The sequence below is a fragment of the Myxococcales bacterium genome (assembly GCA_016703425.1).
GTDB lineage: Bacteria > Myxococcota_A > Polyangia > Polyangiales > Polyangiaceae > JADJCA01.
This window is the reverse complement of the sequence record JADJCA010000015.1, coordinates 173,014-226,638: the sequence shown is the minus strand read 5'-3', so window position 1 is coordinate 226,638 and position 53,625 is coordinate 173,014. Positions and strand designations below refer to the sequence as shown.

Here is a 53,625-nt window from a genome sequence, read left to right as displayed (position 1 = left end):
GAGGCGATGGCACCGGAGCTCGAGCGAGCGCGGGATGCGTCGAGGCTCCCTCGCAGGCCGGATGTCGTGCGCGCCGACGCGCTCTTGCGTCGAATCGGCGAGGAGCTCGCGCGCCGATGGGTCGAACGTGTGGCCGGTCCGCTCGGCGCGGGCGCGGCACCCGCGCCGGAGGTTGCATGGACCGAATGAGGCATGCCGAACGGGTCGACGAGGTCCTGACGACGGAGCAGCGCGCCGTGATGTCGCGTGTGCTCGCGGAGGAAGGGGCCCTTCGCGAGCACCTCGTCGTGTACCTAAGCGGTGCACACGCTTACGGCTTTCCGTCACCGGACAGCGATCTCGACCTCAAGGCGATTCACATCGCCCCGACGGCCGATCTGCTCGGCTTCGACGTCGCGCCTTCGACCGTCGACCGGGCGGCGATCGTGAGCGGAGTCGAGATCGACTACACGTCGAACGAGCTATCGCACGCCCTCGCAGGCATCCTGAACGGGAACGGCAACTTCCTCGAGCGCGTGCTCGGGCGCATGGTCGCACGCGAGTCGCCGCTCCTTGTCGAGCTTCGTCCGCTCGTCGCGCGCTCGCTGAGTCGTCGCTTGCACCGCCACTACCGAGGCTTCGCGTTGAATCAGCTCAGCTTCGCGGAGAAGGAGCCGACGGCGAAGAAGCTGCTGTACGTACTTCGGACGTCTCTCACCGGCATTCATCTGCTCGAGACGGGCGAGCTCGAGGTCGACGTCACGCGACTCTTCGACGTCTACGGGCTCGCGGATGCGAGGTCGCTCGTCGAGCGCAAGCGCAGCGGCGAGCGCGTCGGCATCGATGCAGAGCTCCTCGAGGCCTGGAAGCCGCGCATTGACGCCCTCTTCGCGCGACTCGAGGCGTCGCTCGACGGGAGCGTGCTCCCTCGAGAGCCGCCCCACGAGGGGCGAGCTGCGCAGTGGCTCCTCTCGGTCCGCAGGGCGCGATTGGCGTGAGGCACAAGTCCGTCCGCCGCCCGCTCGTGAACGTGGGCCCCGGCGTGGCGCGCCTCTTGGCCACCGCGCTCATCGTAGCGCTCGCGCTCCTCGCGTTGCCCGCGTGGGCGCTCACGGAGGCGCCTGACGCGGGGTGCGGTGTGGGCGACGTGTGCCGGCTCGACGATGCCTTCGACTCCGGTGCGCCGCGCTCGGCGCGCGAAGCGTCCGCGCCGCTCACGCTTCTGTTCTTCTGGGGCGTCGGCTGCCCCCACTGCGAAGAGGCGCGGCCTCTCGTCGACACGCTCGCCAAGGAGAACCCGCGTCTTCGCGTCGAGGCGATCGAGGTTCGACACGATCCAGCGGGGCGGCGCCGCTTCATCGAGACGATGACGCGGCTTCAGGCCACCGCCGTGGGCATTCCGACCTTCGTGCTCGGCGACGCGAGCGTCACCGGCTACGCGAAGGGACAAACGGACGTGCAGCTCCGCGCCCTTGTGGCAGACGCCTTCCCCGCGCGGAGCGCTGATGCCGGCGCGCCATCGACCACAACCAGCATCGCGACGCCGACACGGAAGACCGTCAGCGTGCCTTGGCTGGGCGAGGTGGATCCGAGCACCGTCTCCCTCCCCGGACTGACCTTGGGGATGGGTCTCGCGGATGGCCTCAATCCTTGCGCCATTTGGGTCCTCGTCGTGCTCCTCGGGATCCTCCTCCGCGTTGAGACGACGAAGCGAATGGTCCTCTATGCAGGCACGTTCGTCCTCATGTCAGGTGTCGTCTATTTCGCGTTCATGGTGGCATGGGCCACGCTCTTCGAGCTCGTGGGGCTATCTCGCATCGTCACTCGAGTCCTCGGAGGTGCGCTGCTCGCCATGGGGCTCGTCAACCTCAAGGATGTCGCCTGGTTCAAGAAGGGACCGTCGCTCGTCATCGCCGACAAGGTCAAGCCCGGCCTCTTCCGCCGCATGCGCGCCGTCGCCGGTGCTGCCACGACCCCCGCCGCGCTCGGCGGCATTGCGGCGCTCGCCTTCATCGTCAACCTCGTCGAGCTCGGGTGCACGCTTGGCCTTCCTGCCATCTACACGCGCGTCCTCTCGCTTCGTGGCCTCGCCGCGGCCTCGCGATTCGCCTACCTCGCGCTGTACAACGTCGCTTACGTCGTCCCGCTCCTCGTCGTCGTCGCGGTGTTCATCGGCCTAAAGCGCCGACTCGCGATGACAGAGACAGTCGCCCGCGCCCTCAAGGGCGTGAGCGGACTCCTCTTGACCACGTTTGGGCTGCTGTTTCTCGTGGCCCCCCACCTGCTCGCAGCGATGTGAAGCTCGCGTTCTGACGGAGTGCAAAGGGCGCGAGGTCCGTGCAGCGTTTGCGGCGGACCCCTCGTCGCGACGGCTTCCCTTTGCCGGGCCGCGCCGTGGAGCCGCGCGAGAAGGACGCCTCCACCCTTGCGAGAGGCGGCGCGAGTCTTGCTGGCTGCTCCCATCTTGGCGGCGACGGGGCAGGGGGAGCAGCTGGCGGCGGGCGGGCGCACGCACCATCTCGGCATTTGGGCGCACGCCTTCGGCTACTTTGCCTGCTACGCGCCCTATACCGCGCTCACGAAGGCCGCTTCGGAAGGCACGTGGCCCGGCCTCGCGCGGCCCATCGACGGCTTCGAGCTGCTCCCCGTGACGACCCTCGCGTCGCTCGTCGGAATGCTGGTGTTCCTCTCGGTGGCGCGCTGGTGGCGCTACGCGCGCACGCGCTCGCTGTTTGGGAGGTCGGTTCCATCACCCGGGCGATGGACGCTCCTCTCAGGCCTCTGCACCGCGTGCATCATCGGGACGACGACGCTCGCCTACACGTTTCACGGCGTATCGATCGTTTTCATGATGCTCCTCATGCGGGGCGGACTCCTCGTCGTCGCGCCGATCGTCGATCGCGTGAGTGGACGTGAGGTTCGCTGGCAAAGCCGCGTGGCGCTCCTCGTGAGCCTCGGCGCGCTCGCCGTCGCGACGTTCGATCGCGCCAGCTACGAGCTCACCGTCCTCGCGCTGCTCGACGTCGTCGTCTACCTCGCAGCGTACGTCGTGCGACTTCGCTTCATGAGCCACCTCGCGAAGTCAAACGACCGCGCGGTGACGCTCCGCTACTTCGTCGAGGAGCAAATGGTGGCGACGCCGGCCATCGTGTTGACGCTCCTCCTTCTGGCCGTGATCGGACGGGGCGACGCCATGCTGGCGATTCGCCGTGGCTTCGTCGACGGGTGGGCTCTGGGGCCCGTCGTCGTCGGAATCATCATCGGGCTCCTCTCTCAGGGCACGGGGATCTTTGGCGGGCTCATCCTTCTCGACGCGCGCGAGAACAGCTTCTGCGTACCCGTCAACCGCGCGTCGAGCGTCCTCGCCGGCGTCCTCGCCAGCGCGAGCCTCGCGGCGTTCCTCGGAGGCCGCGCGGTGCCGGCAAGGGAGACCATCGGCGCGAGCCTCATCCTCGCGGCGGTCGTCGTGCTCGCTTTGCCGACGCTCGCAGCGGGCCGGCGCGGCCCGCCGCCGTAGCGGGGCTCGCCGGGAGAACCTATCCTCGCTCGATGCAACCGAATCCTTTCGAGCCGCCCGCCGCATCGCCCGACCCGCGTTACCCGGTCGCAACGCGCACACCGCTCCTCCTCGCCGCACTCGGCGCTTGGGGCGCGGCGGCGTATTGGGCGCTGCTGACGGCGCTCATCGCCCTGGGTGCCGCGATGGGGGCCGTAAGCCCGACGGCTCTCATCTTGCCGATCGTCCTCATTGGACTCTACGTGCTGAACGGCGTCCGAATGTTCAAGGGTGAGGCGCGCGCCGTCCGCTCTCTGCTTTGGCTTCACGGTGTGGGTTGCTTGGTCGCGATCATTCAAGTCGCCACGTCCAGCGGCCTGTTCGTTGCGCTCCAGGCGATCAAGGTCGTGATCCACATCTTCGGTGTCGCGACGGTGGTGATGGCGCGTCGCCACGTGCAGAACACGTGGCTCCAGTGACGAGCGCGCGGCGACCGGGGTCTCCTTTTGGGCCGTCGTCTCGTGGGGCGCGAGCGCGGCGTTAGCAGCGATGGACAACGCTCATCGTGCAGCCTGGGACGCGCTCGACGAGGCGCAGCGCGGTCGCGTCCTCGCACGGCTCGCCCAAGCCTCGGCGACGCGCGCCATGGCGGATCGCGATCTCTACGCCAGCAACACCACGCTCGAGCCCACGGTGGAGGTGTACGGCGCGCGCCGTGTCGGCGAGACGCTCATCGTCGACTACCTGTTTTCGTGGTGGGAGTGGTGCCCCGCGCAGTCCGGGTCCGACTGGAACTACCACTGCGTGTATCGCGGCACGGCCACGTTGGTCGGCGAGCGCTACAAGCTTGAGCAGAACGAAGTGGAAGCCGTGCGCCGCGACTACGTCCACGAATACGACGAGAAGAACTACGACCGCGACGCGGTGCTCGCCGAGGTGCGGAAGCGGCTCATGGGAAGCTCGGGGTAGGCGAGGGCGGCGCCCCTGTTCGACGCACCCTCGTCGACTTCGCGCGAAAGCGGGCGCCCGTTGGCCCCTACGTCCCGCCCGCGTAGAGTTCGCCCCATGGTGGCCCTAGGCCACGCGGTGCTTGCGGTCGATCTGCGAAAGTTCGGCGTCGAGCCACTCTTGGCGGGCCGTGAGTCGGCGGCGTCGCGATGAAGGCGGAGCGCCTTCCGAAGGCGGCGACGCGAGGTCCTCCGTGGGAGCGTCCTCCTTTCGGGAGACTTCCTCGGGCGCGTTGGTGAGGAACCGGAAGCGGAGGGAAGGAGGCGGGCTCATGCTCACGAACCAACCAACCAGCTTCGCGCACCGAACGCCAAGAAAGCGGACGCAGAAACGTAGGACATGAGGCGCACGCGACTCGCGGTTGCGCCCGCTCATTGGCGCGTCGTCACGCTTCCGTCGCGGCCCTGTCGCGACGGCGTGCGTTCACTCCGCGCAGGGCCCGGAAGCCGCCACGTCGACTCCGGCAGCGCGCGCGATGCACGAGTTGCTGTAGGTCCGGCCGTTGCAGCCGCAGACCGGCTGGTGCTGCGTCCGGCACCTCTCGGGACGTGGCTCGCACCGACCCATTTGATCGAAGCGGCCGCAAACCGAGGTCGTGTAATTGCACCATTCGTCCCCGTTGCAGCGCAGCCCTGCGAGCCCGCCGCATTTGCCGCTGAGCGCGCTCGTAACCGCGAGCGTCACCTCGAAGCGCTTGGTGGGCGGTCCGTTCGCCGACTTCGCGTAGGCGAGCTCGATGGTGTGTGTGCCTGTCTCGCTGCCGACGTTCCACGAGAACGAGTCGAGCACGCCGGCCGAGCGTCGTTGGGTCGCACCGAAAGCTCCCGGGTCTTTGAGCCACCAGCTGTAACCATTCGATCCGCTCCGCGTGAGCATGATCGTGAACTTCTGGTGTTGGTTAACCGCAACGGTCTTGCCGTCGTCGTCGGCGTCGATGACCACCGAGCGACGAACGAGCTCGCTCTCGTCGGTTGTGGCCACGGGCTCGTCGACATCGTCCGACGTTGTCTCTGCGACGCAAGCGAACATCAGCGAGGCGAGGCCGAGGAGGACGAGTGACCGGTAGCGCATGGTCCAGCAGATAGCGCAGGTTGCCCGGCGAGCCAGCGTGCCAGCATGCGTTTTGCGGTGCGCAAGGTCGCCGACGGTAAATGCTCGCCCCAAACCCTTCAGAATCGATGGGTCGAGGTACTAGGTCTTGGCGGCGCGACCGTCCAGGATGTCGCGGATGAGTCGAGACGCCTCCGCAGGCTCATAGGGCTTGTAGAGGAAATGGGCACCTTCCGGCAGCTCACCCGTCTGGGTCTCGAGGTAGTCGCCCGTGTAGCCGCTGACGAAGAGCACCTTCAGGTTCGGCTGAATGCTGCGAAGACGAACGGCCAGCTCGCGACCATTCATGCCGGGCATCATCACGTCGGTGAAGAGCAGGTCGACGGGTCGAGCGAGGCTCTGGACGATGCTGAGCGCCTCGGCGCCGCTCGCGGCCGCAAGCACGCTGTACCCGTCGCGGCGGAGCAGTCGCTCACCGACACGCCGCACCGCGTCCTCGTCTTCGACCAACAAGACTGTCTCCGTTCCGGGGGCGCCAGCGATGAGCTCGCGCGACGTCACCGCCTCTCGGACGGGCGGAGCGCACGCAGGAAGGAAGAGATCCAGCGTCGTCCCGACGCCAGGCTTGGAGTCCACTTCGAGGAAGCCGTCGTGCTGCTGGACGATGCCGTAGACCGTGGACAAGCCGAGGCCCGTCCCGGACGGCTTGGTCGTGAAGAACGGCTCGAACATCCGACCGATGGTGTCGGCGTCCATACCGATGCCGTTGTCGCGCACGCGGATCCGCACCCATGAAGTCCCGCGCGTCGAGACTCGCTCCACGAGGACGACCAGCGCGCCCCCGTCGGGCATTGCGTCCCGCGCGTTGACGGCGAGATTCATGAGGGCTTGCTCGATATGGTTGGGGTCGGCGCTCACCCACAGACCACGCTCCGACGCGCTGATCTGGAGCTCGATGCGTTCGCCGACCGCGCGCTCCAACATCCTCGCCACCTCCTCGACCCGCTTGCCGAGGTCGAAAACGCTTCGCTCGAACACCTGCTTGCGACCGAACGCGAGGAGCTGCTTGGTGAGCTTGGCGGCTCGCTTCGTGGCGCCGAGTGAGTCGTTGAGTAGCTCCTTGTTGGCGTTCTCAGGAAGCTCGTCTAGCGCCAGTTCCACGTTCGCTGAGATGACCGTCAGAAGGTTGTTGAAATCGTGCGCGACGCCCCCCGCGAGGCGGCCGAGGGATTCGAGACGTTGCGCGTGGAGCAGCTGCTCGGTGAGCTGACGCGCTTCCTTCTCGGCGCGTTCCCGGACGATCATCTCGGTGCGGAGCGCGTCGTTCGCGGACTGTAGCTCGGCGGTACGCGTCGCGACTTTTGCGTCCAAGTCAGCGAGGGCGTCTTGGAGGGCCCGTCGCCGCTGCTGATCGCGCGCGCGCAACTCGCTGAGCGCCCTCAAGTTCCGAAGCCTCAGCGTGAGGAGCGCGGCCGCGACGCCGGTCGTGGCCGCCATGGTCGCCACGTAGCGACCAAAATGCGGTGTGCCAGCGCTGACCGCGAGCAGCACGGGGATCGACATACCCCAGACCCCCAAGAAGGCAGCCGCACCCCACCGCGGCGCGGTCATGGCGGCGCTCGTGGCCACGAGGAGAATGTCGATGTAGACGACTTGGGAGGGGTCGCGGCGCAGCCACGTCGCCAGAAGGATGTTGCTCGCGATTAGAAGGATGAGCCCCGTCCCCACGGCGTGGGCTGCGCGGTCGGGGATCTTGCCAGCGCGGATCAGTCCCCAAGTCCCGGCGCAAGCCGCCGCACACACGATGTCGTGCGCCACGATTGCTCCGCGGAGGCCCGCCGGAAACTCGATGAGGTTGTAGACCAAGAATCCGAGCATGATCACCGCGCCGACCGCCGCGAGCGGGCGAAGCGTGTCGAGGGCGCGCTCTTGGGAGTCGATGGCGGTGTGCACCGACGTGGCCATGGTCACCATTCGATGGGCTTGGCGACGTACGGTCAAGAGCGCGTCGAACCGACTGGTGATATTTGCGTCGGCTCCCCTTGGTCACGAGCAGCTCGACCGACCTAAGGTCGAGGCGCGGAAGCGACGTCGGCGTGGAGGCGTGCTAACTGGCCGCGCGCCCACGCGCGCGCATCCTCGACCGTCCCGCACACGTGCGTCGGGTAGGGCGGTTTGGTGAAGCGCGCGAAAAAGCTCATGATCACGCGCGCCACCGGGGAGTGCGCGACGACCACCATCGCGCCAATGCTCTCCCGGCCCTGCGGCCCGGCCATGTAAGCGCGGGCCTCTCGCGTCGCCGCCGTCATGGAGCCGCCGTCGGCCAGGAGCACCGCGCGTTGTCCGTTCGTCAGCTCTCGCAGCGCTGCGAGCCCCTCGACGAGGTGGGCCTCTTCGACGGTGCCTTCGACGAGGTTCTGGTTGTAGACGATGCCCTCTGAAGAGAGCCAGAACCGCGTCGCCGAGGTGGTCACCTGCTTCGCTCCGACTTCGGGCTCCATGCCCGGCGGCCACGGTCGACTCGCTCCCAAGCTGCCCCCAATGTCGCCTCACATCGGTCGACCATTAGGGGATATCTTCTCGGCGTGTCTCCCGCAAGGATGACGGCTGTGCGCGCGCTGCTCGTCGTCGACGTCCTCGGCTATGCCAACGCGGATATCGAGGTGCGCCGTTTCTGGGCTGGACGCGCCGTGCAGGAGCAGACGACGGCCCTCGCCGTGATCGTTCATTTGCTCGTCATGCGGGTCGTTGCCACATTCTTCAAACGCTTCGCCCGCCCCCCGTTTCCGTTTAAAATCTTCGGCGACGTCGAGCACGCCGTCGCCTGGGCCCGGGAGCACAAGCCGCAGCATGGCGAGTGAACCGCCTGACACGACGCGTATGGCGGCGATCCTGGAGCTCGTGCTTCGGATCGGCGAGGGAGACCTTTCGGCGCGTGGAGCGCTATCGGCTGCCCAGGACGACCTCGACGGCGTCGTCGCGGGCCTCAACATGCTCGCCGAGGAGCTCGAGGCGGAGCGCGCGGCCAGGAAGCTCGCGGAAGGGCTCCTTCGTGACGAGCTCGATGCCTATGAACAAGCGCCGGCGCTCTTCGCGTCGCTCGAAGCCGAGTCGCTCACGGTGCTCAAGTGCAACGCCACCTTGGCCGCCGCCGTCGACTTACCCAAAGACGCCATCGTGGCTCGATCGATCTTCGAGCTGCACACGCCCGAGTGTCGCCCCGCGCTCCGCGCCGCCCTCGAGGCCATCGCCAGCGGTCACTCGGCGCACGAGACGGATTTTGAGCTGTTACGCGCGGGTCGCCCGCCGCTGCTCGTGCAGATGAGCGCCTCGTTGGTCCAGGAGAGCGACGGGCAGGCACGACGCATCCGCGTCGTGTGGCGCGACGTCACCGAGCAGAAGGCCCTCGAGGGTCAGCTCATCCAGGCCCAGAAGCTCCAAGGCATCGGACAGTTGGCCGGCGGCATCGCCCACGACTTCAACAACCTGCTCACAGTCATCTTGTCGACCGTCAGCCTCGCGAGTGCTGGACTGCCCCGCGGGTCGCAGCTCGCGGACGATCTTGCGCAGATCGCCGCCGCGGCGGAGCACGGAGCCGAGCTCACGCACGGCCTTCTGGCCTTCTCCCGCAAGAGTCTCGTGAAGCCGAAGGCCACGACATGGCGCGCCGTGGTGGAGAGCGCGCAGAAGCTCCTGCATCGCCTGATCCCGGAGACGATTCTGATCGAGGTCGCTCACTCCGCCGACCCTTGGGAGGTGCTCGTCGACGCGGTGCAGTTCGGCCAAATTGTCGTCAACCTGGCGATCAACGCCAGCGACTCGATGCCGAGTGGTGGCACTCTCACCATCGAGACCGCAAACGTCGTTCTCGATGACGTCTACGCGGCCTCGCACCTCAACGTTGCGCCGGGCGAATACGCGATGTTGTGCGTCTCCGACACCGGCGTTGGCATGCCCAAAGAGGTGCGGGAACGCGCCTTCGAGCCGTTCTTCACGACCAAGCCGCCGGGGAAAGGGACCGGGCTCGGGCTCGCCATCTGTTACGGCATCGTGCAGCAGGCGCGCGGCAGCATCTGGCTCTACAGCGAGCCGGGGCGCGGCACGACCGTCAAGGTCTATGTGCCGCGGCTGCAGGGAGCCAAGGCGGTTGCCGAAGCGGAGGCCACGCCGGCGCCGGCGGTGGGCGGAACGGAAACCATCCTCGTCGCCGAGGACGACGCGCGCGTGCGCAGTCTCACGGTGCGCATTCTCCGCGGTGCTGGCTATCGCGTCCTCGAGGCGACCAACGGTCGACACGCCCTCGATCTCGCCGCTGCTCACCGCGGCACGATCGAGCTCGTCGTCACCGATGTCATGATGCCCGAGATGGGAGGTCGGCAGCTCGTCGACGCGCTGCGAGAGCGAGCCATCGTCGCGCGGGCGCTCTTCGTCTCCGGGTACACCGAGAACTCCATCGTCCACCAGGGCGTCCTGGAAGACGATATCGAGTTTCTGCCGAAGCCGTTCGGGCCCACGACGCTCCTCGAACGGGTTCGCGTGCTGCTCTCGCGGCCGCTCAAGGCATAGACGCTCATCACCGGTGACCGCCGCGCCCTCCACGGCCACCATGACACGCGCGCTCCCGTCGCTGACAAAACAGCTGGGTCGCGCCCTGGGCACTCTCGGCCTCAGGCGAGCGTGGCCCTGGTTACGCTCACGATCGCCTCGCGCAAAAACGCGCCGGCGGGATCGTCGTCGTCGCTCCGCGACCAGAGCATCTCCATCGGCGCGCCGCTCAGGTCGAAAGGGAGCTCGGCCGTGCGAAGGTGCTTCCTGGCGCGCACCGCGTGGCCGGCGACGCTGCGAGGGATCGTCGCCAGAAGCGGCGTCCCCTCGATGATGGCCCCAAGGTTCGCAAAGCTCGAGACCGAACAGCGCACGTTCCGCGCCTTGCGAAGCTTGTCTTCGACGATGCCGCGCAGGTCTCCGTTGTAGGAAACGACCACGTGCTCATGCGCGAAGTACGTCCCTTCGGTCATTCGCTTCCGCGCGCGGACGTGGCGTGAGTCAAAGAGGCACACGAAGTCTCCAACGAAGAGCGTCCTCCGTTGGATGCTCGCCGGCAGCTCGTCAGCCACCGTGACCGCCACGTCAATGCGCCGCGTCGCGAGCGCCTCGCCAACGGTCCGGAATTGAATCGGCACCACGACGACGCGCATTTTCGGCGCCACCTTTCGGAGCAGCCGCAGGAGCGCAGGAACCAGCCACGGCTCCGCGGCGTCGGCCAAGCCGATGCGCAACGTTCGGTCGCTCGTCGCTGGCTCGAAGGCCTCGGGGCTCAGCGCCGCTTCGACAAGTGAGTTGAGATGGGGCCGCACGACCGAGAGAAGGCGCGCCCCGCGCCTCGTCAGCGTCAAGCCGCGTCCCTGGCGCGCGAAGAGCGGTGCGCCAACGGCGTCGACCAGGCGTCGCAGCGCCGCGCTGACGGCCGGTTGCGTGAGGTAGAGGTCGGCTGCAGCCGCCGTCACGCTCCCGCGTTCGGCCACCACCACGAAGACGCGCAGCAGATTCAGGTCGAGCCCTAGGCCATAAACCACGTTCATGTGTCGCATACTAAACATTCACTGGTCCGATTCCACGGCCGGCCATAGGTTCATTCGTGAATGGAGGTCGGCATGGGCGAGAAGAGCTTCCCGATGGGGCTGGGCTGCATGGGAATGTCCGGGATGTACGGTCCGTCGAGCGACGCCGAGAGCATCGCCACCATCCAGGAGGCCATCGAGCGCGGCGTGAGCCTCCTTGATACGGGTGACTTCTACGGCATGGGCCACAACGAGCTGCTCATCGGCCGTGCCATCGAGGGACGTCGCGACAAGGTGCGCATCTCGGTAAAGTTCGGCGCGCTTCGCGGCCCCGACGGTTCCTGGCTCGGCTTCGACGCGCGTCCGGCGGCGGTGAAGAGCGCCGCGGCCTATAGCCTGAAGCGCCTCGGGGTCGAGGTCATCGACATCTACCGTCCTGCGCGGCTCGATTCGAACGTCCCCATCGAGGACACCGTCGGGGCCATCGCGGATCTGATCAAACAAGGCTACGTGCGCCAGGTTGGGCTCTCGGAGGTCGGCGCCGAGACCATCCGCCGTGCCCATGCGGTCTCGCCCGTCGCCGATCTGCAAATCGAATACTCGCTGGCGAGCCGCGGGCCCGAGGACAAGCTCTTTCCGCTACTCGCCGAGCTCGGCATCGGCGCGACGCTCTATGGCGTCTTGTCGCGTGGCCTCTTGAGCGGCAAGAAGCCGACCGGCCCGGGCGACTTCCGCTCGTACCTGCCGCGCTTTGCCGGCAAGGACGGCGAGCAAAATGCCGCCGTCGTCGAGCGTCTTCGCGCCTTCGCCGAGCGGACCGGGCGGACGTCAGCGCAGGTCGCCGTGGGCTGGGCGCTCGCGAAACAGCCTCGCCTGATGCCAATCGTTGGGGTCCGCACGCGAGTCCAGCTCGTCGACGTCCTCGGGACGCTCGACAAGCCGCTCTCGATGAACGAGGTCGCCGAGGTCGAGGCGATGGTTCCCGCCGGCGCCATCGCAGGCGAACGCTACCAGTCGGCCCAGATGGCGCACCTCGACAGCGAGCGTTGAGAGCGTAGCCGCGCGGCGCGCTCCGTCGGACGGACGGCCCCGGGCGATCCGTGGCCGCGTCGCCCCTCTCGGTCAAACGATGACGCGGACCTCATCCAGGGGCTTGCGCTCGAGGCACGGGACCTCGGCGTCGGCGCGTGGGTAGCCGACCGGGATGACGGCGAACGCGCGCTCGTTCGCCGGCCGCCCGAGCAGCGTGCGAAGAAACGCCATCGGGCTCGGCGTGTGCGTGAGGGTGGCTAGCCCTGCAAGGTGGAGCGACGAGAGCAGGAATCCGACGGCGATGCCGACGGACTCGCTCACATAGTAGTGCTTCACGCGCTCCGCCGACGGTGAGGACTGCCCTGAGCTTCCTGCGAGGCCCCAAGCGTGCGCGAAGACCACGATGAGCACGGGCGCGTCGGTCAGGTGCGGCTTGTTCCAATCGAGGCCGAAGGGCTCGACGGCAGCCATCCACTCGGCCCCCATGCGCCCTTCCCAGTTGGTCTTCTCTTCGGCCTCGGCGGCCTCACGAATGCGCTGCTTCAACGACGCGCTCGTGACGACGACGAACGTCCAGGGCTGCTGGTGGGCTCCCGAAGGCGCGCTTGCGGCGGCGCGGATGGCGTCGTCTACGACTTCCATCGGAAACGTCTCCCGCGAAAACTCGCGGACGCTTCGCCGTCGACTCATCTCGCTGGCGAACGCGCGCGCCCTCAAGACCATCTCGCTCGGGGCGAGCCTCTGAAACTCGAGTGGCCGGCGCGCGACGCGAGCGCGACGTTGCGTGCTGCTCTCCACGGCCTCCGGAGCGGCGTTCTCGCGGTCGTCGCTCGCTGGCTTCTGCAGGGTCGATGAGTTTACGAGAGGCATCGCGCTGCAACGTAGCGCCGCGCTCCCCCGCCGCGGATACAAGATTGTCGAACAGGGGGGAGCGAACAATTCGAACGCCCCGACGCCCGTCCGAACCGTCGCGGACGCGAGCGCCTTCGTCGCGCCATTGAGGGTCGTCGTCCAAGAGCGTTCGACTTTCGCGAACCTCGGCTGCGAATCGTTGCGATGGCGCGAAGCCGGAGGTTGGGGGAGAAGCCGCATCCGACGAACGCGACCTCACGCCGCTTCGTCTTGCCCCCCCGCTTGAAAGGTCCCTTCAACATGCACCCGATCCACGTTCGCTCGCCGCTCATGGTCCTCGCCGCTGGACTCTTCGCCGTTGGCTGCTCCGCCGCGCCGGCTGACGACTCCACGTCGGAAGCTGAGTCCGAGCTCGTCGCCGGCCGCGCCGGCGCGGTTTACACCCTCAGCAACGACCCAAACTCGAACGACGTCATCGTCTTCCGTCGCGCGGCGAACGGCTCGCTGCAGCGCGCCGCCAGCTACGCCACGACCGGCAAGGGAAGCGGCGACGGGCTCGGCTCGCAGGGCGCTGTCATCCTCAGCGGCGACCGTCGGTGGCTCTTCGCGGTGAGCGCCGGGAGCAACGAGTTGTCAGTCTTCCAGGTCCGCGGCGAAGCGCTCTACCTCGTCGACACGATCGCGACCGGCGGCGTCCGCCCGGTCAGCGTCACCGAGCACGAAGGGCTCGTCTACGTCGTGCACGCCGGCGACGGCCAGAACAACATCACCGGGTTCCGGCAGCGCGCCGACGGCTCCCTCGCCGCCATCCCGGGCTCGACGCGCCCCTTGAGCGGACCTTCGGTCGGGCCCGCGCAGATTCAGTTCAGCCCGAGCGGCCGCGCGCTCATCGTGACAGAGAAGATGACCGACAGAGTCGACGAGTTCCGCGTCGACGCGTCAGGCAAGCCGGGCACGATCATGGTTCACGCCTCCAACGGCAAGACGCCCTTCGGTTTTGCCATCACGCAGAGAGGCCAAGTCATCGTCTCGGAAGCCGTCGGGGGCATGGACGATGCGAGCACCGTGAGCTCGTACCAACTCGGCGTCGCGAAGGGCCTCGCGACGGTCACGAGCTCGCTCGCTGACACGGAAGGCGCAGCCTGTTGGGTCGTTCTCGCGAAGCGCGATCGCTACGCCTACGTCTCCAACACGAAGAGCGGGTCAATCTCGACCTACGCCGTCGCGGCCGATGGCGCCCTCTCTTTGGTCGACGCCGACGGTCGCTCGGCCGACACAGGCATGGGCAGCAAGCCCCTCGACATGGCCGTCTCCCGCAACGACCGCTTCCTCTACGTGCTCGAAGGCGGCACATCGAGCCTTGGTGTTCTACGCATCGAAGCGAGCGGCGCTCTCACGGTGCTTTCGGACTTCACGGGACTGCCGGCGACGGCGGCAGGCCTCGCCGCGCAGTGAGGCGAGCGGCGGCGGCGCGGATTTGCTAGGGTCGACGCTCGGTTCTTCACCGGGCGCCGCTCGAGCCTTCGCCGCCGCGCCTGTGGGATCGATCCCGAACCCATGCATCGCGCGGTCAGAGTCGGCGAGTACTGGAACTGGTTGCCGGCGTTTCGCGCCGTCGCCGAGACGAGCAGTCTTCGTGACGCCGCCAAGCGAATCCATGTCGCGCCGTCGGCCATCTCGCGCACGGTTCGCCTCTTGGAGGAGTCGCTCGGAAGGTCGCTCTTCGACCGAACCGGCAGCGCCATGACTCTGAACGCGTCGGGCCGCGAGCTCTTGGACGCCGTTCGAGCCGCGATGCGACTCGTGAACGATGTGCAAGGGGCCGGCCCGCGTGAGGCTCCCTGCCATATTCACTGCCCGACCGACGTCGTCACGTTGCTCATGGACGCCCTTGATTCATGGCTGTCCCTTCACCCCGGGGCCCCGCCGCTCGTGCACACCCCGTGCGCCGAAGACGTGGCGGCGCAGCTCCTTCGCGGCGATCTCGACGTCGCTCTTCAGTTCGAGCCGGCCACGCACGCGGGCGTCACTTCAGCGCTGCTTGGTGAGATCTCGAGCTCGCTCTATGTCGCTCCGTCGCATCCGGCGAGCCGACTCAAGCGCGTCACCGCTCACGATCTGGGGACGCTTCCGTTCATCGACTACCCCGTCTACGAGCTCTCGTTCCTCCGCGTCATGCACGACGCCGAAAAGCAGCGTGTCGCCTACGTCCCGGCGATGGAGCTCGCGGTTCGCTTGTGCGCCCTCGGTCGAGGGCTCGCGTGCGTCCCGGACTTCGTCGCCGCTGCGAGCGGCATCAAGCTCGTTGCGCTCCCATGGGACCTTCCGCGCGCGCGCCTCTACGCGTGGTTTCGCCGCCCGCTCGGCGACCTCACCGCTCCTCTCATCGTCCAACACCTCGCCGCCCAACCCGTGTGGAGTACGCTCGTGACGCCCCGACCGTCAGCATCGGCGGCGTCAGCGGCGCGGAGTGCGCGGTCTCGCGCCGCGCGCAATGCGGTGCGCAGCCGCGGGTAGCGCGCGGAGACGAAGCTCAGCCCTTGTTGATGCGGAGGAGGATCAGCGGCTTCAGCGACTCCTCCGTGGGCGCCACCGAGGTCCCCGTATAGGGATCGAGTCTGCCGATGCCCGTGAAGATGCAGTCGGCCTCGCTCGGTGACCAGAACCAGTCGGAGTCGTCCTCGACGCTGTACTCGTCGGCGAAAGTGCCGCCGACGACGGCGTTGAGGTCGGCTTCGGACACGGTGAGCAGATTCGGGTGAGCCATGCCGTGGTCTAAGCAAGCTCGGTGCCCGGCCTTGGCCATGAGAAGTCAGTGACTTACCGGTGCGCGCCGCGTGCACGCCCGAACCTAACGACCGCACGGAGCCGTCTTGTCCCTTTTGGAACAATCCGACGCGTCGTCCAGCGGCTTCCGTGGGGCGAGCGCTGAGGCGCGCACCCGCGTCGCGAAGTCAGGTTCGGTCGGTGACGTCCGTCGACGAGACGTTGTGGCGGGGGAGATTGGTGGCTTGCGTCGCCTGCTCGCCTCTTACGACGGCGCGAAGATTCGCAACGCCGATCGGCTCGTCGGTCATCCACGGAATGATCGCCACGCGCCCTGCGAAGTCGTGACCGATGCGGGCGATCTGCCTCAACTCCGCGGGAATTCTCTCGCGAAGTAGCGGGTCCCGCGTCCCCGAAGCCGCGAGGCTCGCGTTGACGACCCACGCGTAGGGCTCGATCTTCGCGCGCCTTAGATCCTCTTGGAGTTGACCCGCCTCCGACACCGGCGTCGTCTCCGGTAACGTGACGACGAGGACCTTTGTGTAGTCGGGATCTTGAAGCCGCATGAGCGGCGTCTTCAAACGCTTCGCCTCATCGGGCGTGAGCCCGCGCATCACGTCGCGGTGGTACGAGCCGGTCGCGTCCAGGAGCAGCAGCGTGTGCCCGGTCGGAGCTGTGTCGAGGACGACGAAGCCGCTCCTCGCCTGCGCCACGAGCTTGGAGAACGCGTGGAAGACGGCGACCTCTTCCGTGCACGGCGAACGCAGGTCTTCTTCAAGGAGGGCACGACCCTCGGCGTCGAGACTGGGGCCCTTCCTCTCGATGACCTTGGAGACGTAGGCTCGCGTCTCCTCCGCTGGGTCGATGCGACTGATCTCAAGGTGCGGGATGGCTCCGGCGACCGTCGCCGCGACATGGGCTGCCGGGTCAGTCGTGCTGAGGTGCACCGAGAAGCCTCGAACCGCGAGCTCGACGGCGACGGCGGCCGCCACAGTTGTCTTCCCGACGCCGCCTTTTCCCATCACCATCACGAGGCCAGAGCCCTTGGCCGCGATGCCGTCGACAACGTCCGACAAGTTCGGGAGCTTCACTTGCGATGCCTCGTCGGCGTCGGAGGCCGCTGAAGGGGGGACGGCCCCATCCTCGACCCCATCCTCGAGAAGAGCTCGGAGCGCGGGGAGGCCCACCATGTTGAACGGCTTGAGCGGCACGTCGTAGCGCGGCAGGGCACGGAGTGACGTCGGCATCGTGTCTAAGGCCGCCGAGCACCGCTGTTCGAAGGCGAGCGCCACGCGATCGGAGCGATCCTGCGCACGGAAGACCGCGTTCACGACCAGCCACTGGTTGTCGACGCCGAGCGAATGCAGCTCCGCGGCCGTGCGGGCCGCCTCGCGCAGCGCCCCGACGTTCGGTCGGGCGACCAGTACGACCGTCGTCGAGCGTGCGTCCATTAACGCGTTCATCGCGGCGGCGAACCGCTCGTGGTGCATCGTCAGGCCCGAGTGAGGTCCAAGGCACGAGGCGCCGTGCTCGTTGGTCTCAAGGAACGTCGTCCAGGCGCGCGGCAGCTGGAGGAGTCTGAGCGTGTGGCCCGTCGGGGCGGTGTCGAAAAGCACGTGGTCAAAGGCGGACGGTAGGTCGGCGCCGGAGAGCAAACCCGCAAACTGATCGAACGCGGCGATCTCCGTCGTGCAGGCGCCGGAGAGCTGCTCTCGGATGGTCCGCACTTCCGCGCCGGTCTTCACCCCCTCGTAGGGCGCGATGACCCGCGCTCGGTACGCCTCCGCGGCGGCTTCCGGGTCGATGTTCATCGCCGAGAGGCTTGCGACACCAGGGACCGGCGTGGGCTCACTTCCGAGGGCAACGCCGAGCATCTCGTCGAGGTTCGACGCCGGGTCGGTGCTCACGAGGAGGACGCGCTTTCCCCGATCGGCGAGCGAGAGCGCCGCCGCGCACGCAAGCGCGGTCTTTCCGACCCCGCCCTTGCCGGTGAAGAAGAGGTGCCTCGTCGGGTTCGCGAAAGGGGTCATGGCGGTAGCTTAGGCCTCGCTGGCGGTGGCGCCGCAACTCCCGACGTCTCAGGAGATCGGCGACCACGATTGCCGGGGTCGTTGCGATGCCGCTGGGGCGATGCCGGGAATAGAAGTGCCTCAGCCGAAGGCTTCGCCGGACGGGGTCGGCGCCAGGCGGATTAGCCTTGAGTCCAGGACCGCGGCCTGCCGGTGTTTCACGGCCTCGCGGTACGCCGGATCACGCAGCATCTCGACGAACGCCGTGACGGACGGATATTCGGCAATGAAGGAGTGGTCCCAGCGCTCTTCTGCAGGGCCAATCAAGGTCTGCTCGAAGGCTCCTCGCCACGCGATTCGTCCGCCAACGCGGGCAAAGATGGGCGCGCTCTCTCGTCCGTACGCAGCGTAGGCCTCTACTCCCGTCACGACACGCCCGTCCGCGTAGGCTGCCTGGGCCCGTAGTCGGACGAGGTTGAGCATGTGAATGGGGCCCTCGCGATCGTTGTCGCGGAACGCCGCGAAGGCGACCTTCGTCGGATCGACGTAGTGGATCATGCGGGCGAGTTTGCGCCGCGATGCGTTTTTGCGCCATCGATGAACGAGCGCGCGCCAGCTACCCTCCGACGGTGAGAAGGCGGCGCGTCCGCGAAACGTGCGCGGACGCACCACGGACCGTCAGCTCGGCAGGCGTTTCGCCGGGCAGGTCGAGATCCCGAAGAGCGTGTAGACGGGGCAGCTGCCCAGGAGGCCCGTTGTCAGCGGCACGAGACCGATGAGCCCCCAGAGCGATTGAGGTCCTACGAACACGAGCGCGAGAAGACCCAAGCCCAGAAACACGCGAGCCGCGCGTTCGATGGGGTGTTCGTTGCGGGGGAGGATGTTCATGAGCCAAGTCCTTTCCGGTTCTCCTCCATGAGAGCCACCGGCGCGGAAAAGGATTCGCGCGCGACAGCATTTCGTCGCTCCCCAGACAAGTTCGCGTCACTCCGCGGACCGGGCACGACCGTCACCAAGGGGCCGGCGGTCAGGCCGGGTTCAGCACGCGGACCCGCCTGGCCTCGCGCCGCGCACCAGCTCGTCCACCGTGCTCCTCAGGATGCCGTAGTCGAAGTTGCCGTAGAGCATGGCGCGGCCGCCATCGAACACATAGGTCGGCGAGCCCTGAATTCGCAGACGTTCCTTCTCGGCGTGGTCCTCGCAAACGGCGGCGAGGGCGCTGCCGTCATCGAGGCGTTGCTCGATTGGGCCTCGCGGCAGCGCGAGCTCCTCGGCGACCTCGAGCTGAACGGCGCGGAGGGCAATGTTCGCCCCTTCGACGAAGAAGCGTTCGCGCAGGGCGCGCTGGTAGCCCGGGCCGACCTCCTCGCCGCGCCCGTCGTCGAGCAGGAAGGCAGCCTTGATCGCCATCGCGGGCGCCCAAGACGACGCGGGCATCGCTCGTCTCCAGCACTCGCCGCTCACGTCGGCGCGTCCGCCTTGCTCGGCGATCTTGCGCGTCGCAAGGACCCGCCCGTCGACGCCGTCCTTTGACCACGGCCCTTGGGTGAACCGCCAGGGAACGCTCCCAAAGACAGGCACGATGCGGTAGTCGACCCGAACGTGCTCGCCCAACTCAGAAAGGACGCGGTCCAGCTTCTGCTGCGCGACGAGCGCCCAGATGCAGAGCGGATCGGACCAGTAGCTGAACTTCAGACGCGTGGGCATCGCGGACCTCTACCGGCTAGAAACCAGAAATGTGACGCGGACGGTTTCGCGCGTGGGGCCCACTCGACGCCGCCGCACATCATGAGATCCTCCGACAGGCCAGCGTGAGAGCCAACTGCAAAGCCCAAGGGTTCGCTCGCTACGGACAGCGGGCCTCGCAAGCGGCTCGCGTCTCGTCACAGGCAGCGACGGCGCCCGGCTCGAGGCCGATGGTCTTGCACGCACGGTGCTCCGAGACGCATTCGGCGAGGCAGACTTGGCGACGCATGTAGTCCTTCGTGGCGCCGGCGTTCGTCCCGAAGTCCGCGGGCGGCGGGGCGCCGAGTGAGCCTGTCGCCGCGGCCGGCGCGGCCGACGGCGGCGCAGCCTTGCTGGGCATGACGAGCCACACGAGCACCGACACGAAAACAACGCTGAGAAGCAGTCCGATGAGCTTCATGGTTCGCCCTCGCCCAAGCCGATGAGACCACGTTGGCCTCGTGCTCAGCGTGAAGATTGCTGGGCCGGCGAGGTCCATGAGGGCCCCTTTGGCGTCGCGCGGTATCCTGCCGCGCATGAAACGGTCCTTCGCCATCGCGCTCACGTCGGCGTTGGCTGCCGTAGGCGCTGCGAGCCCTGCCCGCGCCGACGCGCCGCGCTTCGCGGCCGGCGTCGGGACCGATGCGCCCGTCAGCGTCGGCGTGCGTGGCGACGTCGAGCTGCCGTATCGCCTCCGCGCGTCCACGTCGCTTGGATTCTTGCCCGCACCTTACGTCGACGGCATGAACGCGCTGCTCGTCGGCCTAGGCGCGTACCCCCAGGCGACCGGCAATCTCATCAAGAGCGCCATCCGTTCTTCGCTCGCGTGGCGCACGCACGTCGGCGTCCGTCCATTTCCCAAGCTCGGTCTCTACGGAGACGTCGGCTACGGCCTCATCACCCTCGGAGGCGAGGCCACGGCCGCCGAGATCCTTGAAGGCGTCACCGGCAAGTCCCTCAACGTGTCCCGCTTGGAGGCGGCGAGCCGCACCTTCGACGCGTCGTCGACCTTGCACATGCTCGACGTTGAGATCGGTTACCTCTTCCCGGTCTCCGAGCACTTCGTGCTTCGCACCGCGCTAGGAGGAGCCTTCACGCTCGCGTCCTCGACGACGATCACACCGCGTTACACCCCGGCGGCGCCCCGCCTGGTCGAGGAGTTCACGTCCTACGCGGAGACGTACCTAGACGACACCTTCACCTCGTATGTCTTCACGCCAACCGTTGGGGTGGGGTTCGCCTACGTTTTTTGACCGCGCCCTCAGCGAGCAATGGCATCGGCCACATCACGGAGGGCGCTCGCTTCTGCAGGAGGCACGCCCAAAGGCACCGCCGCCGTCTTTGGGACGTCGTGCTTCGTGAGCGTCGTGTAAAAGGTGTAAACAGCAAGCAATGTCCCCGCCGCGGTTGGGTGCGAGCCGTCGGTGTCGTGCAGCACGATGCTCGGGTGGTCACGGAGCGTGATGCGCCAAGCTTCGCCGACCTTGACCAAGAGGCCCTTGCAGGTGGCGGCGGCCTTCTTGTACTCGGCGAAGATGCCGTTTTGCATCGCGGCGGGCGAACCGCCGGACCAGGGCTGGTTGTACACGGCGTCGCCCGCGACTCTGGCCCAGGTCTCGAAGTACACCGGCACGGCGCCTGCGTCGGTGGCTGCCCCGCCGAAGCGAAGCGCGTAGTCCTCGAAGACCGCTGGCTGCGTGAGCGGCTCCACGCTGTAGCCTTGAAAGACCACGTGGGAGAAGGCGCCACTAGCAATGGCGGCCTGCGCCGAAGAGCCATTCCAGTGGTCGGCGAGGGAAGCGCCGCCTACGGCGATCATCTGAGTGACGATGCGAGGAGACGTGCCGGGTGTCGCCGCTAAGGCTGCGAGCTCCTTCGGCAGATCATGGTCGGCCGTGTAGCTGTTGCCAATGAAGAGGACGCGGAGGTCGGGGACAGATGCGTCGCCGGAAGCGTCAGCGGCACTGCCCGCGTCGGAGGCGCCGGAAGCGTCGGCGGCACTGCCAGCGTCGGAAGCATCGGAAGCATCGGGGGTGTCAGAGGCGTCGGAAGCGTCGGCGGCACTGCCAGCGTCGGAAGCATCGGAAGCATCGGGGGTGTCAGAGGCGTCGCCAGCATCGGCGGCACCGCCAGCGTCGGAAGCATCGGGGGTGTCAGAGGCGTCGCCAGCATCGGCGGCACCGCCAGCGTCGGAAGCATCGGGGGTGTCAGAGGCGTCGCCAGCATCGGCGGCACCGCCAGCGTCGGAAGCATCGAGGGTGTCAGAGGCGTCGGGAGCGTCGGCGGCACTGCCAGCGTCGGAGGCGTCGCCAGCATCGGCGCTCCCGCTGGAAGTCGAGCCGTCTGCGTCGGCGTGGGTGCCGACGCTCGCGTCTCCTTGTGGCGCCGCGTCCTCCACGGGCGCGGTGGCGCATCCAACCCAGACCAATCCTAGGAGGAGCGCGGCTCGCATCGTCCGAGGGTAGTCGGAGCGGGCGCCTACGTCGACTTCGCCACCGGTAGGCCGCCCTGTCGGAACGAACCTCGCGCGCTAAGATCGCTCAGCCACCGAGGTAAGCGAGCTCGGCGGCGCAGTGGTCGGGCCAGAGCTTTGCGAGTTGCCGGAGGATCGGCAGGGCTCCCGGACCGAGCGCGACCGTGACCCACGCGGGAACAACGGCATGAATCCCGAGAAGCCCCCAAGTGTTGCCCGCCTTCGCCACGATCCGCGCGAGCGCCGTCGGGTCCGTTGAGCTGAGGGCGAGCAGGTGTTGAAAGCCTTTGGGTGTCTTGACCGAGCGCGCTAGGTCGTTCGACCAAGACTCGTCTTCGGGAAAGAGGTAGGCAAGGAGCGGCGCCACGCCGGTGGTCGCCTTCTCGGCTGCGCTCCGCGCCACGGCGAGCGCGTTCGACCACGGCGTCTCGTCGACGACGGAGAGGGCGGCGCGAAGCCGACGCGGCGCCTCGATAGACGCAGCGCCACTGTCGGGCGCGGACGTCAACGCGAGGAGGCTTGCGACCGCCGCAGCCGGATCCGCCGCAGTCCAAAAGTCCATCACCTGTTCGCCTGCGTCGGAGGGCTTGGAGGCTTTGACGGTCTCGAGCCACAGCCAGGTCGCTTCGATCTCTGGGCGCAGCAACGTCGTCGGAGGAGCTGTCGCGTCGAATCGACGAAGGAGCGGCTCCACGTGAGCCTCGCGCGCTGTACCCGCCACGAGCTTCGGCCACTTGACGGCGTTCGTCGCGCGCTTCGAACGAAGGAGCGCCCAGCGCGCATCCGCGTCGAGGACCGGTCGCTCCCAGGTCGCGCCCGGCGCGCGCGGAATCGCGCGACACGGCTCGCACGACTGACGAATGCTGGACGGGAGGTCGACCGGGACGAGCATAGACCGATGTTCTCATGACGCGTGTGGCGTGTGCACCACGTTGCGCCATCTGCCCGAGGCCGATAGAAGGCTCCTATGCCCGGACAAGAACGCTACGAGCACGTCCTTCGATTTTGGTTTGGTGATGGAGACGCCAACGTCCGTGTGTCATCGGAGGTGTCGTCACGCTGGTGGAAGAAGTCCGACGCCTTCGATCAGGAAATTCGTCAGCAATTTCTGGCGGAGCACGAGGCGATTCACAAGGGGCAGAACGAGCTGTGGCTTCGCGAGCCCCGCGGCCGACTCGCCTACGTCATCGTGCTCGACCAGTTCTCGCGCAACATGTTTCGTGGCACGGCGAAGATGTTCGCCTCGGACGCACGAGCGCTAGCGGCTGCGCTGTCCGGCATCGAGGCCGGCGACCACACGAAGCTCGGGCCCGATGAGCGAGCGTTCCTCTACATGCCGCTCATGCACAGCGAGAGCCTCGCGATGCAGAACAAGTGTGTCGAGCTCTTCGGCTTGGACCACGACGAGGGTGCCGCCAGCTCCGTGGCGTTCGCCGTCCAACACCGGGACATCATCGCCCGCTTCGGCCGCTTCCCGCATCGGAACGAAGTGCTCGTTCGTGTGTCGACCCCTGAAGAAGAGGCGTTCCTACGGCAGCCTGGCTCGTCGTTCTGAACGAGCGTCGCCCCGAAGACGACTCCACCCGTCCGCGCGCCGACCGAGCAGCGGCCGAGGCCTCTTGATGCCCGTTCACGCCATCGCTGCGATCGCGCGATACCATCAAGCGATGGCCGCATCCAAGACCACCGCCACGGTCGCTAACAAGGACGCCGAGAAGCTCATCGCGAAGTTGGCGCGCTCGCGGGGCACGGCGAGCGGATACGAAGCGGTCGTGGATGCGGCTGCGGTCCTCGCGATGGGCGGAGCGCTCCCGGAGGCGCTCCTATGCCTGCATCGCGTCTGGACTTGCCCCGAGTCGGTACATCGCCTGCTCGTAGAGGGGAGAGACGCGAAAGCGAACTCCTTCGCCACGTGGATGTTCAAGAAGCTCGGCGCTTGGGCGGCGCCGACGGAGACAGCGCGTCTGCTCTCGGTGTCGGAGGGCGCGCTGCTTGCGGAGGTCCGGGCCGAGGAGCTGCGGCTCCGAGACAACCTCGAGAGCTACCTCGCCAGGCCCAGCGACTGGGAGATGGACCGCACGCCCGCGACGAAGAAGGCACTCACGCTGCTCCGCGCGCTGGCTGCCGCGAGAGAGCGCCCGGTAGAGGCGATGCCCAAGGGACGAGCGCTGCTCGAGCTAGAGGCATCGCACCACCACAACCAGCTTCAGCGGAGGCAGATCGTCGCCGACGTCGCGTTCGCGGCCGGGCAGCATGCCGAGGCCTTCGCCATCATCAAGACGGCCGCCCAAGACGCACGGCGCGTGTACAACATCCTCCGCGAAGAGCTCGAGGTGCTCCTCTTCTTCGAGTGGAGCGGCCGCGCTCTCGCGGAAGGGAAGCTGGGGTTTCCCGTCCTCGAGCGTGCGGTGGCGACGGCGCTCGTCGCGAGTGTCCGCGAGTTCTTCTCGCGCGTCGCCGAGCCAGAGAGCGCAGCGGTCGCTTGGCCGGCCCTCCTCCGCAAGCTCGCCGGCGCGAAGGCGTTCCGGAAGGGGGGGACGGCGGCCGAGCTCAAGGCGCTCGAGAAGCGGCTGGGGGTCAAGCTCCCAGCAACCTACGTCGCGTTCCTCTCTGCGTCGAACGGGCTCGCGAAGAGCAAGAAGAGCCTCGCGCTCCACGGGACCGCTGACGTCGCGTGGTTCCGCGATACGAACCCGGATTGGATCGACGCCTACCTCGGCCAGGGGGCCAAGATTCCGCACCTCCGCGATACGCTCCGCATCGCTGCGCCGGCAGACGGAGAGGTCTACCTCTTGAACCCGAAGGTGAAGAGCAAAACAGGCGAATGGGAAGCGTGGCGCTTCGCCGACCACATGCCCGGTGAGACGCGCTACGGCTCGTTTCTCGACCTCGTGCAGAACCTCGTCGAGGGCGACTGACACGCGCCGAGTGGCAAGGTCCCCTTCGTCGACGAAGCGTGGCTCGCGTCAGTGAGAGAGGACGCCCTGAAGCGCCATGGCGCACGAGCTGGCGTTGAGATACGGATGCGCCGGATATCGCCCTTGGATGAAGTTGTCGAAGAGCTCCATGTGGACGGCCACCTTGCCGTCCAAGATGCGGACCGACGCGTAGGCCATCTTGTCGTCGTCGCGCACTCCGCTGTACCCGCCCGCGCCGTCTGGCTTGAGGGAGATGGTGAGGCCCGTCCCCGAGCGGCTCCGGCAGGGGGCGTAGCTGCTCGACAAGCGAAGGCCGCCCGGCTCCTCGGTAATGGACACGTCAGCCGCCACAGTGCTCCGCAGCGGACGGAACAAGTCCGATTGGTTGAGCGTCACGTTGCCCCCCGTCGTGAAGGCCGCCGCCGAGCGTGGCGTCCCGGTGTCCGAGGCGGCCGACACGCGAACGTGGACGCCGGCGTTGTTCTCGTTCGACATCATCGCGCCGAAGACCACGACGTGGCGACCGGCCCCCATGAGCAGGGCCTCGTCCATGGTCGTCGTATAGAACTTCGTCGAGCCTTGCGACCAGTTGGGGTTGATGCGGGCATAGGTGGCCGTCACCGCGTACGCCGTGCGCCAGCCGCGGTTGGCTCCGTAGATGGGAGCCACGGTGCCGACGTAGAGCGGGTAGTCCGACTCGACACGAACGGTCACGCGCTCGCCCTCGCGCACGTCGACCGTGACGGCGCTGAGCGAATACGCGGAACCGGGTTCGGGGGTCCCCTTGACGTAGCGGAACTCTCGCGTCTCGCCGGGATTCACGGCGCCGAGCACGTCGTCGACGGGCCCTTTGCGCGCGAGGCGGAAGGCGGCCCCATTCGAGAGCTTGAGCTTGAGCGCGTCGAGCGCCGGCTCTTCCACGAAGCGGTCGGCGTGCGCGAGGCTAAACTTATAGTTCGAGCCCGAGGTGAGGGTGAGCGTCCGCTTCGCGACCGCCCAGGTGCCTTCCAAGCTCGATGCGCCGACACCGCAGAACGTTGCCTTGAACGTGCCGTCGGCCGCCAGGCTCAGCGAGGCGTAGTAGGTGCATGCGCTGGCCGGCGCGAAATACGAGCCGACAAGCCCCTGCTTGGTGAGCGTGAAGCTCTTGGCGGTGAGCGCGTCCTCCGAGTCCGCTTCTTCGGCCTCCACGTCGTCACGGGTGGGGGCGGCGCAGGCGCCGAGAGCGAGGAGCGAGACGAGGCCGAAACAAAGCGAACGAAGACGCATGGGGGGCACCCTTCCTTGGCCCCTCCTACGAGGCGTACGCGCCGGGTCTTCCCGCCTCGCGCCACGCGCCGGATATTCTCCACCCAGCGCGAAGTGTCAGGGCCTGACCCTAGACGAGCCAACAAACACCGGAGCCGTCGGAACAGGCGAACTCCTCCGCAAACTCCGGCTCAAGCTCCCAGCCCGTCTCCTCGTTGTCGTTGCCCCAATCCCAGGGGCCGTCGCGCAGCCAGGAGGAGAGGTCTACCTCTGAACCCGAAGGTGAAGCCAAGCTCGCGAAGGGGAAGCGTGGCGCGTCCCGTAAGAGCACCGTCGGCTCACGCGCCGAACCGCTCGAGGAGCTCGCCCAGCGACTCCTCGTCGCAGAACACCTCCGCGACGCCTTCGTGGCGCATGAGAACGCCAAGAAGCGCGCCGGCGCTCTTTGGCATTCGCGTCGCAAGCGTCTTCTCGAGCCCAAGGCGACCGTCCTCGGCGAGTTCGATGGCACCGGCCGACGCCAGCGCGTCGACCAAGTTGCGCGCGACGGCACCGCGGACGTCGACGCGCGAAGCCGTGAGGCGGGCGATGGCGTCGTCAATCTCGTGGGGGACGTTCGACCCATCGAGACGCGCGTGGGCTTCTCTCGCTTGCTTGTAGGAAGCGGTCGCGCCTGCATCGCCGAGCGCCTCGAGCGCCACTCCTTGCGCGAAGAACGTGCGCCAGGCGAAACCGCGGCCGCGGGTCGGGCCCTCGTGCGAGCCCTCAAGGACGAGCGCGACCGCTTCACGGAGGAGGCTCACCGCTTCTCGCGGCTCCTTGTCATCGAGGAGAGTCCGCGCGGCCTCGGTGAGGTGGATCGCTCGGCGGTCTCGCCAAGTGGGCGCTTCAAACAAGTGCCTGGGCTGCGGCGCTCCGGCGACGAACGCCAGCCGCTCGCACTCCTGCCACGCGGCCTCGGCGAGCACGCGGTCGTGGCTCGAGAGGAGACGCTCGAAACGGAGCGCCGCCATTTCCCGCGCCGCGACGTCGGTGTCGCGAAGCCGCGGGAGGATCTCGTCGAGCACGGCGAGTTCACGGGACTGCCACGCCGAGAACGCAACGACCGCCAGCGCCGAGAGGGCCGACTCGCGCACGCGTGGATGTTCATCGGCTGCCGACGCGAGCAGGGCACCGCGCGCACGTGTCCACGTCCTCCGCACGCCCGCCGTCGAGGTGAAGTGACGCGTCACTTCTTCGAGCGCGTCGCCAGCCACGGCCCGCACCGGAACCTCACGGCTGGCGAGTTGACCTTCGAGGTGGGCGAAGGCACGCGCGAAGGACAGGGGAGCGTGCTCGATGTCCAAACGACGTTGGAGCGAGCTGGCCATCGCGGAGGGCACGCGCGTGAGCGTGGCGTCGCGCTCACCGGGAAGCCATTCGAGCGCGTCCCCGAGAAGGATCTCCGCCTCAGTGGCCTCCCCGCGCTCGAGGAGCGCCAGGCCCGCGTCGCGGAGCGGCAGTGCGAGAGCAGGCGATGAGCGTTCAATCCCGTAGGGCCAGACTCGGCCCACGTCGAGGCCGCGGCTCCGTGCCACCGCGCCCCAAACGTCGCTCGCGAAGAGCACGCGCGCCGAGAGGCGCCCGGTGATCGTCGCGTCGCCCATCGTGACAACCACGTCGGCGCCGCTGAGGGAAAGCGAGAACTCCGGCAGGGGCCAGGGATCGGTGAGCATCGCGCCACCGAAACACTCCAGAATGGCGCGAACCGCGGCCTTGAGCACGCAGGCAGGATACGCCAGCCTCAAGGTAGAGGCTGCCGACGCAGCCACGGCACAGCTTGCCGACCTGCCTTCACCCGGAGCTCCCACGGCACGCTGGCGCCGTCCGCGCGCCAAGCGGTAGCGTTCGCCTCATGCACGACGCCCCAGAGTCCCAACGCGCCGCGCTTCGGGCGCCTGGCCTCCTCGTCATGGCCTTGCTCGGCCTTGTGCTCGTCGCGTGCCGCGCTGGCGAGGCCACGGCCCCGCGAGGCGGCGGCGCTGGGGGAGGGGGCGTCGAGCACCCGGAGCTGGAGCGCGTGGAGCCTTACACTCCGTTCCTCGCGCGCCGCGCGCAGTTTCGCTCGCGCGTCGCTGCCGCGTCCCCGAATCGCGTGCAAGGCGCACTTATGGCGCCCCCTCCGTGGCTCGAGGAGGTGCAGTTTCGCTCGGGCGTGCTTTCGCTGCGCGCTTGGCTCTCGGCGCCGGCGCGCTCATCGACAGAGTCGGCGGCGCAATCGCCCGCCGTCGTCTACTTTCACCACGACTTCGCGCTCACGCAGGAGGCGTTGGACGGCGCGCGGCCCTTCGTCGACGCCGGCTACGTCGTCCTCTTTCCGATGCTCCGTGGCGAAAACGGTAACCCCGGCGCCTTCGAGCTCCTCGCCGGCGAGGTCGACGATGGGCTCGCCGCGGTGGAGTTCGTGGCGGCGCGGCCCGAAGTCGACCGAAGGAAGATCTACGCCTTCGGTCACAGCATCGGCGGGGGCGTGGCGGCGCTCCTCTCCCTCTTTCCCGCGGCGCCGCTCCGCCGCACGGCCAGCGTCGGCGGCATTTACCGGGCGAGCGCCTTCTTCGCCTGGGCGAAGGCGACAGGCATGAACCTCGTGCGCTTCGACCCTAGGGACCCGCGCGAAGTGACCTTGCGACTGCTCATCCCGAACCTCGCCGACCTCGTGCACCCGCATCTGGCCTACGCCGGACGGGGCGATGCCTTCGACACGCGCGACGCGCGTTACGCGGCGGCCCTTGCCGCGCCGCTCCGTGTGCCCCTCGAAGCGGTGCTCGTGGATGGAGATCACATGGCGTCGGTGGTGCCAGCGGCCGCGGACTTCCGGCGCCGTATCGAGCTCGACGTGGCGAGCGACGCGAAGGAGGCGCGGCCGGCGCCGTGAGCGTGTTGGTGGCCGGTGAGCGAACGCACGCATCGGTACGCTGCTAACCTGTCCACGCGTTGAGAGACTTAGAATCGCTCGTGTCTGGCGTCATCGCTTACGCGTCGCTGGCGGCTGACGATGTTGCACCTTGCGCCGCGCGACCGAACCCCTTCACGCCACTCTTAGACATCCTCAAGCTCGGCTTTGTCCCGCGCCGATGGGACCGCGAGGGCTTCGCCCTCGTCGTGGCGCTCGTGTAGCGCGCGCCGCACCGGCCGTCGGCAGGCTCTTCGCCGACGATGACGAAAGCCTTCCTTGCCGTGTACCCGATGTCGAGGCGGATGTTCCTCGTGCTTCGTTTTGAAGCGTTGCCCCGCGCAACCAAGGGGGCCGGCGAAGGCGTACTCGCGGTGGGACGGGCCGGACGACACGAAGAGGTCCACGGCGGCCCTTGCGCACGCGAGGCAGACGAGGTCACCGCCATCGCCGGCGCACACGCGTTCTGAACGCCCGTCGCAGAACGAGCACGACGTGTCGCTCGGGCGCGTTGTTTCTCTTGGACGAGACGCGAGAGCGCGGTCCTAAGCTTCGCGTGGTCGGGCGCCCAGCGGTTTAGCCCGCGCACCGCCAGCGCGCGAGATCGGACGCCCCAACCCGGTCTCGCGCGCGGCGAGGCAAGTGCTAGCGTGCGCTCCATGAAGCTCGCCATCGTCGTCGCGTTGACCGCCTTGGTTGGCGTTGCCGCCACGTTGACCGCGGCGTGCGGTGGAGAGTCTGAGGGCGTCCCGGAGGGACCCGATGCGGCGGCCAACGTGTCGACCGACGCGGCGTCCGATGGGGGCACCCGCGCAGACGCGGGAGCCGGGTGTCCCGCCGAGCCTCCGCCGGCGGGCGCGGCATGCACGCCGGCGCGAGAGTGCATTTACGCGGCGAACTTTGAGACGTGCGGCAAGTTCAGCTGCTCCGAAGACGGCAAGTGGCAGGCTCCCCTAGGTGCGCTCGGCTGCCCCGTGCCCGAAGGCATGTCCTGTCCGTTGCCAGGCGCGTCGGTCGTCGGCGGCCCGAAGAGCCCCATCGACAAGTCCTGCGACAACGCCCAGCGTGACTGCACGTTCGTCGTCATGGCGACCGACTGCTGCGGCAACACGCTCGCCTTCGGCGTGAACAAGAAGAGCAAGGACGCACTCCAGACCTACGCCGACACCTGCCGGCGTGTGTTCCCCGGCTGCGGCTGCCCCGCCTCGCCGACGAAGGTCGAAGTCGGTCGCAATGACGGCGGCTTCGGCGACAAGATCATCACCACGTGCGCGCTGTCGGGCTGTCAGACGAGCTTCGAATGAGGTTGGACGAGACGCGAGAGCGCGCGCCTAAGCTTCGCGTGAGCGTTGTAGGCGCGCACGTAGTCGGACTCGTAGCGGGCGCCCTTGGCCCGAATGACGTCGACGAGAGCCTTGCGGTCGTCGGCGGTCCAGCGGCTGATGCCGGGCAGGATGCCGACGAGCGGTGCCCATCGCCGGAAGGCGAGCCGCTCGTCGGGCGTCCACCGGTTTAGCCCGCGCACCGCCAGCGCGCGAGCCGCCTCCTCCTCCGAGACGTCGAGGCCGCGCTCGCGATCGGCTCCGAAGCGACAGGCCAGCGAATCGGTGATCGCCAGGCCCACGGCGCCGAGGGGAAAGACGCCCACGATGTCGGGCTCCGGAGTCCCGCGCTCCAAGAACATGTCGACGCTCGACAGCTCCTGGAGCGTCGCGACGCTCGAGCGATAACCGCGGCGGCGTTGCATCTTCGCGAGCTCGCGGTCCATCATGCGAACGATGGCCGGATCACGCGGCTTAAAGCCGAGCTTTTGGTAGAACCACCACGCTCCCGAAGCGAGCCCCTCGGCGTTGTCGTGCCCGAGTTGGTAGGGCGGCGCGCTGAAGGCCTTGGCGCCAAGCAAGTGCGACGTTGCCGAAAGCGCCCGGCCATAGATGTTGGCGGCTTCGTAGCCGCGCCACGTGTCAAAGACGTTGTAGGCCATCTCCGCCGACTCGTTGAACGCGGCGGCGAGGACGTAGCCAATGGGAACGCCATTCTTGATGGTGAGGAATCCGTAGACCGACTCGAGGAGCAGTCGCCGCTCCGGCTTCATGCCGATGGCCACGAAGCAAAGCCCCTGATCGAACTCGATGATGCGCACGTCGCGCGGATCGCCGTAACAGAACGCGTCGAGATCACGGCTCCGACTGATCATGGCCTCGCGGGCGAGGGTCACGAGGCGTTCGCCCTCGGCCTCCGAAACGGTGCGCACACGCGTGGGTGGCGTGGCGATGGCCTTCCAGAGATCGGGGCGCCGGTGGTCGAGCGGGGTCTCTTGGAAGCTCCGAGGGAAGTTCAGACCGTCAAGCTTCTCCCGCGTTCGCGCCGGCCCGCCGGGGCCCCACGCGAGCTTGAGCAAGAGCTGCATCTCCTCGTAGAGCTGCTGGCGCGTCGTTTCAGACATGGGCTCGCGCCACCAACGCTCGAGGAGGTACGCCGCGTCGGTCTCGGTGGGGCGCTTCATGCGCTCGAGCCAACCGCGGACGCCGAGATCGTAGTCTTCGAGGCCGAGGTTCTCGGGGTACGTCGCGAGAAGGTTGAGTCGCTCGCCGAGCCGCGCGTCGTCGGCCAGGTAGTCCCACGCCACCGTGAGGCGCTCGGGGAAGCGCTGGGCCAGCCAGCGAGCCGTGGCCGCGAAGAACGTGTAGTAGATGTCCGTGCCGGCGATGCCGCTGTCGTCGAGTTGGCTGCGGAAGCGAACGAGGTCCGGCCGATCCGCGAAGGCGGCGAGGGCCGCCTCGACGCACGCGAGGAGCTCCGCGTCGTCGGGATAGGCGCGCAGGAAGCAAAGCACGTCGTGCAGGCGCGCGACGGCGTCGGCCGTTGCGAGGCGCGCACGAGAGAGCTTGTCTACGAGGGCGCGCTTGGTCGCCGCGGCGCCGGGTTCGAACTCGCCTGCGATCTTGCGCAAGCGCGCGAGGTCGCGGCCCGCCGTGCTAGGGGAACGTCGTTTCGCGGCCGGGGTCTTCGCGGGGCGTGAGCGCAAGGTCAACTCCTTCGAAGGCGACCTTACCGCCATTCTTGTGCCCCGGCTTCGACGACGAGACGGGCGTCACCCCCGCCCGGCGCCTTCGCGCCGGATCGGCCTGGATCGCGGTGTCACCGACGGCCTGACCTGCTCAGCAGGCGACGCCCACATTCGCCCCGAGGCGTCGTTGCTCCGGTCGGCAGCGACCCCCGCGAGGGATTCGGCAGGGTTTCGTCGGCCGTGCAGCAGCCTCCAGGGTGGTACGGACTTTGAACGGTTCACGGCGAGGTCCCATGAAGAGTACACGCGCAAGGTTCACGCTGACGGGTGACGATCTCGATGCCGTTTCGGGCGGCATGAACTGGCGCGCGCCGGTCCCTCCGGCCGACATCGTTGGACCTCCAAACATTGGCGCGGACGGCCAGCTCAGGTTCACGCCCGAGCAGGAGCAATACTTCCAAGACCTCCGGCGCTATGAGGGGGGATCGCCGCGCGCGCCAGAGCCGCCGCCCGCCGAGCCGCCGCAGACGCCGCCGTCAAGCAACACCAACGAAGCGCCGCGCGCCGCTGGCGATGATTTTGAGGGCGGCAACGGAGGTAACGACCCTGAAGTCGATCCCGGCACCGACGGATGGAACGGCGCCCCAGGCGACGACCTGAACAGTGCCCCGGTCGATGACCTCGACTACGGAGGCGATCCAGGCGGCGACTTCACGGCCGACGGCGAGTGAACCTCGTGGGCGCGTGGTGACAAGCGACTCTCGACTCCGCCCATGAGCCTGTCGAACGAGCAAAGAGAGCGATCATCAAAGCCGCAGCTCCGCACGCGTCTACTTCGGGGTGCTGGCGGAAGCGCACCGGTTGTTGATGCACTGCGAGAGTGAGTTGCAGCAGTCGGCCGCGGTGTTGCACCGCTCGAACTCCTGCGCGCAAGCGGGCACCACGTTGCTGCAGACGAGCTTGCCGCTCGCGTCGGGGCGGCAGAAGCCTCCGCAGCACTCGTCGCCGGTCTCGCACTCGACGGCGTCCGCCTTGCACGGGTCGACGACCCAATAGCCACGCGCGTTGCCGGCGAGCAGCTCCTGCGCTGGCAAGTAGAACGCTGGGTGGCTCGGGTCGCTGCCCGGCGGCGCGTTGAGATCGATGGCGGCTACCCAGAGCTTCTTCGTGGTGGCGTCCGTCGTAAGGTCAAAGTTTCGTGGATCGCTGTGGAACGGGTTCATCGTCGCCACGTTGCCGTAGCGGCGACGGCTCGTGAACACGACCCACGCGTAGCCGCCCGACGGAACGGGGTTCACCGTGGGCTCGTAGTTCAAGGTGGCGTCGGCATCGTGACCGTCGGGACCCGAGGGCAGGTAGCCGACGCCGTTGAGCTTGTCGAGGCGCGCGGCCACGGGCGTGCCGCTCGCGGGGACCGTCGCCCACCACAGCTCGGCGCGCGCGCCCACGTCGGCGTCTCCGCCGCTGTCGCCGTCGCCGCGTGTGCCGCCGTAGTCGCGACCGTTGCCTCGCGTCTCCACGTGGAAGATCACGCTGTCGCTCGTGGGAAGGAACGATGGGTAGACGGCGGTGAGGCCGCCGCCGGGCTTGAACACCGTCTGTATCGGCCCGAACGTGCTCGATGCCTTGTCGAACGTCATGGCGCCAATGGTCTTCTCGTCGGCGCCGGCGGCGCCACCGAACATCGTGAAGGCGAGGCGCCGTCCGTCGTGCGAAAACGCAGGGAACGCTGCGCGAAAGCCCGCCGGCCAACCGTTCATCGTCACCGCCGTGGGCGTCGCAGAGCCGCCGCCGGAGACCACTTGATAGAGCTGGTTGGACTGGTCGCTCGAGCCGATGGCGGAGCTCGAGTCGCCGAGGAAGAGCGTGCCGTCCGGGTAGATCGCGGGCCACGCATAGTTGGCGGCCGTGGTGCCTTCGGGGAGCATCTTCGTTTCGACGCCGGTCTTGAGGTCGTACGTCGAAAATTGCTTGTCGCCGCCCTCGCGCCGCTGCGTGAGCAGCACCGAGCCGTTGGCGGCGACCGAGTGACATACGCGGCAATAGCCAGAGTCTCCGGTACCGCCGGCGACGAGAACGGGATCGGTCGAGCTGCCTTTGATGGCGAGCGTTGCGCCGCCGAACCGCCGGCTGTCGGGGAGCGCGCCGTCATAGTTCTTCGCGAGGTTGGTGCCGTACGAGTTGTAATAGACGGTGCCCTTGAGGGGCCCCGCGGCAACCTTCCAGCTCGATGTGAGCGGGCCATAGGCGGCGCCAGACTTCGCAAAGACGAGCGATACGGCCACGTCCTCGCCGGTGTTCGACGCGAGGAGCTGCTTCCACACTTGTTGCCCGACGGGGTGGTTCTTGAAGGGGGCCGCGTTCTTCGCGAAGGTCCCTTCGTATTCGAAGAAGGTCTCCTTCAGCGACACGAGCACGGCGTCGTAGTCGCCTTGCGCGCCCACGTTCCACTGAAGGAGCGGCGCCAGGATCCCTCGTGGCCACACCGTGCCCGTGTACGGATAGAGCAGCCCGAGGTTCGCGTCCGGCGTCGCCGTGCCTTTCAGCACCGCGATCGTCGCCGGGTCGACGGGGCCGCCCGGGCCTGCGCCACCGACGCCACCGTTGCCGCCTGCGCCGGCGCCCGCGTCACTGCTCGTCGGCGGGCCGCCGTTGTCGACCACGCGGAGCCGGACCGCGACGGAGGTGGTTGCGGTCGCGCCTCTCCACGTTGCCGTCACCGTGGCCTTGCCACCGGCCTTCCCGGCCGCGGTGAACAGACCCGTGGTGGCGCCGACGGTGCCGATTTCTCCCCGGTCGATGGCGAAGGTCGCGGGGACGACCTCTCCCGTAGCCAAGAGCTTCGCTTGGAGCTGCAGCGTCGGTGCAGGCTGTCCGCTCACGAAGGTGAGCGCCTGGTCCTTCGGCGAGAGGTCGATGGGCATCGCCGCCGCGTCCAGGTCGCCGGGCTGCGGCCTTATGTCGACGGCCGGGCCGCCATCGCGCCCGTCGTCGCCGCCCGCGCCGGTCTCATCGCTGCCACACGCGGCGGCGGCCGCGGTACCGAACAGGAGGGCGACGAAAAGCCAGTTCGCTTGTCTTCGGACCATGACGAGCAAGCGTAGCTTGGCGGGGGCGGCAAGCTACAAAGAGGTGCGCCTAGCGGCAGCGACTGGTCCTGGGGCGACATCCGCTCCCAGCGTTGAGCTTCGCGGTTCCCGCCTCGCGCCCCCCGCCTCGCATTCAGAGCCCGAAGAATCGGCGGAGCACCGAGGGCTGCTCAGCGGCGCCCTCCTTCTTCGGCTTCTCACGGCAAACGCACCGCTCGTCCCGCGGCACGTCCCCGAGGACTTGCTCGACATGCATGCCGCAGCCGGCGTAAGAGGGTTTCTTGCATTCCGCACAGTCGATTCGTCGGCACATGATCGAGCTCCTCCGTAGGTTTCTCGCATGGGAGCCGCCCGTTGGCGAAAAGGGTTCGCACTTCAATCTCGCGTGAACCCTTTCGGCTTTGCCTTGGCTCTGACCCCCGTCATGCCCTTTCCGCGTCGCGAGTTCTTGGCGGGTGCTCTCACGGGATGGTTCACCAGTAGCTGCCGCTCGAAGGGCGACGGGGAGGAGACCCTAGGCCCCCTCCTCGCGCCGGCGGCGCTCGCTGCCCGTTTGGACGACGTGAAGGCAGGAAAGATCGCCGTCCTTTATGTGGGGCCCGACGCGCTCTTCGCCCGCGGCCACGTCCCCGGTGCGCGCAAGCTCGCGGCCATCGATTCCGACGAGGGGCGCCGCGCGCTCTCGGACGCGTTGGCGAAGGTCCCTGCGGAGACCGAGATCGTCCTCTACTGCGGCTGTTGCCCAGTGAGGAGCTGCCCGAACGTACGGCCCGCGAGCGCCGCCCTTCGGGCGCTTGGCCGAGCGAACGCGCACGTGCTCGACCTCCCCACGAGGTTCGCCACCGACTGGGCCGACAGGGGCTACGCCGTCGAGCGCAGTTGAGTAAGATCGGTGCCTATGAGCGCGCAATTCTGGGACGAACGCTACCGCGCCGAGGCGTACGCCTACGGGCGCGAGCCGAATGAGTTTCTTCGCGCAGAAGCGCACCGCATAGAGCCTGGTCGCGTGCTGTGCCTCGCGGAAGGCGAAGGGCGAAACGCGGTCTTCCTCGCAGGGCTTGGGCACCTCGTCACCGCCGTGGACTTCTCCACCGAGGGACTCCGCAAAGCGGAGCGCCTCGCGCGCGAGCAGAACGTGGCGATCGCCACGGTTCACGCTGATCTCGCCACCTACGCGCCCGAGACCGACGCCTTCACGGCCGTCGTCGCGATCTTCGCCCACCTGCCACCGCCGGTTCGGAAACACGTCCACGGCTGGATTCCTCGTGCTCTCCGGTCCGGCGGCGTCTTCATCCTCGAGGCCTACACGCCGGCGCAGCTCGCGCACAACACGGGCGGTCCGCGCGACGCCGCCTTGCTGATGACGCTCGACGGACTTCGGGAGGAGCTCGCGCCCCTGACGGTGGAGGTCGGGCGCGAGGTCGTGCGCGAGATAAACGAGGGCGCCTTTCACGGAGGCTTGAGCGCGACGGTCCAGCTCGTCGCATCGCGCCCCCGCGATGGCCAAGGTTAGGCGCGCGGCTGCGCTCCGCCTGCCGACGACCCGGCCGACCGGGTCAGTCCTTCACAGGAGGTTCGTCCGACCCGCGCCGAAACAGGTTGAGCGGAATGGTCAGGTAGGAACGACCGTTCGCGTGGGGCGTCGGCAACCTCCCAGCATTGACGTTGAGCTGCACGCTCGGAAAGAGCAGCCGCGGCGCCTTCAACGTCCGATCGCGCTCGTTTCTGAAGCGCACGAACTCCTCGCGCGTCGTCTCGGCTTTGAGCTGGATGTTCGCCGCCATGGACGCGCCGATGGTGGTCGCGAAGCGGAGCGCCCGCTGCCCCGGCTGGTAGTCGTGACCGACGAAGACGCGCGTGTCGCCGGGGAGGCGATAGAGCTTGTCGTGAACTGACGTGTAGAGCTCGTCGGCGCTTCCGCTAGGGAAGTCGCAGCGACCCGTGCCGTAGTCCTCGATAAAGAGCGCGTCGCCGGTGAAGATGGCGTCGCCGATCTTGTAGGTTACGCATGCGGGCGTGTGCCCGGGCGTGGCGATGACTTCGACTCGAAGCGCGCCGGCGAGCAATTCGTCCCCGTCGCCCACCAGTCGGTCGAACTGGCTTCCATCGGTCGGGAACGTCGCTCCGAGGTCGAAGATCGGTTGGAAGGTCTTCTGAACCTCGGTGATCCGCGCGCCGATCACCACCTTCGCCTCGAGTCGCCTCTTGAGCAGCTGCGCGCCGGTGATGTGATCCGCGTGCGCGTGCGTCTCGAGCACGTAGTGGACGCGCAGAGCGTTGTCTTTGGCGAATGCGATGACGGCGTCTGCCGACACCGTCCCGGTCTCCGCCGCGACGGGATCGAAGTCGAGCACGGGGTCGATGACAACAGCGTCGCGACTCGCCTCGTCGAAGACGACGTAGGTAAGCGTGAACGTGGCCGGATCGAAGAACTCTTGAACCTTCATCGTCGCCTCCGCGCATAGGAGCCGACGCGCGGTCCAAAGGGTTCGGGGTCGCCTTCGCTAGAGCGCCGTGTGAGCCGCCCAAGCGCGCACCGCGGCCTTGACCCGCGCCTGGAGCTCCGGCGGGACATCTTCCGTACGGACGCGTTGGCAGGCCAAGAGCGCACGCCTCAAGGCATCACAGGCGGCGCCGCACGCAGGGCATGCAGCGAGGTGTTTCTCCATCGCGGAGCAGTCGCCCTGGCTCAGGTCGCCCTCGAGCTTCTTCGACCAGAGCAGCGCGACCTCCGGGCAGCCCGACGGCGACGGCGGCGACGCCGGCTCTAAGAGCGGTCGCAAAGCCTCGCGGAGCGCCTCGCGGGCCCGATGAAGCCGGCTCTTGAGGGCATCGACCGAGATCCCGACGGAAGAAGCCGCCTCCGGTGCCGACAGTCCTTCGATGTCGCGCAGCAGGATGACCTCTCGGTGCTCGTCGGAGAGTCCGTCGAGCGCCCTGGATAGGGCCGACGCCAGCTCGTGCTCGGCCGCATGAGCCTCCGGTGTCGGGGCGTGATCAGGCGCCTCTGCCATGCGCTCGTCGCTCACGGGCGGCTGGTTCTTGAGGCCACGGCGCCGGCGCGCGCACGCGCTCCGCGTCAGCGCGAAGGCCCAGCTCGAGAGCGAGGAACGGCCCTCGAAGTCCCCAAGATGGTTGGCGATGTTGATGAGGGTGTCCTGGAGGACGTCCTCCGCGTCGTGCGCGTTCTTGCACATTCGGAGGCCGAAGCGATGGACCGAGGGGGCGAGCGTCGCGAGAACCGCTTCGAGCGCGTCGCGCTCACCCTTTTGGGCGCGGGCCACCAGCTCGCCGAGGTCGTCGTGGGATTGGGCCATGTCCGCCTACCTATAGTGCCGAAGGTGCTCTGCGAAAACGGCGAACCCACCAGGCTCGACGCTGGCTCCCACTCAGAACACGGAGACCTATCATGTCGCTATTTGGCGGTTCCAAGCACGAAGGACGCAAGCTCGTTGAAAGCGGCGCGCTTCTGCTCGACGTCCGTACCCGAGAAGAGTTCCAAGAGCGTCACATCGAGGGCGCGGTCAACATTCCCGTGCAAGAGCTCGCAACGCGGGTCCGCGAGCTCGGCGCGAAGGAGCGCCCCGTCGTGGTCTACTGTCGCAGCGGCGGACGAAGCGCCGCGGCGGCCACGCTGATGAAGGCGTCTGGCTACCAGGTGCTCGACATCGGCGGCATCGGAAACTGGTAGCACCGTGCCTTCTCCCGACCTCCCCACGCCGAGGCCAGAACACGTCGCGGAGACCTCCGCGGAGCACGAACCGAGAGGACGCAACATGGGACTCCGACTGGCTCTCTTCGTCGCTTTTGGCGCCGTGCTGGGCTTTGGCTACCACCGCCTCGTGGGGTGCCGCAGCGGCGCCTGCGCGATCACCGCCAACCCGTACATCTCGACGGCCTACGGCGCGCTGATGGGGTACCTCTTCTCGGGCGGGCTCCGATAGACCGCGAGCCGCGAGACGATGTCGTCGCCATTCGAACTCATCGCGTCGGGCGCGTTCGGGGTCGCTTCCGGCGTCCTGGCGGGCTTCCTCGGCATCGGTGGTGGAGCCATTCTTCCGCCGCTGCTCGTCTTCGCGCTCGGCATCGAGCAACACCGCGCCCAGGGAATTTCGCTCGCGGCGCTCCTGCCGCCCGTCGGTCTCCCGGCCGTCCTCGCCTACCGAAAGAGCGGGGTTCGGGTCTCCACCCACAGTCCGGGTTGCTCGGCGTTGGGGGTGGGCTCGTGGCGCTTCCGCTCTTGAAGAGGTTCGGCCGACTCAGTCGCCTCGAGGCGCAGGCGACGACGCTCGCGATGATGCTGCCGCCCATCGGCCTGCCCGCCGTCTACGTGTACGCGAAGGAGCAGGGCGGGCTTCCGTGGGAGTTACTCGCGGCGGTCGCCGTGGGCTTCTCGCTCGGCGCCGGGCTAGGCGCGCGGGTCGCCGGCCGCGTGAACGCGCGGATCGCCACCGTCGTCTACGCAGGCTTTCTCGTGTTCATGGCGTTCATCCTCGTCCTTCGTGCCTGAGCCGCGCGAACCCAACGGCCGAGTCGTCGGCTCCTATGCGAAGGAGAGTGCACATGTCTACGATCGCGATGACCGCTCAATCGTTCCCCGCCCAGATCCGGAAGGACGGGATCGTCTTCATCGACTTCTGGGCGAGCTGGTGCGGCCCTTGCCGGGCCTTCGCGCCAATCTTCGAGGCGGCCGCCAAGAGGCATCCGGACATCACTTGGGCCAAGGTCGACACCGAGGCCGAGCAGGACCTCGCAGGCGCGCTCGAGATCCGCTCGATCCCGACGCTCATGGTCTTTCGGGACGGCATCCTTGTCTTCGCCAAGCCCGGTCTTCTTCCTGGTGAGGCGCTCGACCAACTCGCCAAGAAGGTCCGCGCGCTCGACATGGACGACGTTCGGAAGAAGGTCGCGCAGCCGAAGGTCGCGTAGCGAGGCGAGCCCCTTGCTTCCGCGCGCGAGGACGACAAAGGCGAGCGTTCAGGTTGTTGACGAGTCCCGCCCGACTTCCAGCGATTCTCACACGGCACCGCTCGTTGGGATACGACCCCGCCGTGGGCCTATCGCGCGTAAGTCACGGTGAGCGTCCCCGTCGCTAGCGCCTCCGCCTTCGGGATGGGGAGGTTCATCGCCTGCTTCTTCGGGAGCGCGTAGACCGTGATGGCGTAGCGATGGGCCGGCGCGCCGGGAGGCGGGCAGGGACCGCCGTAGCCGTGACCGAAGTCGTTTGCCACGGCCATGCCGGCGTTCGGTGGCGCGCCGTTCGAAGACTCGGGCACCGAGAGCATCGTGCTCGGCACGTTGATCACGCGCCAGTGCACGAAGTTCTTGGCCTCCTTGTCCCAGTCGTTGGGGACGTGCGGCGCGTCGAGGTCGAGCATCTCGATGGCGTAATACTCCGTGCCAAGGGGGCCCTTCGACCACGCGAGGGGCGGCGACTTGTCGCGGTGCTTGTCGTCGATGCACACGTACGCCTTCGGCATGGGCTTGCCGTCGCTTAGCGTCGACGACGTGACGGTGAGCTGCGGCGTCGCGCTGGCGCCGGCTTGGGTGCTCGCGGCGCTTGGGGTCGACGTAGCGTTCGTGTCCTTTCGGCACGCGCTGGCCCCGGCGGCCAAGAGGGCGAAGGCAAAGCGAGCGGCGTTCTGACGCATCGCGCGAGGCTCGCCCCGGGCTGCGCCGATGTCAAAGATCGCGGCCGCGGGCGCGCTAGAGAGACCCGTCACCAAAGACGATGGCCTCGAACTTGCGCATCATCCCTTCGGAGTGGGCGGCGAGAGAGTTGTTTCGCCGGGGTCTCCCGCCGGGCCTCCTGGATGACCACAGAAGCCCTGTTCGTGGTGTGATGGTGCGAGGGCCGCGTTGTCACGACGGCGAACGACCCAGCAGGAGTGACCCGCATGTCGAGGCTTCGGGTAGACGCGTTCTCAATATCCATCGACGGGTACGGCGCCGGCGTCGACCAAGCGCTGGCCAATCCCATGGGCGTCGGAGGGATGGCCCTGCACCAATGGGCCTTCGCCACGAAGACGTTCCAGAGAATGCACGCGGACTTCGCCGCCCCGCTGATCGGTGACGCGCCCGGCCGAGGCGGCATCGACGACGACTTCGCTGCCGAACACGCCACCCACGGCGTCATGAGGACACAAGCGGCCTCATGAATCCTCGCGCCGCGGGGCTCGGCCCCGCCCTCCTCCTTTGCACGTCGATCGCTTCGTGCGCAGCCTCGAGCTCCGAAGCGCCCGCGGTGGCGGTTGCCCCAGGCGCCGCTTCGTCCGATGGCCCGCAGTCGGTGTCGGCCGCGGCTGCGACGCCGCGCGCGGCGGATCGCGCCCATGCGCCGGCGCCGGCGCCGCGTGTCGTCGAGGCTGGAGCTGCCGCGCCGCTCGAACGCGCGATGACCGACGACGAACGCCGCCGGGCGATCTCGTTTCCCGAGGCGCCGCGCCATCGCTCCAGCGTGCTGGCAGGGCCGGCGCGACCCTCGAGGCTCAAGCCGGGCAACTACGCCTGCCGCACCGGCGCCGAATACCGGCTGAGGCCCTGCACCGCGTACAAAGACGACGCCGGCTTCACGTGGCTCGAGATGCCGAGCTCGCTCATCGGCTTCAAGGCGGTCGCCTACGACGAGGGCGCTTCGCTGGTGCTCGAGGGGACCTCGATGGACGAGCGCCCCTTCGGCTGCTTCGGTTGCGACGAACGGTGCACGCTCGAACCGGGCACCTGCGCGTGCCAAGAGATGTTGCCCGACGGGAGTCGCGAGTGCCTTGCCCAGCCGAGCGTCGTGAAGCTCACAGCGAGCGGGGGCGGGTGGCGCGGGACGCTCGAATACGGGTCCTACTTCAATCGCTACGAAGGCGCGGGCGCCGAGCGGCACGTCGCTGGGTGGACGCGTGAGGTGGTGAAGCTCCTCGTGGAGGTGGTCCCCGCGAACCGAGCGGCACCGCCCGCCACAGGGAGCAAGCGATAGCGAGCTATCGTGAGCGTCATGCTGCCGACCAAGCCCAGCTTCCTTCCGCCGCTGCGCACGCTCGTCAATGCGTGCGCCGACGCGCTGAAGCTCCCGCGCCCGCCGCGGCTTGCTCTCGTCTACCGCGGCGGCGCCGTAGAGCTCCGCGCCGGCGGTGCGAAGGTGACCGGACACGTCGCTGCGATCTCACTGCTCGTGGGCTCGCTCGTCGTTGAGGTCGCTGGAAAGCGCGTCCTCGGGCGACCGACGATCTGGAAGGCCGCCGCCGATCTCTGGTGGGCGCAGCCCCAGGCGATGTTCGACCTGTCGCTCGCGTGCCTCGCGCGGCGCCGCGTCGACGATGCGCGCGACTTGGCTTACCTCGCGCTCGTGGAGACCCTCTACCTCGAGGACGTGGCGGAGGGCGAAAAGCCGCCGCCGCCGGGAGGCCGTGCTCGCGCTGGTCGAGGGGATGACCTCGCCGGTCGCCGACGAGAGCGGCGCCCACCTCTCCGTGCTCCGCCGCCTCGTGGCGCGCCTCGAGAAGGCCCCGCGCGCCAGCCAGGTGCCGCTCCTTCGCGCCATCGGCGACGTCGTTGCCGATGCCGCGTACGCAAACCCGCTCGTGCTCAATGACCTCGTTGCGAGACCGGCGATGCAGTTTGCGATGCGCTACCCGGACGCGCGCCGCGCGGCCGCGCTCGACGTCGTCGAGGCCCTCGTCGGGCGGCTCGTCTTGAGCGCCGCGTATCGTGAGCTCTTGCCGCTGCTCGACGTGCTTGTCGATGCCGGGCTCTCGTCGCCGACGCCAGCCATCGAAAGGTTCGTCGCCCACGCCGCCCTCGCCGACCCCCGCGCCGAAGAGGAGCGGGCGGAGCTCGACGCATGGGCGACCGCGCACCGCGCCAAGGTGCGACCGCACCTGGCCGAGCTCGAACCGTGGGCTCAGCTCGCGCGCGCCCACGTCCGAGCAGGCAAGGCACTCCTCCTTCGTGCCGCCGGCAAAGATCCCTGCCTGGAGCGACCGAAGAAGGCGATCGCCCCCGTGTCTCGCGTCGACGCCGCCCGATTCGTTGTGCTCGCCCGGAGCCACGTCGAGCATGCGCGCCGCCTCCTCGGCGCGACGCTCACGACCGACATTGACGCCACGAGCTTCGACGCCACTCAGCGGCGCAAGCACATTCACGAGGACTTCCACGGGCTCGACGGTGCGACCCATCGCGCAGCCGGCGAGGCACACGCGGCCCTTCAGGCCTTCGTCCGCGCCCACGAGGCCGCACAACGCGACGCCTATGACCACCTGAAGAAGGCGCACGTCCCCGCCATCCGCGCCCTGGCGAAGAAGGTCGGCGTCGCCACGCCGGTGTGAGCGAGAGCGTCTCGCGCCGCCTTCGCGCTCCTGCCGAGAGGACGACGCCGCTGCCTCGAAATCGCGTAAGCTTTCCTGCCTTGCCCACCGAATAACCGCCCTCGCGCCGACCCGAGCTTCCCGATGAGCAACGAACGCGTGCCCGCCACGAGCGGTCGTCCCCGCATCCTGACCGGCGACACCCCCACCGGGAGGCTTCACCTGGGCCACTGGGTTGGCTCGCTCGAGAATCGCGTCAAGCTCCAGGACGACTACGAGTGCTTCTTCTTGCTCGCGAACATGCACGCGTTCACGACGCGGTCGGAGCTGCCGGCGGACATCCGCCGCGACACGCTCGAGATCGTCAAAGACTGGCTCGCCGCCGGCATTGATCCGGAGCGCTCCACGTTGGTCCTACAGACCGAGGTTCCGGCCATCGCCGAGCTGTCGTGGTACTTCGCGATGCTGTTGCCCTTCAACCGGGTCATGCGAAACCCGACGCTCAAGACCGAGATCGAACAGAAGGAGCTCGGCGATCACTACAGCTTCGGGTTTCCGCTCTACGCCGTCGGGCAGTGCGCCGACATCCTCGCCTTCCGCGCCGAGCTCGTGCCGGTGGGTGAAGATCAGGCGGCGCACATCGAGATGTGCCGCGAGGTCGCGCGGCGATTCAACTGGACCTACGCGGGCGTGGACCCGCAAGCGAAAGACGAAGAGCACGTCGGCCAAGGAGGCGTCTTTCCGATCCCGCGCGCCCACATCGGACGGGTGGGGCGCCTCGTTGGCACCGACGGCAAGAACAAGATGTCCAAGAGCCTCGGCAACGCCATCTTCTTGACCGACACAGCCAAGGACATCAAAAAGAAGATGGGTGCGCTCTACACAGGCCGTCAGACGATGACGGAGCCTGGCGACGTGACCAACGCGCTCTTTCAGTACGTGCGCGCCTTCATCAAAGACCCGGCCAAGGTGTCCGAGCTTGAAGACCGGTATTCGCGGGGCGACAACATCGGCGACGGCCACGTGAAGGTCGAGATCGCGGCCGCCATCGACGAGCTGCTCGGGCCGATGCGTGAGCGGCGCGCCGCCCTCGAAGGCGAGCGCGGCGACGCGACGGTGCTCGAGATCGTGCGCGCCCACTCGGCCAAGGCCAACGCCGTCGCCGAGGAGACGCTCTACCTGGCGAAAGAGGCCATGAAGCTCGACTACGGTCGCCGGTCGTTGACCTTCACGTAACCCCCGACGCGGCGCCCGCGACGCTCAGTCGCACGCCCGGTCGTGAAAGACGCTCTAGTCCTCGCCGCTCGAGAGCCACGTGCGGAGCTGCTCGTAGACCTCAGGGCGACTCAAGAGGTCGAGGTGTCCGGCGCCGTAGGCGATGAATTGATTCGTCTCGGGGAACGCGAGCGAGGGGCGCCCGAGCGCGCTATCGATCGGCACGAGGCCGTCGCCCGCGAGCCGCGTGGCTGTCGCGAGCGATGTCGTCGCCGCGACGGCGTAACACTGCACCCCCTTAGGTAGCGGCAGGCCCGTCCGTGGATCGCCGGCGAGCGCGAAGCGATCGCGGCCATTCCAGTCCTCGTCGAGCACGTTGCCGTAGCGGAGATCGGTCACGCCGGCGCTGCGTAGCCTCCCGAGCCGCGCCAAGGGGGCGCTGTAACCGCTGACGCCGAGCAGCACGTCGACCCAGTTGCCACCGCGTTCCAGCGGCGCGCCGTGGTGAGGCGAGCCGAGGCACACGAGCTTCGTCAGCGCGTCGGCCCGCCACTTGTGCGCCGCAACCTCGCCGGCGTGGCAGGCGCTCCGCACAACGAGGCCCCCCATGCTGTGGCCGACGAGGACGAGCTCGGTTAAGGGGACGGGCCACGCCGCGAAGAGCTCTTCGAGGAGCGCAGCGAAGGCGCGACCGTTCGTCGAGACGTGGAGCCCACTGTTGTAGCGCAGGTAGAGGGCCGAGTAGCCGAGGTCCCGCGCCAGCGCGGCCCCGTGATCGTGACCGGCGCGGCGCCACTGAAGGTCGTTCATCGATGAGCCGTGTACGAGGACGACGACTCGACTTGACGCGTCGGGCAGGGCCTCCCGAAGGGCGCTTGCCTCGAGGTCGAGCGTGTCACCGTCGTGGCAAAGGCACATGGTGGTCGCGAGCGCACTGCCCGTTTCGCTCAGGTAGTCGCCGACCACGCCGTTGAGGGCTGCCAGCACAGCGGCCCGCTCCGCGCCGGGCGCGCTCTCGCCGAGCAGCGGTCCCAACGAGGCCAAGACGGCGTCGACGACGGCGCCGACGGCTTGTGTGACGCCGCGAACGCTCCCGTAGACGAGGCCTGTGAGCACGCGCGCCGGTGCTTCAAGAGGAAGTCCGAGGACGTTCGGGCCGCTGGCGATGCGGCGGTGCATCGCGTGGACGATGTCTGTGACGCGCAGCGTCGCCTCCACGAGCAAGCGGCTCGCGGCGCGGGCATCGTCGCCGTGCGGCCGCGCGCCCTTTCGCTTTCGCGGTTCTGTCACGACGTCGGGCTCTTCTTCGTCTTCGAGCGCTTCGCCGCGACCTTCTTCTTCTTCTTCGCAGGCGCCTTGTTCACCGGCGCCTTCTTGCGCGGCGACTTGCTGCCACCTTGCGCCTCTGCCCAAACCGAACGAAGCGCCTCGATGAGCGCGTCGTTGCCCTTCAGGGCGGCCTTCTTGGTGGGGTGAACGTCTCGCACCTCGAGTCGGCCCAGGCGATCTGCGGCGAAGATCATTCGCACCGCGCTGCTGCCGAACGTCTGTCCCGCGAGCACCGCGCGCGTCATCGAGTAAGCGCAGAGGTTGTCGTAGAGCAGGCGACGGCCCATCTCCGCCAGGTCGAGGGAAACGTTCACAAGCACGAAATCGACTTGCCCGTACTTCGACATGCCCTCCGTTGCGAGGGTGACGCGCTCGCCCTTCCGGGTCTCCCGAAGCGAGACCGTGTCGCGGACCGCAACACCTTTGGCGAGCGTTTTGAGGACGTCTTTGGAGACGAACGCGTCGGCTGTTCGATCCACGACGATGCCCTTGCACTGCTTGGCGATGTCGACGGCAAGCTTGAGGGCCGCGTCGAGGTACCAAAGCGAATCTTGTCGCGGGCCTTCGTATTCGACGACGTAACAAGCCGCCGCCTCCTCGAGGGCACGGCTGGCGGCCGCGTCTTGGAACGGCGCAGGCTGCCGAAAGACGCCGCCGCCGACGCACATGAACGACGGCGGTTGAGGTGCCTTTCGAGCGCGGGCCATCGCGACCCGTCGGAGGTTGGCTCCCGCCGAGTAGCCCATCATGTAGGGGGTCATCACGTAAGGGTCGGCGCTCTTGACGAAGATCTCGTAGCGGACGACGGCGCGAGTCATGGCGGCTCATGGTACATGGACGGGTCGAGGTCGTGCGTGGTCGCACCGAGGGGCTCCCCCTACCGCCTCGCAGCTCCTCGATGTCGGACCGCCCCATGAACGAATCGAACTCCGCGCAAATCGACTACTGGAACGGCCGCGCCGGCGAGAAGTGGGCGGCCTTGCAGAGGAACCTCGACGAGATGCTCGCGCCGGTCACGGCGGCGCTGACGGCGCGCGCCGGCGCGCTCGCGGGTCAACGCGTCCTCGACATCGGATGCGGCACCGGCGAGACGTGTGCGCTGTGGCTCGAGCGCGGCGCCGCGGTGACGGGCGTCGACGTCTCAGCCCCCATGCTGGCCGTCGCTGCGAAACGAACGCAAGGCAAGGTCGCGCTGGTCGAGGCCGACGCATCGTCTTGGATCGGCGACGCTCCCTTCGATCTCGCCGTGTCGCGCTTCGGCGTGATGTTCTTCGCCGCGCCCGACGCCGCCTTCGCGCGAATCGCTGAGAACCTCCGGCCTGGCGGGCGTCTCCTCTTCGCGTGCTGGCGAGCCCGGGCCGAAAACCAATGGGCGAGCGCCCCGGCGGCCGCGATCTCCGATCTGCTGCCCGAGCCGCCGGCTGCGGACCCACTCGCCCCGGGCCCCTTCGCGTTGGCCGACGAGGAACGACTTCGAGGCATCCTCGAACGCGCCGGCTTCGTGGAGCTCGCGCTGCGTCCGCTCGACTTCCGTGCTTGCGTCGCGAGCGAGGGCGGCGTCGAGGCGGCGGTGCCCTTCGTCATGCAGACGGGCCCCGTGGGCTCGGCGCTGGGGGAGGCACCTGACGAGGTTCGCGCGGCCGCCGCGCTGAGGCTAAAAGCCGCACTCGCTCCGCACGAAAACAACGGCCGCGTCTCGCTGGGCGCGGCCGCGTGGCTCGTTGAGGCTCGCCGCGCCAGAGCGTGAGCCTTCTCTGTCCATCAGGCGAAGTCTGTGACGATCGCGCGAGCGACGGTCGCAGACTTGTTCGCCCACGTTCGATTGAGACAAGATGGTGGAAATGAGTTCGGGCCTCGAAGGTATCGTTCGCGACAGCGCCGCCAAGCAACTGACCATGCACAAGCTGACGGGAGGCATTTGGATCTTCCTGGGAGCCATCTTCTCGGTGGCCATCTTCGTGCCAGGCAAGGCCGATGAAGATGGTGCGCGTATCGCGGCTGCCATCTTCGGCGTCCTCTCGCTCGCCTTTGGCATCGGCTTCATCGTCTTCATGAAGGGCCGCCTGAAGACGCTCGTGGAGCTCTTGCTCACGCGCCGCTCGGAGCTCAAGGGCGCGGGGATCGTCGGCCTCCGCAGTCGGGGCACGGTCATCGCGTACGTCATCAGCGTGCGAGACTCGGCGAACCGTCGCTATCGCATGCGGGTCGCGTCGGAAGCCAACGCGCGCGCGATGTTGGCGGGAATTCCCGGGTAGGCCCGCGACCACGACCGGCACGCGTCGCCAAGCATCGGCGCGCGGGGCCATCGTCACATGGCCCAGTAGGCCTCTTCGTTGAGGCCCTCTTCGCGCTCCGGCAGCCCGCGCGTGAGCCGCGGCGACGATTGCACGAGGACCTCGTAGCTGACGCGGTTCGCGTAGCGGCACACCTGGCTCATCGACGAGTACGTGAGAAAGTCACGCACGTGTTTGGCCGACGTGGGCACGCGGGCGCGGTGGTACCGATTGGCCGACATGTCGTGGAGGAGCGCTGCGAGCGCGGCGTCGCCGGCCCCGTTGGCGCTCGTGATGCGCGCGGGGCCGCCGTGGTAGGGCGCGATGTGCGCGAAGACCTTGAGGGGCTTCGCGCAGCGCTCTTTCAGCATGGGGCGGCTGAACTCAAAGCGATTGAACTCGGGGAGCGCGCCCGGCAGAAGCGGATACCGCGTGGCGCGCTTCACGGCGTCGTCGGTGTACCCGGCGAGGTAGAGCCCCGTGGCGCCGGCCGTGCAGAGCACGAGGTCGGCCCACTCGAGCGCGCGCTCGCACGCGAGCAACGGATCGGACAACCCCGTGAGGGCTTCGCCCTCTTCTTCGTTCATCGCGAGCACGTCAACGTGTTCGCCGATGAACGAGCGCCAGAACTCGGGGCGGTCGGCGATGATAAAGCGCGTGCCGAGCGTCAGCACCACCGGCACGCCGTGCTCCTTCGCGAGCGCCACGGCGCGCAGCGTCGCCGCAGGCATCGGCTCGCCCTTGTCGGCGCGCATCAGGTACGCCGAGATCAAGAGCGCCGCGGCGCCCACGAAGACGTCCTCCGGGACGCTCTCGGGCCGAAGGTCGTTCATCTTGCCGGCGCTGATGGCGAACGTTCGCTCCCCGTCCGGTGTCACGAGCGCGAAGCAGCGACCGATGGCGCCGTCGACGGGCTGCAAGTGATCGAGGTTCACGCGGCTCGAGGTGTTCGACAGGTACCGATACCCGGACGTGCCCACGCGAATCACGTCGCTCATGACACCCAGCAAAATGGACGCGTCGTCACCGAGCAGGGAGTAGTTGTGCAAGGTGTTGCCGACGGTGCCGCCGGCGAATTCGCAGGAGATCTGCTTGTTGTGGAACAGCTCGTCGTAGAGGCGCGCGGCGCGATCGCTCGCGATGAGGGTCGAGCCGCCCTTTGGCAGCTCGTAGCGGCTTAGGAGCTCGTCGGGAACGCGGGCGTCGATGTCGACCAACGTCTGATCGATGCCGACGACGTGCACCTTGGCGTCCGGCGCGTCGACACCCGCGTGGTGGAGGAGCGGATCACGCTCGTGGACCGGGAAGTAGTGCTTGTGTTTGCGTCGTCCGGGAAATCGCACGGAGCGTCAGCGTCGCCGCGGAGAGCACAGGCCGCAAGGCCCACGGCCAAACGAAACGCTCAGCGTCGGCGCGGCGCCGCGCCTTTTCGCTTCGGCGCCGTCTTCTGCGTCGCCTTCTTCGCCGTCTTGGTGGCAGGACGCTTCACGTTGGTTGCGTTCGCGAGCGTCTGGTCCATGCGAAAGCGGACCACGCGCCCCACAAGCTCCACGGGCAAGGGCTCGTCGAGGGGAAACTGCACCGAGCCCTTACCGGTCTTGTACTTCGAGAACTCGCGCTCAAACGCCGCGCCGACGCGCGCGCCCGGATAGAACCCGATGTGCCGCGCGTAGCCGGCAAAGTGAACGAGATGTTTCCCTTCGAAATCGAAGGTGGGAATTCCGTAGCTCATGGTCTCCACGGCGGCAGGCGCCGCCTTCTGGATGGTGCGCTTGAGCTGAAGCAGGAGCTTCCGAACGGGGCCCGGAAACGGCGCGATGTAGTCGTCGATGGCGCTCATGGCGCTTCATCATCGCCGCTCCGAAGGGGGTCGTTCGAATAAAAAGGGAGCCGAGGGCGCCCCCCCGCGCAACCCCGGGTCGTGTTCAGCGCGCCGCCTCAGAGGTGTTGCGCTCCTCGGTCGCCGCGGCCTTCCCGAGCTTCGCCGCGCCGTCACCGGGAGACGCTGCGAGGCCCGCCCTCCCCCGCGCCGTTCGGTCGCGCTCCCACTTCTTGGCGGCGCGTACGTCCTTCGCGAACGCCTCTGCGTGGGCCAACAGCTTCGTCTTTATCGGCGCCGGGAGGTCCTTCGCGACACCTGATTCGTCGAGCGGCATGCGGTCCGACTTCACCGACCGAATCACGCGTTCGACCTCTGATGCGGCATGGAGCGGGGTCTGAAGGAGTACGAGGCGCCGCATCTTGTCCGGGTTGTTCGGCACGTGGCAGGAGTTGCAGTCGGCGTCGCGCATCGTCAGCGCGAAGGCGCGGTACGTCTCGTCGAGCGAGCGGAGGTGAGGGTTTTGAGGCGCGAAGAGCCCCGCGAACAGCGTCGGCGCCGGCTGCGTCTGACCCTTTGCGTCGACCCACATCCACTTGCCGTCGAAGGTTGGCATGTGGCGACGCGTCGACGCGGCCACCTTGGCGGCGTTGTCACGCTTCATGAAGGTGATTTGAGAGATCTTCAGCGACGACGCGTCGAGCCAGAAGACGAGCGTGTTGGCGTCCTCATAGTCGGTCCACTTCTTTGCGTCGTGCCAGAACGGGTAGGGGTACGAACCCGTCGGGAGCTCGTTTCGGAACCCTGCTGGCACGAAGGCGCGCATGACGCCGTTGTTGGTGTCGAACTCGAGCTCGTAGTCTCCGCGGACCATCCACATGGGCGCGTACGCACCCGTGAAGACGTCGGGACCGAACTGGGTGGAGCGAAAGTCGCTGAGCTTGCTGTTGATGTTTCCGCCGGGAGCGCGACCCCACAGCACGACGTTCTTGAGAGCGCTCCGGAACTTCGAGTCGCCGAAGAGCGTCTTCTGGCAAGCTTCGTACGCGGCGCGATCGTCCACGGGCCGAACGGGGCAGGCGGCCGCCAGCTCGAGGACGATCTCGCGAACGCGTTCGCGCAATCGGTTGACGGTCGCTGCGCTCGGTGGGCCGCTGGCCTCGGGCTTTGGTTCGCCGTGCGAGGCAACCGCGACAAGCGTCGCGGCGCCCCAAAGCGTAGCGCCGAGGAGCCTCCTTGGCAGGTGGCGTTTGGCGGAGGTCGCGGAGGGAGAACGTTGCGTTGAGGTGAGAGACGACGCGTGGCTCATGGCTCGTCACGAGCAACGGGCGAGCCCAGTCCCGCACACGAGGCCACGACGCGCTGTGTGGTATCGAGGCCGCACGGCGCCCGCGCGCAACTCGCAGGCATCAGGCTGACGTGATGCACGTCGTCCACAGATCAGCTCCCTTCTCTGGGCGGGAGGGCGCGCCCGGTGTCGCTCAAATTAGCCACACAAGCGCGGCCAGCCCGCGACGCGTCGGGCGTTGCGTGAGGTCGCCGTGGGCGCCGTTTTTCAGCCGAGCGAGCGCGCGACCGATATCGTTGCGCTCCATGGTGCGCCTCGAACCGCTCTCACCGAGTCATCTCGACCACGTCATGACATGGGTCAACGATCGCGAGGTGATGCAATACTTCGCGAACCGTCAGTCCGACATCACGCGCGACGAGGAGGCGACGTACATCGGGGGCCTCGTGGCTTCGAACGTCGATCGGGCTTTCTCGATCTTCGTCGGCGACGAATACGTCGGACAGTGTTCCGTGAACCAGATCTACTGGCCGGCGAAAAATGGACGCCTGTTCGTCGTCATCAAGAAGGACGCGCAGGGGCACGGCTACGGCCGCGCCGCCATCGAAGCGCTCCTTGCCGTGGCTTGGAACGAGCTCGACCTGCACAAAGTCTGGCTCATCGTCCGCCAAGACAACCGCCACGCCCAGGCGATGTACCTCACGCTCGGTTTCAACTTCGAAGGACTCTTGAAGGACGAGTACCGCGTCCAGGACCGCTACTTCGACATGGTCCGGATGGGCGCGCTGAGGCCGCGCAGCGACTCAAGAGACTCGTAGCGCGGGTCACGGCTCGCGCATCGAGACTTTGCATTCCTTCGAGCTGTAGACGCAATCGACGGTCGCGCCGAGCTCGGCCTCCAAGACGATGGCTGTGGCGTCGCGGCAACAGTGGTCAGCAGCGCAGAGGTCCCTCGTGGCCCCCGCGCGAACCGCCGCTCACTGCTTCACGAAGACGCTGCCGGCGACGAGCTTCGACTTCGGGTCGGTCTCGTAGATGGTGAGCTTGCTTCCGGCGACCGAGTAGACCGCTTTGAGGTCGGGCGTCTTCTTCGGACACGTCAGCGTTCGGTCGAGCGCCGTGCCGGTCGTCACGAAGGTCTCGGCGAAGGTGTCGGTCGAGCCGTCGGGCAACGTCTGGATCGACTCCATGAGGTCGCCCTTGATGGCGAGCGTGATCTTGAGGCCGCTGGGGGACGGCGCGCTGGCGGTACCCGCCGGGTCGTAGACGGTGAACTCCGTCTGGAAATAGGTGCCGTCGACGATGGTGCCGCCGGTGGCCGTCGGAGCGGGCCCCTTCACCGTGTTCGCCGTCGCCTCAGGCGCCCCGTTGACGAGCGCGTTGCACGCGCCCCCGCCGCCGGCGTCCGTTCCGCTCGCGTCGGAGGGCGTTGCGGCATCTTTGGCAGCCGCCGCGTCTGCCGACGCGTCGGCGCCTTCGGTGGACGCGGGCTCCGTCGTGCCGGAGCTGCTACAGGCGCAGGGCACGAGAGAGAGAAGCGTAACGACGGCGGCGACGGAGATGTTCTTCACGGACTCACCGTAGCGCGCGGCGAGGGCGCCGGTCGAGCCGCGGCATGGGCAGCGGCCAACCGCGCGGGTCCCTCTCACCGTGCGACCCGTTGAACGAACTCCGCGAGGGGCGCCGCCAGCCGATCCTTGTCGGTGTCGAAGTTGACGACGACGTCGGCGTGCGAATGCCCCGGAAGCGTGAGCAGGCTGATCGTCGCGCCGAGCGCCTTGAGCTCCGCGACGGCGCGCGGGATCTGCGGCACGAGGTAGGCCTCGTCGGCGTCGCCCATGGCTACAAAGAGCGGCGGCGCGTCGCCGCGGAAGTAGCGGCGCGGCGAGTGACTCGAGAGGTCCGCGCCGAAGACGGGCTCCGTCACTCGCGCGTTGAAGTCGCTCTCCGGTGGGTGCGCGGCCATGTCTTCGAGATCGAAGATCGGCGAGAGCGGCGCGAAGCCCTTGATCCGTGAAGCGTCGAATCCAGCGCTCGCGAGCCGCGCCTTGTCGAACGCGATCAGCGACGTCATGTGCCCACCGGCAGAGTGGCCCGCGAGGACGACGCGCGTCGGATCGCCGCCGTATTCGCCGACGTGTTGAGCGGTCCAACGGAGCGCCGCGATGACATCGCCCAGCTGTTCGTTGAAGGTCACGTCGGGCACGAGCCGGTAGTTCATGATGACGACGCCGATGCCGCGCCGCGCGAGCGCTTGCC

62 protein-coding genes, 1 pseudogene and 1 CRISPR repeat array (2 of these 64 cut by a window edge) are annotated in these 53,625 nt (G+C 68.0%); of the genes and pseudogenes, 33 read left to right on the top strand and 30 right to left on the bottom strand.

Going from position 1 to position 53,625, the window contains the following annotated elements:
- From IPG50_27905 to IPG50_27880, 6 genes are all read left to right on the top strand, one after another.
- Positions 1 to 189: the 3' portion of a nucleotidyltransferase domain-containing protein gene (locus IPG50_27905; protein ID MBK6696002.1), read on the top strand. It extends 930 nt beyond the left edge of the window; the window shows 189 of its 1,119 coding nt (coding positions 931-1,119); the start codon falls outside the window, past its left edge; it ends in the stop codon at positions 187 to 189.
- Entirely contained in the window at positions 186 to 977 is a 792-nt protein-coding gene (locus IPG50_27900) for a nucleotidyltransferase domain-containing protein (protein MBK6696001.1), read from the top strand. Before IPG50_27905 ends, IPG50_27900 begins: the two co-directional genes overlap by 4 nt.
- Entirely contained in the window at positions 974 to 2,278 is a 1,305-nt protein-coding gene (locus IPG50_27895) for a thioredoxin family protein (protein MBK6696000.1), read from the top strand. The genes IPG50_27900 and IPG50_27895 overlap by 4 nt, the downstream gene beginning before the upstream one ends.
- A 147-nt stretch (positions 2,279 to 2,425) precedes the next feature.
- Entirely contained in the window at positions 2,426 to 3,496 is a 1,071-nt protein-coding gene (locus IPG50_27890) for a hypothetical protein (protein ID MBK6695999.1), read from the top strand.
- A 32-nt stretch (positions 3,497 to 3,528) separates the two neighbouring features.
- A complete protein-coding gene (locus IPG50_27885; protein MBK6695998.1) occupies positions 3,529 to 3,954 on the top strand; it encodes a hypothetical protein in 426 nt (141 codons plus the stop codon).
- Between the two features lie 70 nt (positions 3,955 to 4,024).
- Complete coding sequence (locus IPG50_27880; protein MBK6695997.1) at positions 4,025 to 4,444, top strand: hypothetical protein; 420 nt, start codon at positions 4,025 to 4,027, stop codon at positions 4,442 to 4,444.
- Between the two features lie 105 nt (positions 4,445 to 4,549).
- On the opposite strand, the gene IPG50_27875 is transcribed toward IPG50_27880, so the two are convergent.
- The 4 genes from IPG50_27875 to IPG50_27860 form a co-directional block, all read right to left on the bottom strand.
- Positions 4,550 to 4,756, bottom strand: coding sequence for a hypothetical protein (locus IPG50_27875; protein MBK6695996.1), 207 nt, complete (start codon positions 4,754 to 4,756; stop codon positions 4,550 to 4,552).
- 150 nt (positions 4,757 to 4,906) lie between these two features.
- On the bottom strand, positions 4,907 to 5,554 hold the full coding sequence (locus IPG50_27870; GenBank protein MBK6695995.1) for a hypothetical protein: 648 nt from the start codon (positions 5,552 to 5,554) through the stop codon (positions 4,907 to 4,909).
- A gap of 120 nt (positions 5,555 to 5,674) precedes the next feature.
- Positions 5,675 to 7,498, bottom strand: coding sequence for a response regulator (locus tag IPG50_27865; protein MBK6695994.1), 1,824 nt, complete (start codon positions 7,496 to 7,498; stop codon positions 5,675 to 5,677).
- Between the two features lie 101 nt (positions 7,499 to 7,599).
- Entirely contained in the window at positions 7,600 to 8,034 is a 435-nt protein-coding gene (locus IPG50_27860) for a hypothetical protein (GenBank protein MBK6695993.1), read from the bottom strand.
- A 108-nt stretch (positions 8,035 to 8,142) separates the two neighbouring features.
- Here IPG50_27860 and IPG50_27855 point away from each other — a divergent pair, with 108 nt between their 5' ends.
- Positions 8,143 to 8,394, top strand: coding sequence for a hypothetical protein (locus IPG50_27855; protein MBK6695992.1), 252 nt, complete (start codon positions 8,143 to 8,145; stop codon positions 8,392 to 8,394).
- Positions 8,384 to 10,099, top strand: a complete 1,716-nt coding sequence (locus IPG50_27850; GenBank protein ID MBK6695991.1) for a response regulator — start codon at positions 8,384 to 8,386, stop codon at positions 10,097 to 10,099. The genes IPG50_27855 and IPG50_27850 overlap by 11 nt, the downstream gene beginning before the upstream one ends.
- Positions 10,100 to 10,200: 101 nt before the next feature.
- Here the strand turns inward: IPG50_27850 and IPG50_27845 are convergent, their stop codons facing one another.
- Positions 10,201 to 11,115: a LysR family transcriptional regulator gene (locus IPG50_27845; protein MBK6695990.1), complete on the bottom strand. Its 915-nt coding sequence runs from the start codon at positions 11,113 to 11,115 to the stop codon at positions 10,201 to 10,203.
- 60 nt (positions 11,116 to 11,175) lie between these two features.
- On the opposite strand from IPG50_27845, the gene IPG50_27840 reads away from it, so the two are divergent.
- Positions 11,176 to 12,144, top strand: a complete 969-nt coding sequence (locus IPG50_27840; protein ID MBK6695989.1) for an aldo/keto reductase — start codon at positions 11,176 to 11,178, stop codon at positions 12,142 to 12,144.
- Positions 12,145 to 12,216: 72 nt separating this feature from the next.
- Here IPG50_27840 and IPG50_27835 read toward each other — a convergent pair whose 3' ends face one another.
- The gene (locus IPG50_27835) at positions 12,217 to 12,849 is read right to left on the bottom strand and encodes a nitroreductase family protein (protein ID MBK6695988.1); all 633 of its coding nucleotides are present in this window, start codon (positions 12,847 to 12,849) and stop codon (positions 12,217 to 12,219) included.
- Between the two features lie 411 nt (positions 12,850 to 13,260).
- Between IPG50_27835 and IPG50_27830 the strand changes: the two genes are divergently transcribed.
- Together IPG50_27830 and IPG50_27825 are read left to right on the top strand one after the other, a co-directional pair.
- The gene (locus IPG50_27830; protein ID MBK6695987.1) at positions 13,261 to 14,433 is read left to right on the top strand and encodes a beta-propeller fold lactonase family protein; all 1,173 of its coding nucleotides are present in this window, start codon (positions 13,261 to 13,263) and stop codon (positions 14,431 to 14,433) included.
- 102 nt (positions 14,434 to 14,535) lie between these two features.
- A complete protein-coding gene (locus tag IPG50_27825; protein ID MBK6695986.1) occupies positions 14,536 to 15,495 on the top strand; it encodes a LysR family transcriptional regulator in 960 nt (319 codons plus the stop codon).
- Positions 15,496 to 15,511: 16 nt separating this feature from the next.
- Here IPG50_27825 and IPG50_27820 read toward each other — a convergent pair whose 3' ends face one another.
- From IPG50_27820 to IPG50_27795, 6 genes are all read right to left on the bottom strand, one after another.
- Positions 15,512 to 15,745, bottom strand: a complete 234-nt coding sequence (locus IPG50_27820) for a hypothetical protein (GenBank protein MBK6695985.1) — start codon at positions 15,743 to 15,745, stop codon at positions 15,512 to 15,514.
- 187 nt (positions 15,746 to 15,932) lie between these two features.
- Entirely contained in the window at positions 15,933 to 17,774 is a 1,842-nt protein-coding gene (gene arsA / locus IPG50_27815) for an arsenical pump-driving ATPase (GenBank protein ID MBK6695984.1), read from the bottom strand.
- Positions 17,775 to 17,894: 120 nt separating this feature from the next.
- Positions 17,895 to 18,311 carry a DUF1330 domain-containing protein gene (locus IPG50_27810; protein MBK6695983.1) on the bottom strand — a complete coding sequence of 139 codons (417 nt, stop codon included), beginning with the start codon at positions 18,309 to 18,311 and terminating at the stop codon, positions 17,895 to 17,897.
- Between the two features lie 120 nt (positions 18,312 to 18,431).
- Positions 18,432 to 18,641 (bottom strand): DUF2892 domain-containing protein, encoded by a 210-nt coding sequence (locus IPG50_27805; GenBank protein ID MBK6695982.1) that lies wholly within the window; start codon positions 18,639 to 18,641, stop codon positions 18,432 to 18,434.
- A 150-nt stretch (positions 18,642 to 18,791) separates the two neighbouring features.
- Positions 18,792 to 19,460 (bottom strand): DsbA family protein, encoded by a 669-nt coding sequence (locus IPG50_27800; GenBank protein MBK6695981.1) that lies wholly within the window; start codon positions 19,458 to 19,460, stop codon positions 18,792 to 18,794.
- A 139-nt stretch (positions 19,461 to 19,599) separates the two neighbouring features.
- Entirely contained in the window at positions 19,600 to 19,899 is a 300-nt protein-coding gene (locus tag IPG50_27795) for a hypothetical protein (GenBank protein ID MBK6695980.1), read from the bottom strand.
- Between the two features lie 115 nt (positions 19,900 to 20,014).
- Here IPG50_27795 and IPG50_27790 point away from each other — a divergent pair, with 115 nt between their 5' ends.
- Positions 20,015 to 20,731, top strand: a complete 717-nt coding sequence (locus IPG50_27790; protein ID MBK6695979.1) for a hypothetical protein — start codon at positions 20,015 to 20,017, stop codon at positions 20,729 to 20,731.
- Between the two features lie 8 nt (positions 20,732 to 20,739).
- Here IPG50_27790 and IPG50_27785 read toward each other — a convergent pair whose 3' ends face one another.
- Positions 20,740 to 21,297, bottom strand: coding sequence for a hypothetical protein (locus IPG50_27785; GenBank protein MBK6695978.1), 558 nt, complete (start codon positions 21,295 to 21,297; stop codon positions 20,740 to 20,742).
- A 199-nt stretch (positions 21,298 to 21,496) separates the two neighbouring features.
- Positions 21,497 to 21,751: direct repeats of the CRISPR family, unit length 30 nt; unit sequence TCGGAAGCATCGGGGGTGTCAGAGGCGTCG.
- Between the two features lie 267 nt (positions 21,752 to 22,018).
- Positions 22,019 to 22,843, bottom strand: a complete 825-nt coding sequence (locus IPG50_27780) for a hypothetical protein (protein ID MBK6695977.1) — start codon at positions 22,841 to 22,843, stop codon at positions 22,019 to 22,021.
- A gap of 75 nt (positions 22,844 to 22,918) precedes the next feature.
- On the opposite strand from IPG50_27780, the gene IPG50_27775 reads away from it, so the two are divergent.
- The gene (locus IPG50_27775; protein MBK6695976.1) at positions 22,919 to 23,506 is read left to right on the top strand and encodes a DUF924 domain-containing protein; all 588 of its coding nucleotides are present in this window, start codon (positions 22,919 to 22,921) and stop codon (positions 23,504 to 23,506) included.
- Positions 23,507 to 23,618: 112 nt separating this feature from the next.
- Positions 23,619 to 24,869, top strand: coding sequence for an SMI1/KNR4 family protein (locus IPG50_27770; protein ID MBK6695975.1), 1,251 nt, complete (start codon positions 23,619 to 23,621; stop codon positions 24,867 to 24,869).
- Positions 24,870 to 24,917: 48 nt separating this feature from the next.
- Here the strand turns inward: IPG50_27770 and IPG50_27765 are convergent, their stop codons facing one another.
- From IPG50_27765 to IPG50_27755, 3 genes are all read right to left on the bottom strand, one after another.
- Positions 24,918 to 26,138, bottom strand: a complete 1,221-nt coding sequence (locus IPG50_27765) for a hypothetical protein (protein MBK6695974.1) — start codon at positions 26,136 to 26,138, stop codon at positions 24,918 to 24,920.
- Positions 26,139 to 26,247: 109 nt separating this feature from the next.
- Positions 26,248 to 26,448 (bottom strand): hypothetical protein, encoded by a 201-nt coding sequence (locus IPG50_27760; GenBank protein MBK6695973.1) that lies wholly within the window; start codon positions 26,446 to 26,448, stop codon positions 26,248 to 26,250.
- Positions 26,449 to 26,455: 7 nt separating this feature from the next.
- Positions 26,456 to 27,880, bottom strand: a complete 1,425-nt coding sequence (locus IPG50_27755; protein MBK6695972.1) for a hypothetical protein — start codon at positions 27,878 to 27,880, stop codon at positions 26,456 to 26,458.
- A 131-nt stretch (positions 27,881 to 28,011) separates the two neighbouring features.
- Here IPG50_27755 and IPG50_27750 point away from each other — a divergent pair, with 131 nt between their 5' ends.
- The 4 genes from IPG50_27750 (at position 28,012) to IPG50_27735 (ending at position 30,353) form a co-directional block, all read left to right on the top strand.
- On the top strand, positions 28,012 to 29,031 hold the full coding sequence (locus IPG50_27750; protein MBK6695971.1) for a prolyl oligopeptidase family serine peptidase: 1,020 nt from the start codon (positions 28,012 to 28,014) through the stop codon (positions 29,029 to 29,031).
- 80 nt (positions 29,032 to 29,111) lie between these two features.
- Positions 29,112 to 29,273, top strand: coding sequence for a hypothetical protein (locus tag IPG50_27745; protein MBK6695970.1), 162 nt, complete (start codon positions 29,112 to 29,114; stop codon positions 29,271 to 29,273).
- Positions 29,274 to 29,312: 39 nt separating this feature from the next.
- A complete protein-coding gene (locus tag IPG50_27740; protein MBK6695969.1) occupies positions 29,313 to 29,519 on the top strand; it encodes a hypothetical protein in 207 nt (68 codons plus the stop codon).
- Between the two features lie 189 nt (positions 29,520 to 29,708).
- A complete protein-coding gene (locus IPG50_27735) occupies positions 29,709 to 30,353 on the top strand; it encodes a hypothetical protein (GenBank protein MBK6695968.1) in 645 nt (214 codons plus the stop codon).
- Here the strand turns inward: IPG50_27735 and IPG50_27730 are convergent.
- Positions 30,335 to 32,077 carry a hypothetical protein gene (locus IPG50_27730; GenBank protein ID MBK6695967.1) on the bottom strand — a complete coding sequence of 581 codons (1,743 nt, stop codon included), beginning with the start codon at positions 32,075 to 32,077 and terminating at the stop codon, positions 30,335 to 30,337. The genes IPG50_27735 and IPG50_27730 overlap by 19 nt on opposite strands.
- A gap of 275 nt (positions 32,078 to 32,352) precedes the next feature.
- On the opposite strand from IPG50_27730, the gene IPG50_27725 reads away from it, so the two are divergent.
- Entirely contained in the window at positions 32,353 to 32,790 is a 438-nt protein-coding gene (locus IPG50_27725; GenBank protein ID MBK6695966.1) for a hypothetical protein, read from the top strand.
- 99 nt (positions 32,791 to 32,889) lie between these two features.
- On the opposite strand, the gene IPG50_27720 is transcribed toward IPG50_27725, so the two are convergent.
- Both IPG50_27720 and IPG50_27715 read right to left on the bottom strand, forming a co-directional pair.
- Complete coding sequence (locus IPG50_27720) at positions 32,890 to 35,148, bottom strand: PD40 domain-containing protein (GenBank protein MBK6695965.1); 2,259 nt, start codon at positions 35,146 to 35,148, stop codon at positions 32,890 to 32,892.
- Positions 35,149 to 35,281: 133 nt separating this feature from the next.
- Positions 35,282 to 35,461 (bottom strand): hypothetical protein, encoded by a 180-nt coding sequence (locus IPG50_27715; GenBank protein ID MBK6695964.1) that lies wholly within the window; start codon positions 35,459 to 35,461, stop codon positions 35,282 to 35,284.
- Between the two features lie 111 nt (positions 35,462 to 35,572).
- On the opposite strand from IPG50_27715, the gene IPG50_27710 reads away from it, so the two are divergent.
- Together IPG50_27710 and IPG50_27705 are read left to right on the top strand one after the other, a co-directional pair.
- A complete protein-coding gene (locus IPG50_27710) occupies positions 35,573 to 36,031 on the top strand; it encodes a rhodanese-like domain-containing protein (protein ID MBK6695963.1) in 459 nt (152 codons plus the stop codon).
- Between the two features lie 15 nt (positions 36,032 to 36,046).
- Positions 36,047 to 36,661 (top strand): class I SAM-dependent methyltransferase, encoded by a 615-nt coding sequence (locus tag IPG50_27705; protein ID MBK6695962.1) that lies wholly within the window; start codon positions 36,047 to 36,049, stop codon positions 36,659 to 36,661.
- A gap of 43 nt (positions 36,662 to 36,704) precedes the next feature.
- Here IPG50_27705 and IPG50_27700 read toward each other — a convergent pair whose 3' ends face one another.
- Positions 36,705 to 37,595, bottom strand: a complete 891-nt coding sequence (locus IPG50_27700; protein MBK6695961.1) for an MBL fold metallo-hydrolase — start codon at positions 37,593 to 37,595, stop codon at positions 36,705 to 36,707.
- Positions 37,596 to 37,652: 57 nt separating this feature from the next.
- Positions 37,653 to 38,465 carry an RNA polymerase sigma factor gene (locus tag IPG50_27695; protein MBK6695960.1) on the bottom strand — a complete coding sequence of 271 codons (813 nt, stop codon included), beginning with the start codon at positions 38,463 to 38,465 and terminating at the stop codon, positions 37,653 to 37,655.
- A gap of 92 nt (positions 38,466 to 38,557) precedes the next feature.
- On the opposite strand from IPG50_27695, the gene IPG50_27690 reads away from it, so the two are divergent.
- From IPG50_27690 to trxA, 5 genes are all read left to right on the top strand, one after another.
- Positions 38,558 to 38,839: a rhodanese-like domain-containing protein gene (locus IPG50_27690; protein MBK6695959.1), complete on the top strand. Its 282-nt coding sequence runs from the start codon at positions 38,558 to 38,560 to the stop codon at positions 38,837 to 38,839.
- A gap of 85 nt (positions 38,840 to 38,924) precedes the next feature.
- Positions 38,925 to 39,092, top strand: a complete 168-nt coding sequence (locus IPG50_27685; GenBank protein MBK6695958.1) for a YtxH domain-containing protein — start codon at positions 38,925 to 38,927, stop codon at positions 39,090 to 39,092.
- Positions 39,093 to 39,110: 18 nt separating this feature from the next.
- Positions 39,111 to 39,392 carry a sulfite exporter TauE/SafE family protein gene (locus IPG50_27680; GenBank protein ID MBK6695957.1) on the top strand — a complete coding sequence of 94 codons (282 nt, stop codon included), beginning with the start codon at positions 39,111 to 39,113 and terminating at the stop codon, positions 39,390 to 39,392.
- Positions 39,374 to 39,658 carry a hypothetical protein gene (locus IPG50_27675; protein ID MBK6695956.1) on the top strand — a complete coding sequence of 95 codons (285 nt, stop codon included), beginning with the start codon at positions 39,374 to 39,376 and terminating at the stop codon, positions 39,656 to 39,658. Before IPG50_27680 ends, IPG50_27675 begins: the two co-directional genes overlap by 19 nt.
- A 53-nt stretch (positions 39,659 to 39,711) precedes the next feature.
- Positions 39,712 to 40,077 carry a thioredoxin gene (trxA, locus tag IPG50_27670; GenBank protein ID MBK6695955.1) on the top strand — a complete coding sequence of 122 codons (366 nt, stop codon included), beginning with the start codon at positions 39,712 to 39,714 and terminating at the stop codon, positions 40,075 to 40,077.
- Positions 40,078 to 40,205: 128 nt separating this feature from the next.
- Here trxA and IPG50_27665 read toward each other — a convergent pair whose 3' ends face one another.
- Complete coding sequence (locus IPG50_27665) at positions 40,206 to 40,799, bottom strand: YbhB/YbcL family Raf kinase inhibitor-like protein (protein ID MBK6695954.1); 594 nt, start codon at positions 40,797 to 40,799, stop codon at positions 40,206 to 40,208.
- Positions 40,800 to 41,045: 246 nt separating this feature from the next.
- Between IPG50_27665 and IPG50_27660 the strand changes: the two are divergent.
- From IPG50_27660 to trpS, 4 genes and pseudogenes are all read left to right on the top strand, one after another.
- Positions 41,046 to 41,261, top strand: a pseudogene (locus IPG50_27660) (dihydrofolate reductase).
- 41 nt (positions 41,262 to 41,302) lie between these two features.
- Positions 41,303 to 42,115 carry a hypothetical protein gene (locus IPG50_27655; protein MBK6695953.1) on the top strand — a complete coding sequence of 271 codons (813 nt, stop codon included), beginning with the start codon at positions 41,303 to 41,305 and terminating at the stop codon, positions 42,113 to 42,115.
- Between the two features lie 451 nt (positions 42,116 to 42,566).
- Positions 42,567 to 43,463 (top strand): hypothetical protein, encoded by an 897-nt coding sequence (locus IPG50_27650; GenBank protein MBK6695952.1) that lies wholly within the window; start codon positions 42,567 to 42,569, stop codon positions 43,461 to 43,463.
- 138 nt (positions 43,464 to 43,601) lie between these two features.
- Positions 43,602 to 44,678, top strand: coding sequence for a tryptophan--tRNA ligase (gene trpS, locus IPG50_27645; protein MBK6695951.1), 1,077 nt, complete (start codon positions 43,602 to 43,604; stop codon positions 44,676 to 44,678).
- A gap of 54 nt (positions 44,679 to 44,732) precedes the next feature.
- Here trpS and IPG50_27640 read toward each other — a convergent pair whose 3' ends face one another.
- Both IPG50_27640 and IPG50_27635 read right to left on the bottom strand, forming a co-directional pair.
- Positions 44,733 to 45,836: an alpha/beta fold hydrolase gene (locus IPG50_27640; protein MBK6695950.1), complete on the bottom strand. Its 1,104-nt coding sequence runs from the start codon at positions 45,834 to 45,836 to the stop codon at positions 44,733 to 44,735.
- A 107-nt stretch (positions 45,837 to 45,943) separates the two neighbouring features.
- The gene (locus IPG50_27635; protein ID MBK6695949.1) at positions 45,944 to 46,804 is read right to left on the bottom strand and encodes a hypothetical protein; all 861 of its coding nucleotides are present in this window, start codon (positions 46,802 to 46,804) and stop codon (positions 45,944 to 45,946) included.
- A 95-nt stretch (positions 46,805 to 46,899) separates the two neighbouring features.
- Between IPG50_27635 and IPG50_27630 the strand changes: the two genes are divergently transcribed.
- Positions 46,900 to 47,733, top strand: coding sequence for a methyltransferase domain-containing protein (locus IPG50_27630; GenBank protein MBK6695948.1), 834 nt, complete (start codon positions 46,900 to 46,902; stop codon positions 47,731 to 47,733).
- Positions 47,734 to 47,827: 94 nt separating this feature from the next.
- Positions 47,828 to 48,241, top strand: a complete 414-nt coding sequence (locus IPG50_27625) for a hypothetical protein (protein ID MBK6695947.1) — start codon at positions 47,828 to 47,830, stop codon at positions 48,239 to 48,241.
- A 53-nt stretch (positions 48,242 to 48,294) separates the two neighbouring features.
- On the opposite strand, the gene IPG50_27620 is transcribed toward IPG50_27625, so the two are convergent.
- The 3 genes from IPG50_27620 to IPG50_27610 form a co-directional block, all read right to left on the bottom strand.
- Entirely contained in the window at positions 48,295 to 49,602 is a 1,308-nt protein-coding gene (locus IPG50_27620) for an inosine/guanosine kinase (protein ID MBK6695946.1), read from the bottom strand.
- A gap of 59 nt (positions 49,603 to 49,661) precedes the next feature.
- Positions 49,662 to 50,099 carry a DUF1801 domain-containing protein gene (locus IPG50_27615; protein MBK6695945.1) on the bottom strand — a complete coding sequence of 146 codons (438 nt, stop codon included), beginning with the start codon at positions 50,097 to 50,099 and terminating at the stop codon, positions 49,662 to 49,664.
- A gap of 85 nt (positions 50,100 to 50,184) precedes the next feature.
- Positions 50,185 to 51,201, bottom strand: coding sequence for a hypothetical protein (locus IPG50_27610; protein ID MBK6695944.1), 1,017 nt, complete (start codon positions 51,199 to 51,201; stop codon positions 50,185 to 50,187).
- 470 nt (positions 51,202 to 51,671) lie between these two features.
- On the opposite strand from IPG50_27610, the gene IPG50_27605 reads away from it, so the two are divergent.
- Entirely contained in the window at positions 51,672 to 52,184 is a 513-nt protein-coding gene (locus IPG50_27605; protein ID MBK6695943.1) for a GNAT family N-acetyltransferase, read from the top strand.
- A 159-nt stretch (positions 52,185 to 52,343) separates the two neighbouring features.
- Here IPG50_27605 and IPG50_27600 read toward each other — a convergent pair whose 3' ends face one another.
- Together IPG50_27600 and IPG50_27595 are read right to left on the bottom strand one after the other, a co-directional pair.
- Positions 52,344 to 52,937, bottom strand: coding sequence for a hypothetical protein (locus IPG50_27600; GenBank protein MBK6695942.1), 594 nt, complete (start codon positions 52,935 to 52,937; stop codon positions 52,344 to 52,346).
- 74 nt (positions 52,938 to 53,011) lie between these two features.
- Positions 53,012 to 53,625, bottom strand: the 3' portion of a protein-coding gene (locus IPG50_27595; GenBank protein ID MBK6695941.1) for an alpha/beta hydrolase. Its footprint extends 277 nt past the window's final position; only the last 614 of its 891 coding nucleotides appear in the window; its start codon lies off the right edge, out of view; it ends in the stop codon at positions 53,012 to 53,014.

Excerpts from the sequence above, each read along its gene's own strand:
- IPG50_27700 (MBK6695961.1), bottom strand. The coding sequence starts at position 37,595 with ATGAAGGTTCAAGAGTTCTTCGATCCGGCCACGTTCACGCTTACCTAC.
- IPG50_27810 (MBK6695983.1), bottom strand. The coding sequence starts at position 18,311 with ATGATCCACTACGTCGATCCGACGAAGGTCGCCTTCGCGGCGTTCCGC.
- trxA (MBK6695955.1), top strand. The coding sequence starts at position 39,712 with ATGTCTACGATCGCGATGACCGCTCAATCGTTCCCCGCCCAGATCCGG.
- IPG50_27845 (MBK6695990.1), bottom strand. The coding sequence starts at position 11,115 with ATGAACGTGGTTTATGGCCTAGGGCTCGACCTGAATCTGCTGCGCGTC.
- IPG50_27850 (MBK6695991.1), top strand. The coding sequence starts at position 8,384 with ATGGCGAGTGAACCGCCTGACACGACGCGTATGGCGGCGATCCTGGAG.
- IPG50_27665 (MBK6695954.1), bottom strand. The coding sequence starts at position 40,799 with ATGCGTCAGAACGCCGCTCGCTTTGCCTTCGCCCTCTTGGCCGCCGGG.
- IPG50_27680 (MBK6695957.1), top strand. The coding sequence starts at position 39,111 with ATGTCGTCGCCATTCGAACTCATCGCGTCGGGCGCGTTCGGGGTCGCT.
- IPG50_27775 (MBK6695976.1), top strand. The coding sequence starts at position 22,919 with ATGCCCGGACAAGAACGCTACGAGCACGTCCTTCGATTTTGGTTTGGT.
- IPG50_27655 (MBK6695953.1), top strand. The coding sequence starts at position 41,303 with ATGAATCCTCGCGCCGCGGGGCTCGGCCCCGCCCTCCTCCTTTGCACG.
- IPG50_27835 (MBK6695988.1), bottom strand. The coding sequence starts at position 12,849 with ATGGTCTTGAGGGCGCGCGCGTTCGCCAGCGAGATGAGTCGACGGCGA.
- IPG50_27790 (MBK6695979.1), top strand. The coding sequence starts at position 20,015 with ATGAAACGGTCCTTCGCCATCGCGCTCACGTCGGCGTTGGCTGCCGTA.
- IPG50_27865 (MBK6695994.1), bottom strand. The coding sequence starts at position 7,498 with ATGGCCACGTCGGTGCACACCGCCATCGACTCCCAAGAGCGCGCCCTC.
- IPG50_27695 (MBK6695960.1), bottom strand. The coding sequence starts at position 38,465 with ATGGCCCAATCCCACGACGACCTCGGCGAGCTGGTGGCCCGCGCCCAA.
- IPG50_27885 (MBK6695998.1), top strand. The coding sequence starts at position 3,529 with ATGCAACCGAATCCTTTCGAGCCGCCCGCCGCATCGCCCGACCCGCGT.
- IPG50_27630 (MBK6695948.1), top strand. The coding sequence starts at position 46,900 with ATGAACGAATCGAACTCCGCGCAAATCGACTACTGGAACGGCCGCGCC.
- IPG50_27710 (MBK6695963.1), top strand. The coding sequence starts at position 35,573 with ATGCCCTTTCCGCGTCGCGAGTTCTTGGCGGGTGCTCTCACGGGATGG.
- IPG50_27780 (MBK6695977.1), bottom strand. The coding sequence starts at position 22,843 with ATGCTCGTCCCGGTCGACCTCCCGTCCAGCATTCGTCAGTCGTGCGAG.
- arsA (MBK6695984.1), bottom strand. The coding sequence starts at position 17,774 with ATGACCCCTTTCGCGAACCCGACGAGGCACCTCTTCTTCACCGGCAAG.
- IPG50_27715 (MBK6695964.1), bottom strand. The coding sequence starts at position 35,461 with ATGTGCCGACGAATCGACTGTGCGGAATGCAAGAAACCCTCTTACGCC.
- IPG50_27770 (MBK6695975.1), top strand. The coding sequence starts at position 23,619 with ATGGCCGCATCCAAGACCACCGCCACGGTCGCTAACAAGGACGCCGAG.
- IPG50_27795 (MBK6695980.1), bottom strand. The coding sequence starts at position 19,899 with ATGAAGCTCATCGGACTGCTTCTCAGCGTTGTTTTCGTGTCGGTGCTC.
- IPG50_27735 (MBK6695968.1), top strand. The coding sequence starts at position 29,709 with ATGAAGCTCGCCATCGTCGTCGCGTTGACCGCCTTGGTTGGCGTTGCC.
- IPG50_27825 (MBK6695986.1), top strand. The coding sequence starts at position 14,536 with ATGCATCGCGCGGTCAGAGTCGGCGAGTACTGGAACTGGTTGCCGGCG.
- IPG50_27820 (MBK6695985.1), bottom strand. The coding sequence starts at position 15,745 with ATGGCTCACCCGAATCTGCTCACCGTGTCCGAAGCCGACCTCAACGCC.
- IPG50_27870 (MBK6695995.1), bottom strand. The coding sequence starts at position 5,554 with ATGCGCTACCGGTCACTCGTCCTCCTCGGCCTCGCCTCGCTGATGTTC.
- IPG50_27625 (MBK6695947.1), top strand. The coding sequence starts at position 47,828 with ATGAGTTCGGGCCTCGAAGGTATCGTTCGCGACAGCGCCGCCAAGCAA.
- IPG50_27650 (MBK6695952.1), top strand. The coding sequence starts at position 42,567 with ATGACCTCGCCGGTCGCCGACGAGAGCGGCGCCCACCTCTCCGTGCTC.
- IPG50_27785 (MBK6695978.1), bottom strand. The coding sequence starts at position 21,297 with ATGATCGCCGTAGGCGGCGCTTCCCTCGCCGACCACTGGAATGGCTCT.
- IPG50_27725 (MBK6695966.1), top strand. The coding sequence starts at position 32,353 with ATGAAGAGTACACGCGCAAGGTTCACGCTGACGGGTGACGATCTCGAT.
- IPG50_27685 (MBK6695958.1), top strand. The coding sequence starts at position 38,925 with ATGGGACTCCGACTGGCTCTCTTCGTCGCTTTTGGCGCCGTGCTGGGC.
- IPG50_27860 (MBK6695993.1), bottom strand. The coding sequence starts at position 8,034 with ATGGAGCCCGAAGTCGGAGCGAAGCAGGTGACCACCTCGGCGACGCGG.
- IPG50_27635 (MBK6695949.1), bottom strand. The coding sequence starts at position 46,804 with ATGACTCGCGCCGTCGTCCGCTACGAGATCTTCGTCAAGAGCGCCGAC.
- IPG50_27690 (MBK6695959.1), top strand. The coding sequence starts at position 38,558 with ATGTCGCTATTTGGCGGTTCCAAGCACGAAGGACGCAAGCTCGTTGAA.
- IPG50_27605 (MBK6695943.1), top strand. The coding sequence starts at position 51,672 with ATGGTGCGCCTCGAACCGCTCTCACCGAGTCATCTCGACCACGTCATG.
- IPG50_27875 (MBK6695996.1), bottom strand. The coding sequence starts at position 4,756 with ATGAGCCCGCCTCCTTCCCTCCGCTTCCGGTTCCTCACCAACGCGCCC.
- IPG50_27640 (MBK6695950.1), bottom strand. The coding sequence starts at position 45,836 with ATGCACCGCCGCATCGCCAGCGGCCCGAACGTCCTCGGACTTCCTCTT.
- IPG50_27750 (MBK6695971.1), top strand. The coding sequence starts at position 28,012 with ATGCACGACGCCCCAGAGTCCCAACGCGCCGCGCTTCGGGCGCCTGGC.
- IPG50_27705 (MBK6695962.1), top strand. The coding sequence starts at position 36,047 with ATGAGCGCGCAATTCTGGGACGAACGCTACCGCGCCGAGGCGTACGCC.
- IPG50_27720 (MBK6695965.1), bottom strand. The coding sequence starts at position 35,148 with ATGGTCCGAAGACAAGCGAACTGGCTTTTCGTCGCCCTCCTGTTCGGT.
- IPG50_27880 (MBK6695997.1), top strand. The coding sequence starts at position 4,025 with ATGGACAACGCTCATCGTGCAGCCTGGGACGCGCTCGACGAGGCGCAG.
- IPG50_27800 (MBK6695981.1), bottom strand. The coding sequence starts at position 19,460 with ATGCCCACGCGTCTGAAGTTCAGCTACTGGTCCGATCCGCTCTGCATC.
- IPG50_27740 (MBK6695969.1), top strand. The coding sequence starts at position 29,313 with ATGACGAAAGCCTTCCTTGCCGTGTACCCGATGTCGAGGCGGATGTTC.
- IPG50_27805 (MBK6695982.1), bottom strand. The coding sequence starts at position 18,641 with ATGAACATCCTCCCCCGCAACGAACACCCCATCGAACGCGCGGCTCGC.
- IPG50_27840 (MBK6695989.1), top strand. The coding sequence starts at position 11,176 with ATGGAGGTCGGCATGGGCGAGAAGAGCTTCCCGATGGGGCTGGGCTGC.
- IPG50_27615 (MBK6695945.1), bottom strand. The coding sequence starts at position 50,099 with ATGAGCGCCATCGACGACTACATCGCGCCGTTTCCGGGCCCCGTTCGG.
- IPG50_27765 (MBK6695974.1), bottom strand. The coding sequence starts at position 26,138 with ATGCGTCTTCGTTCGCTTTGTTTCGGCCTCGTCTCGCTCCTCGCTCTC.
- IPG50_27900 (MBK6696001.1), top strand. The coding sequence starts at position 186 with ATGAGGCATGCCGAACGGGTCGACGAGGTCCTGACGACGGAGCAGCGC.